Origin of the sequence: Streptomyces sp. NPDC058665 (assembly GCF_042714995.1) — a bacterium.
Classification (GTDB): Bacteria; Actinomycetota; Actinomycetes; order Streptomycetales; family Streptomycetaceae; genus Streptomyces.
Genome location: NZ_JBHXRX010000033.1, coordinates 1 through 55,963, shown reverse-complemented (window position 1 = coordinate 55,963; position 55,963 = coordinate 1). Strand labels below are relative to the sequence as shown.

The window sequence follows — 55,963 nt, the reverse complement described above, 5'->3', positions numbered from 1 at the left end:
CAGTCGTCCCACAGCCGCTGCGAAGCCGCCCCGAGCGCGGACGCCCGCATGTCACTGATGACCAGCGCCCCGACCAGGTCGGGCCGCTTCGCGGCGAGTTGCCACGCGGTCAGCGCGCCCATGGCGTGGCCGACGAGGGTGACGGGCGCGAGGCCGAGCTGTTCGACCACCGCCTCGGCGTCCGACACGTACGCCTCGCGGGTGTACGACGCGTCGGGAGGCTTCGCGCTGAGGCCGTGGCCCCGCTGGTCCAGCGCGACGGCCCGATGACGCCCCGACAGCCAGCGCGCGGTGGCCGCCCAGTGCGAGGCGCGGCCCATCAGGCCGTGGAGCAGCAGCACACCCGGGGTGGCCCCGGTCCCGGCCCGCTCCTCGGGCTGGTCGGTGAACTCCCAGGCTGCGAGCCGCAGCCCGTCGAATCCGCTCACATCGATGCGCTGCACCATGTGTCCTGGCACCCCCTTCGGTCCTGAGTGGTCGAGTCCGATGGCACCGGCCCGATCCCGTGCCGTTCGGTCATGCGGCTCCCAGACTATCGAACTCCCATTCGAAAACCTGGCCGCCGCGTCCAACACCGCTCGTTCGAGTGACCGTGGTCAACGGTTGTCCAGAGCGGTGGAGGGGAGATTTCCTGCGGGAGGCGGACCACTCGGGGATGAGGGTCCGTGGGGACCGACCCTGGGAGCTCGGGGCTCCGGGTCGGAAGCGGGGAGGACAGGCCCCGGCGCCTCAGGGCGCCGGGGCCCTTGCCGTACGGAGCCCCGGCGCCGGGCGCGACAGGCCCCGCGGCAGGCCCGGCGACAGACACAGCGGCGACGACGACAGGCACAGTGACAAGCGTCAGGCGCACAGCCCCGCTCCCTCCTCGGCCACGGGCCAAGCTCCGCGACCGCTGCCCTCAGGTCATATGCCCCCGGGCAAGCCTGGCACGCGAATCGCCCGCCCGCTGCCATTCCGCCGTGAATTCGTATTCTCCGTCGCCGAAGGAATACTCTCCGCAGCCGCGCCCGGGTGCCGAGAACCCGGCCCCGGGGACCCGGGACCGAGCTCCGGAGTCCCCGGGGGAGAGGTCAGCGCTTGGCGACGAAGACGTGCGAGGCGACCTCGGAGTCCAGCTCCGCCGCCTCTCCGCTGCTGCCCACGAGCACCCCGCCGACCGGCGACTCGGTCACGCTCACCACGGAGCCGGGCTGCACGCCCGCCCGTCGCAGCGTGTACATCAGCTGGGCGTCCGTCTGGATCGGCTCGCCGATCCGCCGCACCACGACCGTCTTGCCCTCCGCGCCCGGGTCCAGCTCGGCCAGGCTCACCATGCCCTCGTCGAGGAAGGGGTCGGCCCCCGCGTGCTCGCCCAGCTCCTCCAGGCCCGGGATCGGGTTCCCGTACGGCGACTCCGTCGGGTGCCGCAGCAGCTCCACGACCCGGCGCTCGACCGCCTCGCTCATCACGTGCTCCCAGCGGCAGGCCTCCGCGTGCACCTGCTCCCACTCCAGGCCGATCACGTCGACGAGCAGACACTCGGCGAGGCGGTGCTTGCGCATCACGCGCGTCGCCAGCCGGCGCCCCTCCTCCGTCAGCTCCAGATGCCGGTCGCCCGCGACCTGCACCAGCCCGTCCCGCTCCATACGCGCCACGGTCTGGCTGACCGTCGGCCCGCTCTGATCCAGCCGCTCCGCGATCCGGGCGCGCATGGGGACCACACCTTCCTCTTCCAGTTCGAGGATGGTGCGGAGATACATCTCCGTCGTGTCGATCAGTCCGGACATACGTGCCCCTCGATGCTGTGACATGAAAACAACCGTGCGCAGGCCCCGTGCTCAATTCTGACGCATCGCACCGACAACCGTGCCGTGCGGGAAGCCGCCGAAGGCGAAGCCGTATTGACACGGTAAAGGTCCAGACCGCAACGTGATCCGCGGCACGGGCATTCCCTCCCCTGTCCGTCTTCTTTTCCGCCCTTTTCTCCGCCCCCTACGGAAGGTCTCCCGAATGAGCGAGAGCACGCTGGCCGGTCAGTTCTTCGGCGCCGCGATCGGTCTGCTGGAGCGTGTACGCGACGAGGAGGCCGCGAACATCGAAGCGGCCGGAAAGGCGATCGCCGAGACCGTGACCTCCGGCGGCCGTGTCTTCGCCTTCGGCGCCGGGCACTCCTCGCTCGCCGCGCAGGACGTCGTCTACCGGGCCGGCGGTCTCGCCGTCATGAACCTCCTCAACGTGCCGGGCGTGATGGGCGTCGACGTGATGCCCGCGACGCTCGGCTCGGCGCTGGAGCTGGTCGACGGCCTGGCGAGCGCCGCACTGGACTCCAGCCCGGCGAAGGCAGGCGACGTCCTGGTGATCATCTCGCTGTCGGGGCGCAACGCGCTCCCGGTGGAGATGGCGCTGAACGCGCGGGCGCGGGGTCTGAAGGTGATCGGGGTGACATCGGTGGCGTACGCGACGGAGACGAAGTCCCGTCACGCGTCCGGGACTTACCTCAAGGACCACTGCGACATCGTGCTCGACAGCAAGATCGCCGTGGGTGACGCGGAGCTGTCGGCGGAGGGTATCGAGGCACCGTTCGCACCGGCGTCGACGGTGGTGACGAGCGCGCTGATGCAGGCGATGGTGGCGACGGCGGCGGGCGGCCTGGTCACCCGCGGCGTGGAACCCCCGCTGCTGCGCTCGGGAAACGTGGACGGCGGCCACGAGTGGAACGGCCGCGTGATGACGGAGTACGGGGACCGGATCTTCTACCGGCACTGAACGTGCCGGGCGGGACCGGGCCGACGGCGCCCGGCACGCCAGGTCGGCCTACTGGCGGCCGGGCGGAAGGCCCGGAGGCCCGCCGCCCGAGCGGCCGGAGCACCGGGCTCGCCAACCTCGGACGTCCGGCGTCCGGGGCTACCGCCCAGCCGGGGCCTCGGGCGGCAGCCCGCGCAGAGGCCGACTGCGACGCCGGGCGCCGACAGCCGCTTCAGCGGCGGGTGAACCCGGGCCGCACGCCCGGGGGTCCGCCTCCCGGAATGCCCCCGGCGGCAAGGCACATGCCTGGGGGAGGTCCCGCGTCCGGAGGCCCCTGCCGCGCGGCGGCGCCGGCGACTGCCGGGGCCTCGGGCGGCAGCCCGCGCAGAGGCCGACGCGGCGCCGGGCGCCAACGGCCGCTTCAGCGGCGGGTGGGGGCAGCCGATGGTGAAGGCGGGCTCCAGGCCGTCAAGCCTCCGGGTCGGGCTCGACGTCGAGCAGGGTCAGCAGGTCCAGGGAGGCCGCCATGCGGGCCGTGACGTCCTCCGCGTAGATCGCGTCCTGGCGTTCGAACGAGGGGCGGGTCGTGCCGCGGAGGAACGTGACCACGCCCAGCGTCCTGCCCCGGCTGCGCAGCACCGTGCAGAGCGCGTGCACCGAGTCGGGGGGCCATTGGCGCGAGACCGACCAGGTCGGGGTCGTCGACGCGCCCGTGGGGGCGCTCGCGCGTACCGAGCCGTTGCGGGACACCGCCTGGAGGGCCGGGTGTCCGTCCCGGTACCGCACGGGGATGCCGCCGGCCGCGACCGGCAGGCAGGGTCCGGCCGAGCCGGCCGGCGTCGCCGCCACCCGTACCAGCCGGGTCGGCGGCACGTCGCCGCCGTAGGGCGCGACCGGGGCCGGCCCGCCCAGGACCAGATCGATCAGCGCGTGGTCCGCGAAACCCACGAGCGCGAAGTCCAGGCAGACCCGCGCCGCCTCCATCGGGTCCTCGCACTCGCCCGCGGCCCGCCCCGCGCGGTGCAGCTGGCTCGTGCGGAAGCGCAGCTTGTCCGCCTCCTGCGCCGCCAGCCGCGCCTCCGTGACGTCCTGGAACAGCCAGCCCACACCCAGCGGCACCGGCTCCTCCGCGAGCGGGGACGCCAGCCGTACGAAGCCGCTGCGCCAGCACCGCCGCCGCTCGCTCCCGTCCTGCGTGCGCAGCGTCACCCACAGCTCCGCGAGCGCACGCGGCGCGCCCTCCGCCAGTACGTGATGGAGCGCGCCCTCCAGCTCCTCGACGCCCTGTACGACGGTCTCCCCCAGGGGCCGCCCGAGCAGCGCCGTACGACCCGAGCCGAGCGCACGCGCGGCGTGCCCGTTCACGACGGTCGGGCGCAGATCCACGTCGACCAGGACCACACCCCACAGCGCGTCGTCGAACAGCGCCTCGCTGAGCGCGATGGACCGCTCCAGATCGATCTGCGCGTGGACCTCGCTGAACGCGCAGTACACCCCGGCAGGTTTGCCGTCCGCCCCGCGTACGCCCGCGGACTGTGTCCGTACGAGCACCCTGCTGCCGTCCTTGCGCAGCAGCGCGAACTCGTGCACCAGCCGTCCCGGCACGCCCATCGCCGACATGAGACGCCCGTGCACCTCGTCCGCGTCGGCACTGCGCACGGCCCAGCCGGCGAATCCGCGCCTGCCGACGGCCTCGTCGGCGGACCAGCCGAGTATCCGCTCGGCCTCACGGTTCCAGTGGGTGATCACGCCGTCGGCGTCGAACGCGCAGAGCGCCGCGTCCATCCCGTCCAGCAGCGCGGCCAGCAGATCCGCACCGGGCCCGCCGTCCGGGCCCGTCACCTCGGCCGCGCCCGCCGCGTCGGCCTCGCCGGATTCCGGTCCGTCGGAGCCGGGCGGGCGAGTGGTCCCGCTCCGGGAAGCACTCATCCCTGGCACCCCCTGCCGCCTGCTCGGTCATACCTACGATCATTCAACTCCAGGGTGACCCAGCACACACCTTGTTCAGCGAAATCGTTGTGCGGTGGAAATCCAAATAATCACTTGTGGGGCGCGGGAGCGCTTCCTAGGGTGGTGAGCACACTAGAAGGGAGGTGGTTCGGAAGTGATTTCAATCCGGACAAGTGAGGTGGCTGCGGGCTGACGCCCGTCGTCGCACACGTGCGGTGCCGGTGAACCACCGGCCCAATCCAAGCAGTCACCCGACCCGCGTGCTCGCCGGTAAGTCCGGCCGGCTCCTCTCCGGAGGGACCTGAGCGCGCGGGTCGTCTGCGTTCCCGGCGCCGTCCTACGGGCAGAGCCTCTCCACCCGCCAGCCGCCCTCCGCCGCGACGTACCGCAGCCGGTCGTGCAGCCGGTTCTCGTGGCCCTGCCAGAACTCGACCGTCTCCGGGACGACGCGTATCCCGCCCCAGTACGGCGGCACCGGGACCGGCTCGCCGGCCGGGTAGCGGGCGGCCAGGTCCTCGTACCGCTCCAGCAGCTCCGCGCGCGAGCCCACCGGCGAGGACTGTTCGCTCGCCCAGGCACCGAGCTGGGAGCCGTGCGGGCGGGTGCGGAAGTACGCCGCCGTCTCCGCGCGGCCGACACGGGACGCCGTACCGGTCACGACGACCTGGCGGCCCAGCGCGTGCCAGGGGAAGAGCACGCCGACGTACCGGTTCGCGTCGATCTCCCGGCCCTTGCGGGACCCGTAGTTGGTGAAGAAGACGAAGCCGCGGCGGTCGTACGCCTTGAGCAGCACGGTCCGGGACGACGGGCGGCCGTCGGGGGTCGCGGTGGAGACGACCATCGCGTTGGGCTCGTGCAGACCGCCGGCCACCGCCTCCTTGAACCAGCTCGCGAACTGGTCCATCGGCTCGGCGGCGAGGTCGGTCTCCAGGAGGGCCGCCGCGCGGTACTGCTCGCGCATGAGGGCGGGGTCGGGGGACTCGGCGCGGTCGGGGCTTTCGGCGGTGTCCGGGCTCTCGGCGGACGGAGTGTGAGGCACGCGACCCATACTCCCGCAATGCGGGAGCCGTGGCATGGTTGATTCGATGTCCGTGCTGGGCAGGACGGTGGGTAACGGATGACCGTTCCGGACCGCGAGTCGTACGACAACGACCGTGGATCCGTATCGGCGCCGACAACTTCTGACATCGGATGCGCGGGCCGTAGGCCGTGAGCCGTCATCCGGTTCAGCCGATCGCTTCCGCGTCAGTCCGCGTCAGTCACACCAGAGGAGCCGCCTGATGTCCGATTTCGTACCCGGACTCGAAGGAGTCATCGCTTTCGAGACGGAGATCGCCGAACCGGACAAGGAGGGCGGTGCCCTCCGTTACCGGGGCGTCGACATCGAGGATCTGGTCGGCCGCGTTTCCTACGGGAACGTGTGGGGCCTGCTCGTCGACGGCGCCTTCAACCCCGGGCTGCCGCCCGCCGAGCCCTTCCCCATCCCCGTCCACTCCGGCGACATCCGCGTCGACGTGCAGTCGGCGCTCGCGATGCTCGCCCCCGTCTGGGGTCTCAAACCGCTCCTGGACACCGACGAGCGTACGGCCCGCGACGATCTGGCGCGGGCCGCGGTCATGGCCCTGTCGTACGTGGCGCAGTCCGCACGCGGGCAGGGCGTGCCGATGGTGCCGCAGAGCGAGATCGACAAGGCGGAGTCCGTCGTCGAGCGCTTCATGATCCGCTGGCGCGGGGAGCCCGACCCCCGGCATGTGAAGGCGGTCGACGCGTACTGGACGTCGGCGGCCGAGCACGGCATGAACGCGTCGACGTTCACGGCCCGCGTCATCGCCTCCACCGGCGCGGACGTCGCCGCGGCGCTCTCGGGGGCCGTCGGCGCCATGTCCGGGCCGCTGCACGGCGGCGCCCCTTCGCGCGTCCTCGGCATGATCGAGGAGATCGAGCGGACGGGCGACGCGACGGCCTGGGTGAAGAAGGCGCTCGACAAGGGCGAGCGGCTGATGGGCTTCGGCCACCGGGTGTACCGGGCGGAGGACCCGCGCGCCCGCGTGCTGCGGCGTACGGCGAAGGAGCTGGACGCGCCGCGCTTCGAGGTCGCCGAGGCGCTGGAGAAGGCGGCGCTGGAGGAGCTGCACGCGCGCCGTCCTGACCGGGTGCTGGCGACGAACGTGGAGTTCTGGGCGGCGATCATGCTGGACTTCGCGGAGGTGCCCGCGAACATGTTCACGTCGATGTTCACGTGCGCGCGTACGGCGGGCTGGTCGGCGCACATCCTGGAGCAGAAGCGGACGGGGCGGCTGGTGCGGCCTTCGGCGCGGTACGTGGGTCCGGGGCCGCGCGACCCGCGCGAGATCGGGGGCTGACGGCGGCGCTCCGGCACGGGCAGCGGTGCCCGGCCGTCGGACGGGTTCGAGCCCGTCCGGCGGCCGGGGGCAGCCGCCCCAGCGTGTCCCCGTCAGCTCAGCGCCGTATCCACGATGCTCGCCCACTGGGCCACCACTCGCTTCCGCCGCTGCGTGTCGTCCGTCAGCAGCGTCGCCAGACCCAGCCCCCGCGCCATGTCCAGCAGCCCCTGGATCGTCTCGCGCACACCGGGCACCGACTCGTCCGCGCCCAGCAGTTCGACGGTCATCCGGTGCGCCTCGCGCCCGACGCGGCCTTCGAGTTCGGTGACGCGGGCCCGCAGCTGCTCCTCGTTGGACGCGGCGACCCACAGTTGCAGCGCGGCCCTGAACAGCGTGCCGGTGTAGAGCGCCACGACCTCCTCGACCACCTCGCGGCGGCGGTCCGGCCCGGTCGGCGCGAGCGCGCGCAGAGCGCTGGTGCGTTCCTCGGCGACGTACTCGACCGCAGCCGTGAACAAGTCCTCGCGGGTGGGGAAGTGATGCTGCGCCGCGCCGCGCGAGACCCCGGCGCGTTCGGCGACGACCGAGACCGTGGAGCCGCCCCAGCCGTGTTCGGCGAGGCAGGACACGGCGGCCTCCAGCAGCCGTCGGCGGGTGGCGCGGCTGCGGTCCTGCTTCGGCGCGGCTACCGTACCCATGCCGCGTCCCGCCGCTCGACGAACGCCGCCATGCCCTCACGGGCCTCGGCCGTGGCGAAGAGCGACGCCGAGCGCTGTACGAGATCCTCCGCGTACTGCTCGAAGGCCTCCAGCACCCGCGCGTTCAGCAGCTTCTTCGATTCGGCCAGGCCCTGTGGGGAGCCTCTTCGCAGGGCGTCGAGAAGCGGGGCGAGCGCGGTGTCCACGTCGTCGGCGGCCTCGGTGATCAGCCCGTCGGCCAGGGCCTCTTCGGCGCCGAAGGTCTCGCCGGTGAGGTAGTGGCGGGCGGCGGCGCGCGGCGCCATGCGGGGCAGCAGGGGCATCGAGATGACGGCGGGCGCGACACCGATGCGTACCTCCGTGAAGGCGAAGTCCGAGCCGGTGGAGGCGATCACGATGTCGCAGGACCCGAGCAGCCCCAGGCCCCCGGCCCGCACATGGCCGGTGACGCGCGCGACGACGGGCTTCGGGTGCGCGACGATCTGCCGCATGAGCGCGACGAAGGTGTACGGGTTCGGCGGCTCCTTCAGATCGGCGCCGGCGCAGAAGGTGGTGCCGGTGTGGCTGAGGACCACGGCCCGTACGGCCGGGTCCTCGGCACAGTTGGTGAGCGCGCCGGCCAACTCACCGACGAGGCGCGCCGACAGGGCGTTGCGCTTCGCCGGCGCGTTCATGGTCAGGGTGGTGATACCGCGTTCGTGCGCGGTCGCGACCAGCGTCACGTGGTCTCCGTCTCTCGCTCGCGGTCCGTCGGTTGGCGTCCGAGGATCCGAGCGCTGGTGTGCGAGATTCAGAGCGTGGCAGCGCGCGAGGGATCGATCAAGCGCGCAGGCGTTACTCGGGCGGGGGCGCGTACCGGCACCGGCCCCCGTTGACAGCCCGTCATTCCCGTTCGTCAGTCGGCGAGCTGCCGTTGGACCGCCTGGGCGTCGATCAGATAGTTCATCTCGTAGAAGCGGCCGTCACGGACCTTGTGGAAGGCGTACTCCGCGTACTCGACCGTGGCGCCGGTGGGGGTCAGGCCGAACCATTCCTTCGCGGGCGTGCCCTTGTTGAACAGACGGGCCGCCACGCGATCGCCCTCGATGGCGAGGTCTTCGACGCGCCAGGTGAAGTCCGGCACCGCGCTTCCGTGTCCCTCCAGCTCCGCGATGACCTCGTCCCGCGTGACGGGTCGGCCGTTCATGACCAGCTCGTCGTGGATGAATTCGGTCATGCGCTGAAACTCGTGGGTGTTGAGTGCGTCGATGTAGCGCTGGAAGAAGGTGCGCAGGTCGGTGTTGGACATGATGGCCTCTCTGTCGCCCCGGATCGGGGTCGTGCGTGCGGATGGTTCGGGCAAAGTTCGGTACCGATCGATACCGAAAGCGACTGTAGCACTTTCCGCACCGCCCGGTACAGAAGAGGTAGCATCGGTCGCATGGAGACAGGACAGAAGGCGCCGATCGGCCGGCCGAGGGGCTTCGACGCCGACAAGGCGCTCGAAGCCGCCATGCGGGTCTTCTGGGAACAGGGCTACGAAGGCGCGAGCCTCACCGACCTGACCAACGCCATGGGCATCACCCGCACCAGCATGTACGCGGCCTTCGGCAACAAGGAGGAGCTGTTCCGCAAGGCGCTGGAGCGCTACTCCGAAGGTCCCGCCTCGTACGGGGACCGGGCCCGGCGGGAGCCGACCGCCCGGCGGGTGGCCACCGCGTTCCTCAACGGCGCCGTCCGCGCCACCACCCGCCCCGGCTGCCCCGCCGGGTGCCTCAGCGTCCAGGGATCACTCGCCGCCGGAGTCCCGGGAAGCAACGCCCGCGACGCGCTCGTCGTCTGGCGCAACGAGCACACCTCCGTCCTCCGCGACCGGTTCCGGCAAGCTGTGGACGAGGGCGACCTGCCCCCCGACGCCGATCCCGGCCTGCTTGCCCGGTACCTCATGACCGTGGCGAACGGCATCGCCGTCCAAGCCGTCAGCGGCGCCACTCGCGACGACCTCCAGCAGGTGGCCGACATGGCCTTGCTGAGCTGGCCACCGGCTGCGGGAGAGTAGCCTCCGCAAGCCCCGTGCGGGAGGCCGTCGAGGCGCGGGACGCACCGGCGGCCGTCGAGGCGCGGGACGCACGGCGGCGGCGCTGACGCGGGCCGGGGTCGGTCGGGACCCGGGCCGATCGGCCTCACGCCGTCTCGGACTCCCTCTCGCGCTCCTCCCGCGCCCTCAGTTCGCGGCGGAGGATCTTCCCGGACGCGGCCCGCGGCACGCCCCCGATGAACTCCACCCTGCGGACCTTCTTGTGCGGGGCGACGTGTTCCGCGACGTACGCCATGACGTCCGCCCCCGTCAGCCCTGCCGCCGACGGCTGGCGGACGATGTACGCCTTGGGGATCTCGTTCCCGTCCTCGTCGTGGACACCGATGACCGCGGCGTCCGCTATCGACTCGTGGGCCAGCAGCAGCGCTTCGAGATCCGCGGGGGCGACCTGGAACCCCTTGTACTTGATGAGTTCCTTCACCCGGTCCACCACGAACAGCCAGCCGTCGGCGTCGACCCGGCCGATGTCGCCGGTGTGGACCCAGCCGTCGGCGTCGATCATGTGGGCGGTCTCGTCGGGCCGGCCGAGGTAGCCCTTCATCACCTGCGGGCCGCGGATGAGGACTTCGCCGTCGGCGCCGACGGGGGCGTCCGTGCCGGGGTCGTCGAGGGAGACGATCCGCATCTCGGTGCTGGGCAGGAGCTTGCCCACGGCTCCGGCGGGCGGGTTCTCCGCGTCGAGCGGGACGACGTGCGTGCCCGGTGACAGCTCGGTCATCCCGTATGCCTGGCGGACAGGCGGCAGTCGCAGCCGGGCCGAACAGGCCGCGGCGAGGCGGGCGTCGAGGGGTGCGGCGGCGCTGACGATGTAGTCGAGCGAGGAGAGGTCGTAGCGGGCGACGGCCGGATGTTTGGCGAGCGCGAGGACGATCGGCGGGGCGACGTACAGGCCGTTGATGCGGTGTGTCTCGATCGCGCCGAGGAACTGGTCGAGTTCGAAGCGCGGCAGTACGACGACGGTCGCGCCCCTTCGCAGCGGCGCGTTCATCAGGGCGGTGAGGCCGTAGATGTGGAAGAACGGGAGCACGGCGAGGATGCGGTCGCCGGGGCGCATGGGCATGACCGGGTCGAGCTGCGCGAGGTTCGTGGCGATCGAGCGGTGCGTCAGCATGACGCCCTTGGGCGAGGCGGTGGTGCCGGAGGAGTACGGGAGGGCGGCGATGTCCTCGGCGGGGTCGATGCCTGTCTCGGAGACCTCGGCCGGCTCCGTGGCGATCATGTCGAGAATCGAACGGTGGCCCGGCGCCCGGTCGCAGACGAAGATCTCCTCGATGCCGCCGACCAACTCGGCCGATCGGCGGGCGACTTCGAGCAGCGGCGACACCGTGACGATCCACCGGGCCGAGGAGTCACGGAGCTGCTTCGCGAACTCCTCGGCGGACGACAGCGGATGGACGGTGGTGACGGACGCCCCCGCGCGGGTGGCTCCGTAGAACACGACCGGATACGCGACGGTGTTGGGGCTGTGGAGGGCCAGTACGTCGCCCTTGCGCAGACCCGCGTCGCGCAGCCCGGCGGCGGTACGGCGGTGGAAGAGGTCCAGTTGGGCATAGGTGACGGTGGTGCCGTCCGTACCGTCCAAGAGGGCGACGGCCTCGCCGAACTCCGCCGCGCGGCCGAGCACCGCGTCGTGGATCGGCAGATCGACCGGTGCGACATCCGCGTACTCACTGTGAAAGATCATGATGACCGCCCCTTCGACGCGTGGAGGGACAGAATGGCCTGTCTCAGTACGACTTGGGGAGACCCAGGGACTGGTGGGATACGTAGTTCAGGATCATTTCCCGGCTGACGGGCGCGACTCGGGCCACGCGGGAGGCCGTGATGAGGGACGCCAGACCGTACTCGCGGGTGAGGCCGTTGCCGCCGAGGGTGTGTACGGCTTGGTCCACGGCGTGTACGCAGGCCTCCCCCGCCGCGTACTTGGCCATGTTGGCGGCCTCGCCCGCGCCGGCGTCGTCGCCCGCGTCGTAGAGGTAGGCGGCCTTGCGCATCATCAGGCGGGCGAGTTCGATCTCGATGTGCGCCTGGGCGAGCGGGTGCGCGATGGCCTGGTGGGCGCCGATGGGCTGCTGCCAGACCTGACGGGTCCTGGCGTAGTCGACGGCCTTGTCGATCGCGTGGCGGGCCATGCCGAGTGCGAAGGCGGCGGTCATGACGCGTTCGGGGTTGAGGCCGGCGAAGAGCTGGAGGAGCCCGGCGTCCTCGTCGCCGACGAGGGCGTCGGCGGGCAGGCGTACGTCGTCCAGTACGAGCTCGAACTGCTTCTCCACCGCCTGGAGTTCCATGTCGATTTGAGTGCGGTGGAAGCCGGGGGCGTCGCGCGGGACGATGAAGAGGCAGGGCTTGAGCGAGCCGGTCTTCGCGTCCTCGGTGCGGCCGACGATGAGGGTGGCGTCGGTGATGTCGACGCCGGAGACGAAGACTTTGCGGCCGTTGAGTATCCAGCCGCCGCTGCCGTCCTCGGATTTGCTCGCGGTGGTGGTGATGCGGTGCGAGTTGGATCCGGCGTCTGGTTCGGTGATGCCGAAGGCCATGGTGCGGGAGCCGTCGGCGAGGCCGGGGAGCCACTCGCGCTTCTGCTCCTCGGTGCCGAAGCGGGCGATGACGGTTCCGCAGATGGCGGGGGACACGACCATGAGGAGCAGGGGGCAGCCGGCGGCGCCCAACTCTTCGAGGACGATGGAGAGTTCGGCGAGGCCGCCGCCCCCGCCGCCGTACTCATCGGGGAGGTTCACGCCGAGATAGCCGAGCTTGCCGGCCTCGCTCCACAGCGTCTCGCGGTCGAACCCGCGGCCGTGGCGGCGGCCGAGGGCGGCGACGGCGGCGCGGAGGTCCTGGTGTTCCTGCGTTTCGACGATGCTCATGTGTTCCCCTGCGTGGTGTCGGTGGCGGGAGCGGGAGCGACTACGGCGAGAAGCGCGCCGACCTCGACCTGGCTGCCGGGGGCGGCGTGCAGCGTGGTGAGCGTGCCGGAGGCCGGAGCGGTGATGCGGTGCTCCATCTTCATGGCCTCCAGCCAGATGAGCGGCTGCCCGGCGGTGACGGCGCTGCCCTCGCCGATCCCGTCGGCGATCCGCACGACGGTGCCGGGCATGGGCGCGAGCAGCGAGCCGGGCGCGGTGGCGGTGCGGGGGTCGGTGAAGCGGGGGTGGGCGAGGAGGCGGTACGAGCCGGTGGGACCGTCCACGTAGACGTGGCCGCCCTCGTCGCTGTGGTCGGCAACGTCGAAGTGCCGTAGGACGCCGTCGAGTTCGAGGGTGACGCGGTCGGCCGCCACGGCGACGGCGCGTACGGCGTCGTCCTCGACGCGGAACCCGTCGCGGGTCCGGTGGTAGCGGACCTCGTGCCCGCCGTACGTCTTGGTCTGCGGCTGGGACGGGAGATTCCGCCAGCCGCCGACGGGGTGCCCGCGCCGTACGGCGTCGGCGAGCGCGGCGGCGAGGGCGGCGTGCCGGGCGTTGTCGTGGTCGCCGTCGCCGGGTGCGGTGAGCGCGTCGAGGTGCCGCTCGTAGAACCCGGTGTCGACGCGCCCGGCGACGAAGTCCGGATGCCGCAGGGACCGTACGAGCAACTCCCGGTTGGTGACGGGCCCGTGGATGCGGGCCCGCCGCAGCGCATCGCCGAGCAACCGGACGGCCTCGCCCCGGGTGGGCGCCCAGGCGACGACCTTGGCGAGCATGGAGTCGTAGTACACCCCAACGCGATCACCGGCCCCATACCCGACATCAACGCGAATCCGGGGCCGGTGGCCAGGGCCCGCGAGGGCGGGGGCGGGGGCGGCCGGGTCGGCGCCCGGCGCCACGCCGGGGCGGGCCACCCCTTCTTCCCCCGGACCCGGCTGAAGGCCAACGCGCTTGCCGTGGGCGTCGGTTGCCCTCGGCTGGGCGTACGCGTCCGCGTGACCGTCACCACCACCAGCGGTGTCCAGCCCACCGACACCCGCCACGGCACCCGCGCCCTGCGGGCCGTCGCCGGCCGCCAGGCCGGCCAGGCCCGCCCTCCCCAGGTCACCCCCCACCCCCCGCACCGCCAGTTCGAAAATCCGGCCCGGCTGTGGCGTCCAGCCCTTCGTTGGGTCCTCCGCGTACAGGCGGGCCTCCACCGCGTGGCCCGTGGGGGGTGGAGGGGATGGGGGGAGCTTCGCTCCCTCCGAGACCGCGAGTTGGAGCGCCACCAGGTCCACGGCGAACACCTCCTCCGTCACCGGGTGTTCGACCTGGAGGCGGGTGTTCATCTCCAGGAAGTACGCCCGGCCCGTCGGCGAGAGCAGGAACTCGACCGTGCCCGCGCCCCGGTACTCCACCGCGCGCGCCGCCGCCACCGCCGCGGCCGTGAGGGTCGCGCGCAGTTCCGCAGGCAGACCGGGGGCCGGGGACTCCTCGATCACCTTCTGGTGGCGCCGTTGCAGCGAGCAGTCGCGTGTACCCAGCGCCCACACCGTGCCGTACGCGTCGGCGAGGATCTGGACCTCGACATGCCGGCCCCGTTCCACGTACGACTCCGCGAAGACCTCGCCGTCACCGAACGCCGACCGCGCCTCGGCCGAGGCCGCCGCCAACTCGGGGGGCAGATCCGGCAGTTGACGGACCACCCGCATCCCCCGGCCCCCGCCCCCCGCCGCCGCCTTGATCAGCAGCGGCAGGTCCGCCTCCGTCACCGACGCCGGGTCCACCGGCGCGAGCAGAGGGACGCCCGCCGCCGCCATCAGTTCCTTCGCCCGCGTCTTGGACGCCATCGCCTCGATCGCCTCGGGCGGCGGCCCCACCCACACCAGCCCCGCGTCCAGCACGGCCCGCGCGAACTCGGCGTTCTCCGAAAGGAATCCGTAGCCGGGATGCACCGCGTCCGCGCCCGCCGCGAGCGCCGCCTTCACGATCAGGTCGCCGCGCAAATACGTGTCCGCGGGCGCCGATCCCGGCAGCCGCACGGCCGTGTCCGCCTCCCGTACGTGCAGCGCGCCGCCGTCCGCGTCCGAGAAGACGGCGACCGTGCCGATACCGCGCTCGCGGCAGGTCCGGAAGACCCGGCACGCGACGTCGCCGCGGTTCGCGACCAGAAGAGTTGAGATCATCACAGCCCTCATCACTCACATTCGGAAGACGCCGAAGCCGCCCCGTACGCCCTCGACCGGTGCCGTGTGCACCGCCGACAGGCACAGGCCGAGCACCGTACGGGTGTCGCGCGGGTCGATGACCCCGTCGTCGTAGAGCCGCCCGGACAGGAACACCGGCAGCGACTCCGCCTCGATCTGCGCCTCCACCATCGCGCGCAGCGCCGCGTCGCCGTCCTCGTCGTACGGCTGTCCCTTGGCCGTCGCCGCCGCGCGGGACACGATCGACAGCACACCCGCCAGTTGCTGCGGCCCCATCACCGCCGACTTGGCGCTCGGCCAGGCGAAAAGGAACCGCGGGTCGTAGGCCCGGCCGCACATGCCGTAGTGCCCGGCGCCGTACGACGCGCCCATCAGCACCGACAGATGCGGGACCTTCGAGTTGGCGACCGCGTTGATCATCATCGCGCCGTGCTTGATGATGCCGCCCTGCTCGTACTCCTTGCCGACCATGTAGCCGGTGGTGTTGTGCAGGAACACCAGCGGGATGTCACGCTGGTTGGCGAGCTGGATGAACTGCGCGGCCTTCTGCGACTCGGCGCTGAACAACACGCCCCGCGCGTTGGCCAGCACCCCCACCGGATAGCCGTGCAGCCGCGCCCAGCCCGTCACCAGGCTCGGCCCGTACAGCGGCTTGAACTCGTCGAAGTCCGAGCCGTCGACGATCCGCGCCACCACCTCGCGCGGGTCGAAGGGGATCTTGAGATCGCCGGGGACGATGCCCAGCAGCTCTTCCGCGTCGTACTTGGGCGGCTCGGCGGGCCCGGGATCCGGCTGCGCCTTGCGGTGGTTGAGGCGCGCGACGATCCGCCGCGCCTGGCGGATCGCGTCGGGCTCGTCCACCGCGAAGTGGTCGGCGAGCCCCGACGTACGGGCGTGCATCTCCGCGCCGCCGAGCGATTCGTCGTCGCTCTCCTCGCCCGTCGCCATCTTCACGAGCGGCGGTCCGCCGAGGAAGACCTTCGACCGCTCCTCGATCATCACGGTGTGGTCGGACATGCCGGGCACATACGCCCCGCCCGCCGTCGAGTTGCCGAAGACGACCGCCACCGTGGGGATTCCGGCGGCGGACAGCCGCGTCAGGTCGCGGAAGAGCGCGCCGCCGGGGATGAAGATCTCTTTCTGGGAGGGGAGGTCGGCGCCGCCGGACTCGACGAGGCTGATGAGCGGCAGCCGGTTCTCGTACGCGATCTGGTTGGCGCGCAGGGCCTTCTTCAGCGTCCAGGGGTTGGACGCGCCGCCGCGTACGGTCGGGTCGTTGGCGGTGATGACGCATTCGACGCCCTCGATCACGCCGATCCCGGTGACCATGGACGCGCCGACGGGGTAGTCGCTGCCCCACGCCGCGAGCGGGGAGAGTTCCAGGAACGGGGTGTCGGGGTCGAGCAGCAGCTCGATCCGCTCACGGGCGAGGAGCTTTCCGCGTGTACGGTGCCGGGCCACGTACTTCTCACCGCCGCCGGCCAGCGCCTTGGCGTGCTCGGTGCCGAGTTCGGCGAGTCTGGTGAGCATCTCGGCGCGGTGTGCGGCGTGTTCGGGGGACGCGGGGTCCAACGCCGAGTGGAGCACGGTCACAGCAGAACCTCCGGGATGTCGACGTGCCGGGAGCGCAGCCACTCGCCGAGCGCCTTGGCCTGCGGGTCGAACCGGGCCTGGGCGGCGACGCCATCGCCGAGGAGACCGTGGACCGTGAAGTTGAGGGCGCGCAAGTGGGGCAGGACATGCCGTACGACGGTCAAGTCCCTTGCCTCGGGGGCGAGTTCACGGAACAGGTCGACGGTCAGCGTGTGCGCGAGCCAGCGCCAGGCCTCGTCGGTGCGCACCCACACGCCGACGTTGGCATCGCCACCCTTGTCGCCGCTGCGGGCGCCGGCGATCACGCCGAGAGGGGCTCGGCGGGTGGGGCCGGCGGGGAGGGGGGCGGGGAGCGTCGGTTCTTGGACCGGCTCAAGTGACCTGGTGTGTACGGGAGTCGGGACCCGGACGCGGGTGCCGTCCGGCAGCACCGCCGTGTGCGGGACCTCGGCCGCGGGCACGTACGCCGCCTCGAAGACTCCGTACGGCGCGCCTTTGCCGGGCGGCGCGGTCACATGGAAGCCGGGGTAACTGCCCAGCGCCAGCTCGATCGCGGCGCCGCTGACCGCCCGGCCGACGGCGTCCGGGTCGGGGTCGCGGACGACGAGCCGCACCAGCGCGCTCGCGGTCTCCTCGGTATCGGCGTCCGCCCGGTCGGTGCGGGCGAGTTCCCAGCGGACGTCGGCGGGCCGCCGGACGGAGAGCGCGTCGGTGATCTGGTCCTTCACCAGCCGTGCCTTCGCGTCGATGTCGAGGCCGGTCAGGACGAACACGATCTCGTTGCGCCAGCCGCCGATCCGGTTGAGCCCGACCTTGAGCGTGGGGGGCGGCGCCTCGCCGCGTACGCCGGAGATCCTGACCCGGTCGGGGCCGTCCTGGCTGAGCCGTACGGTGTCGAGCCGGGCCGTCACGTCCGGGCCCGCGTACCGGGCGCCCCCGGTCTCGTACAGCAACTGCGCGGTGACGGTGCCGATGTCGACGATCCCGCCGGTGCCGGGGTGCTTGGTGATGACGGCGGAGCCGTCGGCGTGGATTTCGGCGAGCGGGAAGCCGGGGCGGCGGACGCCGTTCCCGCCGTCGTGCGCGGCGAAGAACGCGTAGTTGCCGCCGGTGGCCTGGGTGCCGCACTCCAGGACGTGCCCGGCGACGACCGCGCCCGCGAGCGCGTCGAGGCGTGCGAGCGCACCGGGATCACCGGGCCCGTGGCCGTCCCAGCCGAAGTGCGCGGCGGCGGGGCCGGTGACGAGGGCCGCGTCCGTGACCCGTCCGGTGACCACGACGTCGGCGCCCGCGCGCAGGCACTGCGCGATGCCGGCGCCGCCGAGATAGGCGTTGGCGGTGAGCACGCCCTCGCCCCAGTCGCGGGCGGCCAGCAGGTCGTCGCCCTCGACGTGCGCGACGCGCACCGGGACGCCGACGCGCTCGGCCAGTTCGCGTACGGCGGCGGCCAGTCCGGCCGGGTTCAGCCCGCCCGCGTTGGCGACGATCTTCACGCCGCGCTCGTGCGCGAGCCCGAGCCCTTCCTCCAACTGCCGCAGGAAGGTCTTGGCGTAGCCGGACGCCGGGTTCTTCAGCCGGTCGCGGCCGAGGATGAGCATGGTCAGTTCGGCGAGGTAGTCGCCGGTGACGACGTCGAGGGGGCCGCCGGTGAGCATCTCACGCAGCGCGTCGAAACGGTCGCCGTAGAAGCCGGAGGCATTGCCTATCCGCAGGACGCCGGGGTCGGGACCGGGACCAGGGCCGGGGGTGGTGTCCGGCACCGTCACGCCCCCTTCGCCGGGCGGCCGGATTTCGCCGGGCGGCCGGGGCCTGCCGGGCCCGCGAAGGCCTGCGCGATGTCCAGCCAGCGGTCGGCGTCCGCGCCCTCGGCCCGTACGGCGAGGTCCGCGCGGTGGGCGCGCTGCGTGGCCAGCAGACAGAAGTCGAGGGCGGGCCCGGTGACGCGCTGGCCGGCGTCCTCTGGGCCGTACGCCCACAACTCCCCTCCAAGGCCGGTGAGTTCGACCCGGAAGGGGGCTGCGGGCGGCTGCTCACCGTGCACAAGATAGGCGTAGTCGCGGGCCCGTACGCCGATCCACGCCACATGCCGCAGCCGGGCGGTGGGCTCGCGCCGTACGCCGAGCGCGTCGGCGACGTCCTGGCCGTGCGCCCAGGTCTCCATCAGCCGCGCGGTCGCCATCGACGGCGCGCTCATCGGGGGCCCGTACCAGGGGAAACGCGCACCGGCGGGCAGGGAACGCAGCGCAGCCTGGAGCCGTTCGCGGCCCTCGCGCCAGCGGATGAGGAGCTGATCGGGCGGCAGTACGGCGCCGGCATCGGCGCCCTCGTCCACGAAGGTGGCGGGGGCGGCGAGCGCCCTCGCGGCCAGGTCGGCGAAGGCGGTCTCGTCGGTGACGGCGAGGAGGGACGCGGTGTCGGTCCAGGTGAGATGGGCGATCTGGTGGGCGACGGTCCAGCCCGCCGCGGGGGTCGCGAGCGACCAGCCCGTGCCGTCCAACTCTGCGACGAGCCGGTCGAGTTCCTCACTCTCGCTGCGCAGATCGTCGAGGACGGGCGCGGCAGGGTCGGACACGTGGTGCGCTCCGATCGGACTCGCGGGACACGGCGTCGTACGTGTCCCGGAGCATGGCAGCGCCCGGAGAAACAAGCAAGCGAGCTTGGTTTACTTCAGGCCGCTTTCCTGGCCGGTGGGCGCCGCGTCGTTACCGGCCTTCCGGGCGGCCGTCAGCTTCTCCCGCGCGGCGTCGCGTTCGGCCCTCACCTCCGCACGCCGGCCCGCCTGCGTCCGGACGGCGCCGATGCTGGCCGCGATGACCAGCGCGATCGCCAGCGCGTCGGTGAAGGTCAGGCTCTGGTGCAGGACGAGGAAGCCGGCCATCGCCGCGATGGCCGGTTCGATACTCATCAGGATCGCGAACGTCGGCGCGGGCAGCCGCCGCAGGGCGAGCAGTTCCAGGGTGTACGGCAGGACGGACGACATCAGCGCCACCAGGAGCCCGAGCCCGATCGTGGAGGGCACCAGCAGCTTCGAACCGGCCTCCAGGATGCCCAGCGGCAGGGACAGCAGTGCGCCGAAGGCCATGGCGAGCGCGAGCCCGTCGGCCTGCGGGAACCGCTGCCCGACGCGGGCGCTGAAGATGATGTACGTGGCCCACATCGCCCCCGCCGCGAGGGCGAACGCCGCGCCCACGGGGTCGAGCCGGTCGAACCCGCCCCCGCTCAGCAGCAGCACACCACCGAGCGCGAGCCCGGCCCACAGGAGGTTGCCGAGCCTGCGCGAGACGATCACGGACAGCGCGAGCGGCCCGAGCACCTCCAGGGTCACGGCGGCGCCCAGCGGGATGCGGTCGGCGGCCTGGTAGAAGAGGAGGTTCATGGCCGCCAGGACCGCCCCGAAGAAGAGCACGGTGCCCCAGTCGGCACGCGAGTGCCCGCGGACCCGGGGCCGGCAGATCACGAGCAGCACGAGGGCGGCGAGCACGAGCCGCAGGGTCACGACGCCGACGACCCCGGCGCGCGGCATCAACAACACGGCGACGGCGGCGCCCCACTGCACGGAGAGCACGCCACTGACGACAAGCACGAGGGGCCCGAGGGCCCGCCGCCCACGCTCCCCGCCCAAGGCCTCCGGCGCCGCGCCAACACCTGCGACTACGGCACGCGGCTCATCCACCGGGGACCTCCTCCAGATCACTTAGGGCAACACAATGGACTTCGAGATCTAACATACTGCACTCGGAATTGGGGTCATTCACCGAGTCGGCTTCTCACGGTAGACACACACCGACACCGACAGCAGACATCCGAGGTAGTGTGGATGTCATGACCGCAGCCTATGAGGACGTCCCCTTCAGCGAGTTGCTGCACCACCCGGCAAGGACGACGCGCCGCCTCGACAGCGTCCGTGCGCTGCGGCTGCGGCGGCGGGACGCCGACGACCTCGCCCTGATCAGCGTCGACCAGATGGAGAGCGACAGCGCGGTGGTCGACTTCACCGCCCGTCTGCTTGCCGGGCTGGTCCGGACGGAGAACATCCCGGCTCTGCGGTCCGCTCTGCCGGACGCTCTGCCGTGGACGACGTTCCTCCCACCGGAGGACGTCGACGTGCTGATGGACGAGCTCGTCAGCACGGCACAGGGCGCGACGGCGCTGGACAACCTCTCGCCCATCGCGCTCCTGCTCACCCAGTGGCGGCACACGGCAGAGGTGCACGCGGACCCGGCCCTCCACGCGGTACTGACACGCGACCCCGAGGGCGACCTCGGCCCCGCGCTACGCCCGGAGGAGTCGGCATGAGCCCCAAACGCGGAGACCGGGCGGCACCGCCGCCCGTTGCCGGCGAATACGACCTCCGCTTCGCGAGCAGCGAGGCGGCCACGGGATGGGAGCACCTGTCGCGGCACGCGGCGGGCAACTTACGCAAGGCGTTCGACCGCATCCGCGCCGATCCGCGCGGAGCGGACTCCCCTGAGCGCCAGCACCGACTCAAAGGTGCCCTCGGCACGGGCGAGTTCAAGGGTCAGCGTCTGGAACGTTGGCAGTTCGAGGTCACCGCGGGAGGCCGTGTCTGGTACCTGGTGGACGACACGAACCGCACGGCCTGGATCACCTTCGCCGGGGCCGGGCATCCGAAGCTGACCGACTGAGCTGCTCGCCAGAGGAGTCCAGCGCATCCGCCAGCACCTCCGCCAAGTGCTTCGCGCCTCCGTCCGCCAGTTGGTCCAGCTGTGTGCGGCACGAGTAGCCGTCCGCCAGGAGTCGCGTTCCCTCCTCCGCCGCGCGGACCGCGGGGAGCAGTTGGTCCTCCGCGCAGGCCGTCGAGACCTCGTAGTGGCCCTTCTCGAAGCCGAAGTTGCCCGCGAGGCCGCAGCAGCCACCGCTCAACTCGCCCGTCAGGCCCGCCCGTTCGCGCAGGCGGCGGTCAGCTCCGTCGCCGAGGACCGCGTGCTGGTGGCAGTGGGTCTGGCCCGCGACCGGGCGGTTCACCCGGGGTGGCTGCCAGTTGGGCGCGCACTCCTCCAGGGTCTGGGCGAAGGTCCGTACGGACGCGGCGAGGCGGGCCGCGCGTGGGTCGTCCGCGAGGAGTTCCGGCAGGTCGGTCTTGAGCGCCGCCGCGCAGCTCGGTTCCAGGACGAGGACCGGCAGGCCCGTGTCGAGCAGCGGTGCCAGCCGGTCCAGGGTGCGGCGCATGACCGTGCGGGCCTGGTCGAGCTGGCCCGTGGAGACGTACGTCAGGCCGCAGCAGACCGTGCCCGCGGGCAGGGTGAAGCCCACCCCCGCCGCGTCCAGGACCCGTACCGCCGCCCGCCCCACCGACGGCGACAGGTGCTCGGTGAAGGTGTCCGGCCACAGCACCACCGCCGGGTCGTCGACCCGATCCCGCCGCTGCCCCCGCAGCCACCGTGTGAACGTCCGCGGCGCCAGGCGCGGGATCGAGCGCTCCGGCGCGATGCCGCCCACCCGCTTGGCCAGCGCGGCGGCTCCCGGCACCCGTACCGCCGCGTTCAGCAGGCGTGCGAAGGGCGCCGCCGCCCGGAGCCAGCGTGGCAGCCGCCCCATCGTGTAGTGCGCGGCCGGCCGCCGCCGCCCCGCGTAGTGGTGGTGCAGGAACTCCGCCTTGTACGTGGCCATGTCCACCCCCACCGGGCAGTCGCTGCGGCAGCCCTTGCAGGACAGGCAGAGGTCGAGCGCGTCCTTGACCTCGGCCGAGCGCCAGCCGTCCGTCACGATCTCGCCGGCCAGCATCTCGTGCAGCAGCCGGGCGCGCCCGCGCGTGGAGTGCTGTTCGTCGCCGGTCGCGCGGAACGACGGACACATCACCCCCGGGCCCGAACTCGGCCCCTCCACCCGGCACTTGGCGACCCCCACACAGCGCCGTACGGCCGCCGAGAAGTCGCCGCCCACCACACCGTCCGCCTCGCCGTCGTGCGGGTAGGCGAAGGCGACGTCGACCCGCCTGCGCGGCAGGACCTCGAAGCGCAGGTTCTCGTCCAGCCTGGCCGGCCGGGCGATCGAACCGGGGTTCATGCCCCCCGCCGGGTCCCACACGTCCTTGAACCGCCCGAAGAGACCGGTCAGTTCGTCCCCGTACATCGCCGGCAGCAGCTCGGAGCGCGCCAGCCCGTCGCCGTGCTCGCCGGAGAGCGAGCCGCCGTGCGCGACGACGAGCCCCGCGACGTCCTCCGAGAAGCGGCGGAAGCGCCGTACGCCGCCGGTGCTCAACAGGTCGAAGTCGATGCGGACATGGATGCAGCCGTCGCCGAAGTGCCCGTACGGCGTTCCCCGCAGCCCATGTTCGGCGAGCAGGGCACGGAACTCCCGCAGATACGCGCCGAGTTGGGCGGGCGGTACGGCGCAGTCCTCCCAGCCCGGCCACGCCTCGCCGCCGTCGGCGCTGCGCGTCGCCGTGCCCGACGCGTCCTCCCGTACCCGCCACAGCGCACGGACCCCGGCCGGGTCGGTCACGACCGTGCCGTCCAGGGCGTCGGCGGCCCGCAGGATCCGCTCGGCGTGCGCGCGGGCCTCGGCGACGGTGGCGCCGCCGGTCTCCACGAAGAGCCAGGCGCCACCGCGCGGCAGGTCGTGCGCGCCGGGAACGAGATCGTCGGCCATGCCCTCGACGGTCAGCGGGTGGTACGGCAGCAGCCCGGCCGCCGCCTCGGCAGCCGCGCTCTCGTCGGGGTAGCCCAGCACCGCGAGCACCCGCACGGGCGGCGACTCGACCAGCCGTACGACGGCTTCCGTGACGACGCCCAGCGTGCCCTCGCTGCCGCAGAAGGCGCGGGCGAGGTCGGTGCCGTTCTCGGGGAGCAGCGCGTCGATCGCGTAACCGGAGATACGGCGCGGCAGGCCGGTGGGGTAACCGGTGCGCAGGAGCGCGAGGTTGGTCTCCACGAGGGGGCGCAGCCCCTCGGGCGCGCCGTCCCAGCTCCCCCGGCCGAGGCGTAGCGCGGCGCCGCCGTACGTCGTGACCGACAGCTCGTGGACGTTGTCGGCGGTCGTCCCCCACGCGACGGAGTGCGACCCGCACGAGTTGTTCCCGATCATGCCGCCAATGGTGCAGCGGCTGTGCGTGGACGGGTCGGGCCCGAAGGTCAGGCCGTGCGGTGCGACGGTGTCGCGCAGCCGGTCGAGGACGACCCCGGGCTGTACGACGGCGGTACGCGCCTCGGTGTCGACCGACACGATCGAGCGAAGATGCCGGGTGAGATCGAGGACGACTCCGATGCCGGTCGCGTTGCCCGCGATGGAGGTGCCGCCGCCGCGTGGCACGACCGGTACGCCGTGGGCGCGGCACACGTCGAGGGCCGCCGCGACGTCCGCCGCGTCACGGGGGGAGACGACGCCGACCGGGACGCGGCGGTAGTTGGACGCGTCCATCGTGACCAGGGCGCGGGCGGCGGAACCGAAGTCCACCTCGCCGCGCACGGCCCGCTCCAGGTCTCTCGCGAGTGCGGTGGCCGCCGCCGTGGTCGCGGTGGACTCCGCCGTCCTCTCACGTGCCGTACGCATCCCCGTTCCCCGCTTCCCGTGCCGCTCCCGGTGCTCAGCCATTCCCCCAGGATGCCCCGCCGGACGCATCTCACGACGTGAACCACTCCCCTGACGCCCGGCGGAAAACGTCTAGGCTGCCGCCGTGGCCGACATTCAGATTCCCGCTGACATCAAGCCCGCCGACGGTCGATTCGGCGCTGGCCCCTCCAAGGTGCGTACGGAGGCGGTCGACGCACTGGCCGCGACCGGTACCTCTCTCCTCGGCACGTCCCACCGCCAGGCCCCGGTGAAGAACCTGGTCGGCGCGGTGCGCGACGGCGTGCGCGAGCTCTTCAAGCTCCCCGAGGGCTACGAGGTGATCCTGGGCAACGGCGGCTCCACCGCCTTCTGGGACATCGCGACGCACGGTGTGATCGAGAACAAGTCCCAGCACCTGAGCTTCGGCGAGTTCTCGTCGAAGTTCGCGAAGGCGTCGAAGCTCGCGCCGTGGCTGGCCGAGCCGACCGTCATCTCCGCGGCCCCGGGCAGCCACCCGGAGCCGGCGGCCGAGGCGGGCGTGGACGTGTACGCGCTCACGCACAACGAGACCTCCACCGGTGTCGCCGCGCCCGTCAAGCGGGTCGCGGGCGCCGACGAGGGCGCGCTGGTGCTGGTCGACGCCACGTCGGGCGCGGGCGGTCTGCCGGTCGACATCGCCGAGACCGACGTCTACTACTTCGCGCCGCAGAAGTCCTTCGCCTCCGACGGCGGCCTGTGGATCGGCGTCTTCTCGCCGGCCGCGCTGGAGCGCGCGGCGCGCGTGCACGGCTCGGGCCGGCACGTGCCGGAGTTCTTCTCGCTGCCGACGGCGATCGACAACTCGCTGAAGAACCAGACGTACAACACCCCCGCGCTCGCCACGCTCTTCCTGCTGAACGAGCAGCTGACCTGGCTGAACACCCAGGGCGGCCTCGACTGGTCGACGGCCCGCACGGCCACGTCGGCGCGGACGCTGTACGGCTGGGCGGAGTCGTCCAAGTACGCGACGCCGTTCGTGGTCGACCCCGCGCAGCGCTCGCAGGTCATCGGCACGATCGACTTCGCGGACGAGATCGACGCGTCGGCGGTCGCCAAGGTCCTGCGCGCGAACGGCATCGTGGACACGGAGCCGTACCGCAAACTGGGCCGCAACCAGCTGCGCGTGGCGATGTTCCCGGCGATCGACCCGGCGGACATCGAGGCGCTGACGGCGTGCGTCGACTACGTGATCGACAAGCTCTGAGCCCTCAGCCCTGAGCCGTAGCCGTAGCCGTACGGCGGAACGCTACGGGCTCCAGTAGCCCGTGGCGTGCACGCGGTGCTTCGGCAGGCGCAGTTCTCTGCGTGCGTACGAGGCGAGAGCCCGTGTCGTCACCGTGTCGCAGGCGATCCACACGTACGCCCCGGCCCGGTCCTCACCGACCAGGCCGGGCAGCGCGTCCTTGACGGCGGCGACCAGCCCTGGTGCCCCGCCGCCCTGCCGGGGCACCCTGCGTACCTCGTGCCGGTCCGGCCGTATCCGCAGCGGCAGCCGGTCGTCGTCGGGATGGGCCGTCTCCAGCCAGATGGTCGCGGACGCGGCCCCGGCGGCGTCGAGCAGCGAGTTGAGCGCGGGCACCGAGGCCCGGTCCCCGACGAGGAACATCCGCGCGGGCGGCGGCTCGGGCAGTCGGTACTCCCTCCCGCGCAGGGTCGCCTCCACGGTGTCCCCCGGCCGCGCGGCCCGCGCCCAGTCGCTCGCGGGCCCGTCATGGAGCGCGAACTCGACGGCGAAGGTACCGGCCGCCGGATCGGGATCCACGAGCGTGTACGCGCGCTGGTGCGGCTTCCCGCCGTTGTCGAACCAGAGGCGCACCCACATGGTGGGATACGTCCCGGTGCCGGCGAGCATCCCCCCGTCACGGAACCGCACGCGGCGGTACGCACCGGTGACGTCCTCGCACCCGATGACGGTGAACGTGAAGTCGACGCCACCCATGACCTTGAGGACAACGCCCTCCCAGCCGTGACCCATATGGACCCTCCGCGTTGAAGTTAGGTCAGCCTAACCTCATTTGAGGTGAAGCACCCTTGTACCCACGAAGGAAGCCGATGTCCACAAGTTCAACCAGGCAGATGACCGGCCGACCGGGAAGCGGTTCCCCGGAGACCCTGCTCGGGGTGGCCGACCGTCTCATGGACCTGCACCCGGGCTACCGGGTCGAGATCGTCGGAGGCTCCATCAGGATCGCCCCACTCCCCGACCCGGGTCATGCGAGGACCCTGAGCGACCTCATGTTGGCGTTCACTGCGGTGGAGTTGCACGGCGACACGTCGGAGGTTCTCCAGGCCATCGGTCTCTGGCTGCCGACCGGTCCCGAAGACTTCGCGATCCCGGACCTGTCGGTGGTCGACAGCGGTCTCGAAGACCACCGGGTCCAGTTCAACTGCTATGCCCCGACCGCCTTCCGGCTGGTCACCGAAGTCACCTACCTCAACTTCCAGCAGGACCTGCGCGACAAAGTCACCGCCTACGCCGAGGCCAAGATCCCCGTCTACGTGATCGTCGACCGCAAGCACAACCGGTTGCACGTCCTGACCGACGCCGTTGGGGCCGACTACGTCAACCACCGCATCCACGCGCCGGGCGAGCAGATCGTCCTCCCCGAGTCCATCGGCGCTGAGGTGAAGCTCGATGTCTCGGCCGTGCTCCGGGCCGGGGAGCGCAAGAGAACCACCTCATAGCCCGGGTTGAGTACGGCGTACCCAACTGTTCTCCCGCCGATTACGCTGACGCCATGACGACCACGGACAGCAGCGGCAGCGGCGACGTGCCGCGCAGCCTGGAGCTCCTCTGGGGCACTGGGGAGCGGGCGACCCGAGGGCCGAAACCAGGGCTCACGCTCGACCGGATCGTCACCGCCGCCATCGAACTCGCCGACGCCGAAGGGCTCGCCGCCGTCTCGATGCGCAGGCTCTCCACCGAGCTGGGCGCCGGGACCATGTCGCTCTACCGTCATGTCCCCGGCCGGGCCGAGCTCGTGGACCTGATGCTGGACCGTGTGCAGGGCGAGACCGCCCGTCCGTCCGAAGCGGCACCCTCAACTTCCGGCTGGCGCGAGACCGTCGAGACCGCCGCCCGCGCGGAACTCGCCCTCTACCAGGCCCATCCCTGGCTCCTCTCCGTCAACCAGACCCGGCCCGTCCTCGGCCCCGGCGCGGTCGGCGGCATGGAGGCGATGCTCGCCGGGATCAAGGACATGGGGCTGACCGACCCGGAGTTGATCTCCGTGATCATCATGGTCAGCGGGTACGTCTCCGGGGTCGCCCGGACCCAGGTGCACGCGGTCGAGGCACGGACGGCCACGGGCATCAGCGACGACGAGTTCTGGCGGGCGCAGGAGCCGGTCCTGGCGGCGGTGATGACCAGCGGGCGCTATCCGCTGATGGCCGGGCTGTCGGCGGAGGCGTTCGGCCCCGGCTTCGACCACTTCGATTTCGGTCTCCAGCGCCTGCTCGACGGGCTGGCGGTGCTGGTGGAGCGGCGCACGAATCCCTAGGGCATGCGTCAGTCGCCGCCCCGTCGGCGCCGGAAGCCGAGGAACAGCACCGCCGCGCCGATGAGTACCACCGCGCCGATCGTGACGTTCCCGCCGTCCCCCGCGATGCCGTCCTCACCCGCGCTGCCGTTGCCCGCGCTCCCGCCGCCACCGGACGAGCCGCCGCTCTCCTTGATGTCGACGCGCTCGACCTCGCTGCGGGTGCCCTCCGTGCCGAACATGAGAGCCGACCCGTCCAGGGTGTACGACACCGACTCCGCCTGCCCCTGGATCGGCGCCCGGACGCGGTGGTCCGCGCCGAGGCGGCCGTCCTTCCAGGCGTAAGCGCGTGCGCTGAAGTACGAGCGCAGCACCAGTTCCTTGCCGTCCGGCGAGAACGCGCCGTCCGTCACCCAGGGCACCTCGCCGACGCGCGTGAAGGTGTTCGTGCCGTCGGGGGTCAGTTTCGCCGGGCCCTCGTAGAGGCCGCCGCCGTCCTCGTTCTTCGAGGCGATGTAGACGCGGCCGGTGACCGGATGGACCATCAGTGCCTCGGCGTCGCGCGGGCCGTCCGCGTACTTCACGGTGTACTGCGTCGCGTCGACCGTCTGGTCCGCGAGCCGCTTCGGCTCAGGGAAGCGGTAGATCCAGACGTGGTCCCAGCCGCCGCCCAGGTTGTCGCCGATGTCACCGACGTAGATGGCGCCGTCCGCGCCGACGGAGATCGCCTCCATGTCGCGGGGCTCCCCGACCCCGCGCATGGTGATCGTCGCGACGGTCTCGCCGGTCCGTGAGTCGACGCCGAAGATACGGGGCTTGTCCTGGTCGTTGTGGGTCCAGTAGACGCCGGGGTGCGCGCGGCTGGCGGCCAGCCCGCTGGACTCGGTGATCCGGGGGTCGGCCATCCGGAAGGTCCGGTCGGGGTCGGCGGCGGGCGCGGCAGGGGCGGCGGGCGCGGCGACGGCCGCAGGGGCGGACAGCACGAACACCGCCGCCGTGATCGCCGCGCCGACAAGACGTACGGACGGACGCAGGCCCTTGGCCTTGCGCGTGACCTTGCCGTTGACCGTGACCATGGTCCAAGACTGCCATCTTCCCGGGGCCCGCCAGGTCCTGTCCGGTGGATCTTCGCGGATCAGCCCGGGGCGTCTGGTGCGGTGCATCGCAAGGCGGAGGATCGTCCGCGTACTGGATGTACTCGGACGACTCCGACAACGCGGCGAGGCGCCGTGCCAGGGGCTCCGGGCCCGCGAAGATCCACCGGACAGGGCCTAGGGCCGCCCCCCGGCGATCGGGGATGATGTTCCGATGCGTTTCATGTTCGTCGGCGACTCGATGACCATCGGCCGCGCCGGCGACTTCACCTGGCGCTACCGGATGTGGCAGCACCTGAACGCCTCGTACGGCGCCCCGTTCACGATCGTCGGCCCGCGCACCGCCCTGTACGACACCCACACCGACGCCCCGGTCTCGCACGCGTACGGCGCCCCCGACTTCCCCGCGCGGGCGTGGGCACATCTCGCCGGCTGGGGCGAGGGGTGGCAGCACATGGCGCCGGTGATACGCGAGGCGGTCGCCGCGCACCGCGCGGACGTCCTTCTCGTCTCGCTGGGCCTGATAGACCTCGGCTTCTACACGGACAGCGGTCAAACGGCCCTGTACGCACGGGAGTTCATCGCCGAGGCGCGGGCGGCGAACCCGCGGGTCCGGTTCGTCCTGCTGCCCGTCATCCCCAACGTACGGGCCGGGACGGACCCGGCTTTCGCCGCCGATGTCGACCGCTTCAACGAGCTGCTGGCCGAGGCGGTCACCGATCTGGACGACCCGGCCTCGCCCCTGCTTCCGGCCACCCGCCCCGCGTCGTACGACGTCGGGCGCGACACCTACGACGGCACGCACCCCGGCCCTTCGGGTGAACACCTGATCGCCGGGGCGTTCGCCGACGCGATGCACGGGGCGTGGGGGCTGGGCACGCCATATGCCCTCACGTCAGGGCGAGTTGGGGACCGAGCGGCGCTCGGGTGAGGCGGCCGGTGAATGGACGGGTCCCCGAATGGGCGGGCAGAGCACGTACGGCGGGCGCCTCACTCCCGCCCCAGCGGCCTCCCGCACCCACCGCAGACCACCACCCCGGGCTCGTCGTTCAGCCGCCCGCACTCCTCGCAGACCAGCTCCAGCATGCAGGGCGGCTCGCCGCCCTCGTCGCGTCCACCGTCCGGCATCGCCGCACCGTCCTGTCCTGACCGCTCGTCGTCCTCCCCAGCTTCCCACCCGCGGCCGGATTTCGAGGTCTTGCCTGGAGCGCGCTCGAAGGCGTTGGCTGTTGAGCCATGAAGTACACGCAGCTCGGACGCACCGGACTCAAAGTCAGCCGACTCGTCCTCGGCACCATGAACTTCGGCCCTCTCACCAACGAGGCCGACAGCCACGCCATCATGGATGACGCGCTCGGCGCCGGCATCAACTTCTTCGACACCGCCAACGTCTACGGCTGGGGCGAGAACAAGGGCCGTACGGAGGAAATCCTCGGCACCTGGTTCGCGCAGGGCGGCGGCCGTCGCGACAAGGTCGTGCTCGCCACCAAGGTGTACGGCAACATGGCCGCCGACGGCGACGCGTGGCCCAACCACGACAAGCTGTCGGCCCTCAACATCCGCCGTGCGGTGGACGCCAGCCTCAAGCGGCTCCAGACCGACCACATCGATCTCTACCAGTTCCACCACATCGACCGTGCCACCCCGGTCGAGGAGATCTGGCAGGCGATCGACACCCTGATCCAGCAGGGCAAGATCCTCTACGCGGGTTCGTCGAACTTCCCCGGCTGGAAGATCGCCCAGACCAACGAGACGGCCCGCCGCCTCGGCTCGTACGGCCTGGTCAGCGAGCAGTGCCTCTACAACCTCGCCGAGCGCCGCGCCGAGATGGAGGTCATCCCGGCCGCGCAGGAGTACGGCCTCGGGGTCATCCCCTGGTCGCCGCTCCACAGCGGGCTCCTCGGTGGCGCGATCCGCAAGGAGCGCGAGGGCGGCGCCGGAAAGCGTTCGAGCGGCCGGCTCGCGGACACGAAGATCCGTGAGCAGGTGCAGGCGTACGAGGACCTGCTCGCCAAGCACGGCATCGAGCCGGGCGAGGCGGCGCTGGCCTGGCTGCTCACCCGCCCCGGCGTAACGGGCCCGATCGTCGGCCCGCGCACCGCCGAACAGCTGGAGTCCGCGCTGCGCGCGGTCGAACTGGAGCTCTCGGACGAGGTGCTGGCGTCCCTGGACGAGATCTTCCCGGGCACGGGCCCGTCGCCGGAGGCCTTCGCCTGGTAGCCGAGGTCCCGCTCGCCGGGCGGGCCGCGCGTTACGGTGCGGCCCGTCCGGCGAGGGACGTGCCTCAGCCGAACGCCGCCGTCACGGCGACGATCACGAACAACAGCACCAGCGCGGCGGCCATGATCCGGTTCCGGGTTTTGGGGTCCACGCGTCGAGGTTAACGGCCGTCGGCGACCGGCTCGGCGGCGGGCCTCGTGGTGGGCCTCGCCGTCGGAAAGCGCGCCAGCGTCTCGTACCGCGGCTGCTCGCCCGGCACCCCGTCCACGGGCAGCCGGCTCTGTACGAGCGCCAGCTCCCCGACCTCCCAGGGGGTGCCGTCGAAGCCGTCGAGGGCGGTCACGTACGGCCTCAGATCGGTCTCCGTCCGCGAGCGCGCCACGGTCAGATGCGGATGGTACGCACGGTGTTCCTCCATCGGCACCCCCGTGCGGTTCGCCGCGGCGTACGCGCGTTCGGACAGCCGCCGCAGCTCCGCGATGCCCCCGGCGGCGCCGGCCCACAGCGCGCGCCCGCCGAAGCGCCCGCCGCCGTGGAGCCGCAGCGAGAACGCGTCCGTACGGTGAGCGGCCCGCCCCAGGCGCTCGGTCAGCTCGGGCAGCAGCCGGTCGTCCACCTCGCCCATGAAGGCGAGCGTGAAGTGCCACCCTTCCCGCCCGGTCCACCGCAGCCCGTCGGCCCCGGGCAGCCCGCGCACGCGCTGGTCGAGGGCGTAGGCGAGTTCGTCGGCGGCGGGGGCGGGCGGGAGTACGGCGGCGAAGAGACGCATACGCAGAGTCTGGCATCCCGGCGTGACCCGGTCACCGTGAGTATCGTTGTACCGCGCGGCTGCCGAATTTCCTACGGCAGCGGGGAGGAGCGCCACCGGTGACCATCGCACTTGACGACGACAGGACCGACATGGCCAGTGACGAGCTCAGCTTGGACGATCTGTTCGAGCGACTGGAGCGAATGCCTGTCCCCGAGGGATACAAGGTCGAGATCGTCGAGGGAAGCATCTTCATGTCGCCGCAACGGGACACCCATTGGGAAATCACCGCGGTGCTCTTTGAGCAACTACGCACCACGTACCCACGCAATCGGATCAAGTCCGATGTCCGTATCGATTTCCCGGGGCACCTCAACGGCTTCGCCTCCGACATCACCGCCCTGTCGAAGGACGCCGAAATGGACGAGAGCGGGCGGTGGAACTTCGAGGACATCGAGTTCGTCGCAGAGGTTCTCTCGAAGGGCACCGCCGTCAACGACTACGGTCCGAAGAAGACCGCGTACGCCACCGCCAAGGTCCCCGCCTACCTGGTCGCGGACCCGTACGTCGGCCGATGCCACCTCTACACCGAGCCGAAGGACGGCGAGTACCACTCGCACCTGACCGTCGACTTCGGCAGCGAGATCGATCTGACAGCCACGGGCCTCGATCTCACCCTGAAGACCGACGAGTTCCCCCGCGACTGACCCCCCTGGCGGCAGCCGCGCCCCCACTCACGCCGCCGTCGCCAGCTTCTCCCGTGGTACGAACGTCACACGCGGGCGTCCCCGTTCCATGCCGATCTTGACGCGCAGGCCGCCCGCACGGGCGAGCATCACTCCCACGCCCACCGCCGCGAGCGCCGCGACCGCGCCGCCGGCAGCGAAGCCGACCCTGGGGCCGTAGGTGTCGGTGATCCAGCCGACGAGCGGGGCGCCCAGCGGCGTACCGCCCGTGAAGACCATCATGAACAGGGCCATCACCCTGCCGCGCATGGCCGGGTCGGTGGTCATCTGGATGCTGGAGTTGGCGGTGACGTTGACCGTCAGTCCGCACATGCCGACCGGCACGAGCAGCGCGGCGAAGATCCAGAACGTCGGTACGAAGGCGGCCACGATCTCCAGCACACCGAAGAGCACCGCCGCCGCGACGAGCAGCCGCATCCGGGAGGTGCCCCGGCGGGCGGCGAGCAGGGCGCCGATGAGGGAGCCGACCGCCATCAGGGTGTTGAGCAGTCCGTACGTACCGGCGCCCGCGTGGAACACGTCGTCCGCGAAGGCGGACAGCCAGATCGGGAAGTTGAAGCCGAACGTACCGATGAAGCCGACCAGCACGATCGGCCAGATCAGTTCGGGTCTCCCGGCGACGTAACGCAGCCCTTCCCGCAGCTGTCCCTTGCCGCGCGGGGTGCGCTCGACCTTGTGCAGCTCGGAGGTGCGCATCAGCAGCAGGCCGGTGAGCGGCGCGATGAAGGAGAGTCCGTTGAGAAGGAACGCGTAGCCGCTGCCGACGGCGGTGATCAGCACACCGGCGACTGCCGGGCCCACGAGCCGGGCCGACTGGAAGTTGGCGGAGTTCAGACTGACGGCGTTACGCAGCTGGTCGGGGCCGACCATCTCGTGCACGAACGACTGCCGCGCCGGGTTGTCGACCACCGTGACCAGACCGAGCACGAAGGCCGTGGCGTACACATGCCAGACCTGGACCTGACCGGTGAGGGTGAGGGCGGCGAGTGCGAGGCCGGTGATGCCCATCGCGGCCTGGGTGCCGAGCAGCAGGGTGCGCTTGTTGCACCGGTCGGCGATGACACCGCCGTACAGACCGAAGAGCAGCATCGGCAGGAATTGCAGGGCCGTGGTGATACCGACGGCCGTGGAGGAACCGGTGAGGGTGAGCACCAGCCAGTCCTGGGCGATGCGCTGCATCCAGGTGCCGGTGTTGGAGACGACCTGTCCGGTGGCGAAGAGCCGGTAGTTACGGATCCTCAGCGAGCTGAACATGCTCGTGCGGGTCTGTGTCTGTTCGGTCCCTGGGGTCGGTTCAAGGGGGTCGGGGGTGGTCGGTGCGGGGGCGGAGTCTGCTCCGGATCCCGTACTCAAAGTTGGTTCGCCTCCTCGGTGTTGACGGCGTACTTCGGACGATGACTACACCTGCGCGAGCTACAGGTGCGCGAGCTTCTCCAGCACCGGCGCCGCCGCGCGGAGCTTGGACCATTCGTCCTCGTCCAGCCCTTCCGCCATCGCGGTGAGCCAGGCGTTCCGCTTGCGGCGGCTCTCTTCGAGCATGGCCTCGGCCTGCTCGGTCGAGGTGACCACCTTCTGCCGGCGGTCGTCGGGGTGCGGTTCGAGCCGTACGAGTCCCTTGGCTTCGAGCAGAGCCACGATGCGCGTCATCGACGGCGGCTGTACGTGCTCCTTGCGGGCCAGCTCGCCGGGTGTGGCGGAGCCGCAGCGGGCAAGGGTGCCGAGCACCGACATCTCGGTCGGACTCAGGGACTCGTCGACGCGCTGGTGCTTGAGGCGCCGGCCCAGCCGCATGACCGCCGAGCGGAGTGCGTTCACGGCGGCCGCGTCGTCGCCGTGGGAGAGATCAGCCATGTTCCTTAGCCTAACTCATTACTTAAGCTAAGGAAAACCGAAAGCACCCCTCCCCCACCAGGACGCACAGATCCCACACATCAGGGAGAGGCAGCTCACTCGAACGAGTGAGGAAAGCACGGAAAGTCACCCAAGGCCCGACACCCGCCCCCGACGCTGGTCGGCATGGGATCAACAGTGCTCAGCCTGCGGATAGACGGTGAGCTGCTCGACCGGCTTCGGCAGCACGCCGCCAGACGCGGAATGAACGTCCAGGACTACGTGGTCGGGACGCTCATGCGCGACGATTTCGACGAACGCTTCCGGGTGTCCGTCGACGAGACGGAGAAGTTCTACGGCGCCGCGTGACGGACGCCGTGGGCCCACCGCGTACCGGTGTTACGTCAGACCCAGCGCCGGCATCGCGTAGTAGAAGACGAACACCGCCGACACGACGTACATCGCCACCGGCACCTCGCGACCCCGGCCCGCCACCAGCCGCAGCAGGCTGAAGGAGATGAAGCCGACGCCGATGCCGTTGGTGATGGAGTAGGTGAACGGCATCGTCACCATCGCCAGGAACGCGGGAACGGCGACGGTGTAGTCGTTCCAGTCGATGTCCCTGATCGACCCGGCGAGGATCAGAAAGCCGACCGCGAGCAGCGCGGGCGTCGCGGCCTGGGACGGGACCATCGTCGCGATCGGCGTGAAGAACAGCGCGAGCCCGAAGAGCGCGCCCGTCACGACGGACGCCAGTCCGGTCCTCGCCCCTTCGCCGACACCGGCCGTGGACTCCACGAAGCAGGTGGTGGCGGAGGACGAGGTCGCGCCGCCGGACGCGACGGCGATGCCGTCCACGAACAGCACCCGGTTGATCCCGGGCAGCCGCCCCTTCTCGTCCATCAGCTTCGCCTCGTCGCCGACGCCCAGGATCGTGCCCATCGCGTCGAAGAACGTCGACAGCAGCACGGTGAAGACGAAGAGGACGCCGGTGATGACGCCGACCTTCCCGAAGCCGCCGAAGAGGCTGAACTCACCGAGGAGTCCGAAGTCCGGAGTCGCCACGGGGTTGCCGGGCCACTTCGGGGTCGTCAGGCCCCAGCCCGGCACATCGGCGACCGCCTCGATGACGAGCGCGACGACCGTCATCGTCACGATCGAGATCAGGATCGCGCCGGGCACCTTGCGGATGATCAGCGCGAGCGTGAGCAGCGCGCCGAGCGCGAAGACCAGCACGGGCCAGCCGTTGAGATGACCGTCCGCGCCGAGCTGGAGCGGCACGGTGGTGTGGGCGGCGTCCGGGACCCGGGTCACGAAGCCGGAGTCGACCAGGCCGATCAGCAGGATGAAGAGGCCGATGCCGATGGCGATGCCCTTGCGCAGGCTGCGCGGTACGGCGTTCATCACCCGTTCCCGCAGTCCGGTCGCGACCAGCAGCATGACCAGGAAACCGGCCAGGACGACCATGCCCATCGCGTCGGCCCAGCTCATCCGCGGGGCGAGCTGGAGGGCGACGACGGTGTTGACGCCGAGCCCGGCGGCGAGCGCGATCGGTACGTTGCCGACGACGCCCATCAGGAGGGTGGCGAAGGCGGCGGTGAGAACCGTGGCGGTGACGAGCTGGCCGCTGTCGAGCTGATGGCCGTGGATGTCCTTCGCGCTGCCGAGGATGATCGGGTTCAGCACGATGATGTAAGCCATCGCGAAGAAGGTCGCGAAGCCCCCGCGCACCTCACGGGCGACGGTGGAACCGCGCTCCGAGATCTTGAAGAAGCGGTCGATGGCGACCGGAGCCGCAGCTGTGTCCGGGGAGGGCATGCGCAACCTCAGTCGTCGTGATCATGGGGTGTTCGAACGAACGGAACCGGCCGTTCGCAAAACCGTTTCAGTATGAACAGAGTGGCCGATGATCGCTATCTCCGCGCGTAGACCCTGCCGGGGCTGGGCCAGGCCGTGTCTGACCCCCCGAGGCAGCCGCCGCGCGGGCGCCCCGGAAGCCGCCGCATAGACTGGCGCCATGGCGAAGTGGACCCCGACGCATGAGGCACCCGAGCCCCTGGAGGGGCCGGTCGTCCCGACCATCGTCGGCGGCACCGTCATCTGGTTCGTCCTCTTCCTCGTCCAGCTCCCCTTCTACGGCTGGTTCGACGACCACGGACACACCTGGTGGGTGTGGACCTGTCTGGCCGGCGGCGGGCTCGGGCTGATCGGTGTCTGGTACGTCCGAAGGCGGGACGCCGCCATCAAGCGCGCGGCGGGCGCGAGCCACGGCGCGTAATGCTCTGGGTGGACTTCTCGCTCAACCCCTCGTACCTCGGTCGGATCTTCGGGCCCCCCGGCGGGTGAACGCCCCCTTCCGGCCGTAACGTCGATCTCATGACTGAGCGGGCGAAAATCGACACCGGCGGCGGCGAGCCACGCGACCCCACCGACCCGGGTGCGCGGCTCGGCCGGACGAAGGAGCCGCGCGGTACGTCCGGCGCACTCGGGCGCGACCCCGGACTGACCGCCGCCGAGGTCGCCGAGCGGGTAGCGCGGGGCGAGGTCAACGACGTCCCCGTACGCAGCAGCCGCTCCACCGTCGAGATCATCCGCGCCAACGTCTTCACCCGGTTCAACGCGCTCATCGGGGTGCTCTGGGCGATCATCCTCCTGGTCGCGCCGATCCAGGACAGCCTCTTCGGCTTTGTGATCATCGCGAACACCGGCATCGGCATCATCCAGGAACTGCGCGCCAAGAAAACGCTCGACAGTCTGGCCGTCATCGGCGAGGCCCGGCCGGTCGTACGGCGTGACGGCGTCGCGGCCGGGATCTCCACCTCCGAGATCGTCCTCACCGACATCGTCGAACTCGGCCCGGGCGACAAGGTCGTCGTGGACGGCGAGATCGTCGAGGCCGACAGTCTGGAGGTCGACGAGTCGCTGCTCACCGGCGAGGCCGACCCCGTCCTCAAGCAGCCCGGCGACACAGTGATGTCGGGCAGCTTCGTCGTCTCGGGCGGCGGCGCGTTCCGGGCGACGAAGGTGGGACGGGAGGCGTACGCGGCGCAACTCGCCGAGGAGGCATCGCGCTTCACGCTCGTCCAGTCCGAACTGCGCACCGGCATCAGCACGATTCTCAAGTACGTGACCTGGATGATGGTCCCGACCGCGATCGGGCTGATCATCAGCCAGCTCGTCGTCAAGGAGAACAACTTCAAGGACTCCGTCGCCCGGACCATCGGCGGCATCGTCCCGATGATCCCGGAGGGCCTGGTCCTGCTGACCTCGGTGGCCTTCGCGATCGGTGTCATCCGGCTCGGCCGCAAGCAGTGCCTGGTCCAGGAGCTGCCCGCGATCGAGGGCCTGGCCCGCGTGGACGTCGTCTGCCTCGACAAGACGGGCACGCTCACCGAGGGCGGCATGGACGTCACCGAGCTCCGGCCGCTGAACGGCAGTGACGAGTCGTACGTACGCACGGTGCTCGGCGCCATCGGCGCGTCCGACCCCCGGCCCAACGCCAGCCTCCAGGCGATCATCGACGCGTATCCGGACGAGTCCGGGTGGCGCAGTACGGCGGCGCTGCCGTTCTCCTCGGCCCGCAAGTACAGCGGCGCCACGTTCGAGGGCGACCCCGAGGGCGGCGGCGGGCCCGTCGGCTGGCTCCTGGGCGCGCCCGACATCCTGCTGCCCGACGGCGACCCCACGCTCGCCGAGATCGACTCCCTCAACGAGCAGGGCCTGCGGGTGCTGCTGCTGGCCCGTCTGGAGGGCGACACCGCGCTCGACGCGCCCGGCGTGACGGACGGCGCGGTGGCGGCGGCGCTCGTGGTGCTGGAGCAGCGGCTGCGCCCCGACGCGGCCGACACGCTCACCTACTTCGCCGACCAGGACGTCCAGGCGAAGGTGATCTCCGGCGACAACGCGGTCTCGGTCGGCGCGGTCGCGTCGAAGCTCGGGCTGCCGGGCGCGGACCGTACGGTGGACGCGCGCCGGCTGCCCACCGACCGCGACGAGATGGCGGGCGCGCTCGAATCGGCGTCGGTCTTCGGCCGGGTGAGCCCGCAGCAGAAGCGCGAGATGGTGGGCGCGCTCCAGTCGCACGGCCACACGGTCGCGATGACCGGTGACGGCGTGAACGACGTCCTCGCCCTGAAGGACGCCGACATCGGCGTGGCGATGGGCTCGGGGTCGGAGGCGACGCGGGCGGTCGCCCAGATCGTGCTCCTCAACAACAGCTTCGCCACACTGCCCTCGGTGGTGGCCGAGGGCCGCCGGGTGATCGGCAACATCACGCGCGTCGCGACGCTGTTCCTGACGAAGACGGTCTACTCCGTGCTGCTGGCCGTCCTCGTGGTGATCACGCAGGTGGAGTATCCGTTCCTCCCCCGGCATCTCACGCTGATCTCCACGCTCACGATCGGCGTCCCCGCGTTCTTCCTGGCCCTCGCGCCCAACAAGGAGCGTGCCCGGCCGAACTTCGTACGCAGGGTGATGCGGTACTCGGTCCCCAGCGGCATCATCACCTCCGCCACGACGTTCACGACGTATCTGCTGGCGCGCGACCACTACAGCGGGCCCGGCTCGCTGTCCGCCGAGACGAGCGCGGCGACGCTGACGCTCTTCCTGGTGACGATGTGGGTGCTGGTGATCATCGCCCGCCCCTACACCTGGTGGCGGGTGGTGCTGGTGGTGTCGATGGGGTTCCTCTTCCTGGTCGTGCTGGCCGTGCCGTGGCTCCAGCACTTCTTCGCGCTGAAGCTGGTGGGGACGACGCTGCCGTGGACGGCGGTGGCGATCGCGGGCGTGGGCGCGGTGCTGCTGGAAGTGGCGTGGCGGCTGGTGGACCGGAGATACCCGGCGTAGAAGTCCTGCGGTACGCGTACGTGAAGGGCCCCGCGCGAGGTGCGCGGGGCCCTTCGTGCCGTATGTGCGTCGCTATTACCGCACGTCGACGAAGTCACCGGCCGGGATGATCGCCGGGGTGGTGGACGTACCGGCGAAGTTCCAGCGCCAGTAGCCGTCCACGGTGGCCTTGGACGTGGTCTTCAGCGTGCCGGTGCTGGAGGTCTTGACCCCCTTGACCGAGGTGTAGGCGGTGCTGGTGCTCTTGCGGAACTCCAGCTTCACCGACTGGGTGGCGTAGCCCTTGTAGGTGCCGGTCTCCCAGTTGGCACGGGTCAGCTTGCCCGTGATCGTGATCGTGCCGCCCTTCGCCACCGGCTCGGGGGCCGCGTTGACGTCCAGCTTCGCCAGCCGCTGGAGGTTCGTCCTGCCGAACTTGTCGTTCTGCGCGCTGTAGGTGTCCTTCGAGGTCACCCAGACGCCTACGTTCCAGCCCTTGGAGTCGCTGTTGAGCAGCCACGTCGGATCGATCTCGATGGTCTGCGTACAGGTGGACGTGGTGGCGTTCGCCGCCACGCACGAGGTGGGCCCGGTGGAGCCGAAGCCGAAGGACTCCGGGTCGTCCACACTGGCGCCGGTCCAGATGATCGCGTCGGCGTCGGTGATGCCGGACGGGTGCGACGCGGTGATCGAGACGGTGACCTTCTTGACGGCCTTGGCGCCGACGATGATGGGCTTGCCACCGTTCACCACGGCCTTGCTGATCACCGGGGCCTCGCCGGCCTCGCCGCCCTCCCCGGCCCTGGCCTTCGGCGCGGCGGCCGGGCTCCGGTGCGTGGCGGAGCCGTAGGACGGTACGCCGGGACGGTCGTCCGCGGGCGCGGCCTGGGTGGCCGGCACGGCGAGAGCCGACAGAGCCAGGGCACCGGTCGCGACGGCAACAGTGGCGCGGATTCGCATGCTTTTCCCCATTTGTCAGTGAGCCTGTTGGCTCGCCTGGTCAGACGAGAAGCATGGGCCGATGGTTGTGTGCCGCGTGCCTTTTTCGTGAAGGTCGCACATCTGGGCGGCACATCCAGACCGGCGTGGGTCGCCGTGGACCGCCCCGGGCCGCCGTCAGTCGAACCAGCGGTCCCGCGCCAACTCCTCGGTACGCGACGCGTCCTCCAGCAGCGCGGCCACCTCGAAGCGGCGCGGCCACTGCCCGGCCGCCCACGCCAGCCCGGCCGCGACGCCCTCCACGGTGGACGCGTGGACCGTGCCGTCCGGTGTGCGCCGCCAGTCCAGTTCCGTGCCACCCGCGAGCAGTTGCCCGTGCTCGACGTACGTGTCGGGGGTGCCCGGACCGAGCAGTACGTGGACGGACTCCGGGACCTCGTACTCCTCGCCCTCCGTCATCACCTCCGCCGTGACGCTCTCGCCGAGCCGCGCGACCTGGAGCAGCTCAGCGAGTTCGGCGGCGCGCGCGGGAGCCACCGGCAGCAGCGGCAGTCCTTCCGTCAGCGGCAGCAGATCGGGTACGTCCGCGATCACGGCGTCAGCCGCGTCCACGATCCGCACCTCGCCGTCCACCACGGCCCGCAACTCGTCAGGGAGGGTGACCTGTTCGGGATCGAGGTCGGCGATCGCCGTGTAGAGGGCGTGCAACTGACGAGCCGTCACCTCACGGTCGGGGTCGGCCAGCCGGTTCAACAGCTCGGCCGCGCCGCCCGGTTCGTCGAGAAGAGCGGCGACCGAGGTCCGTACGCCCAGCGCGCGCAGCACCTGTGCGTCCTCGAACCCGGAGGCGTCCACGGCGTCGTACAGCCCGGCCAGCAGCGGATCTCCGCCCGCCGAGCGCAGACCGGCCGGCCGCCGGCCGTCGAGCACGGGGTGGTCGCGCAGCCACCATGCGGTGTACGAGCGCACGCTCTCGGTCGTGCCGTCGGGCAGCAGCACGCGTACGGGCGCGGTCAGCGCGTCCCGCAGCGGCGGCTGCGCCAGCAGGGCGAGCGCCCGGGGCCAGGCGTCGTCGTCCACGAGGTCCAGGTCGCGTACGGCCACGATCTCGGTGGCGACCGGCGGCACCGGCGTCTCGGGCAGCCGGTCCAGCACGTCCTCGCACCAGACATCGACGGCGTCGAGCAGCCCGGCGTCGTCCGGCTCGGCGAAGTCGCCGTCGCGCGGCTCCAGTTCGTCGGGGTCCAGGACTACGTCCGTGGCGCGTACGAGGGTGAAGTTGGCCAGCACCCCGCAGGCGGCCAGGGGCTGTTCGCCCCAGCGCTCGGCCAGTTCGGCGTCGCACAGGGTGAGTTCGTCCTCGCGCATGACGGCGGCGAACGGGCTGCCGGGCAGGACGAGTTCACCGGCGGGGGCGAGTTCACCCTCCTCGTCGGGCAGGGCGAGCGCGGCCAGCCACGGCTCGTCGCCGACGTCCAGATCCGCGTCCCGCACCAGCGCGAGGACCGTCTCGGCCAACTCGTCGGCGTCCAGCGACTGTTCCTGGTCCCAGAGCTCACCGGCGTCCAGCGAGGCGGCGACCGCGGCCCGTACCTCCGGGGTCGTCAGCACGGCGCGCGGGGTCGCGGGCAGCGCGCCGAGCTTCTCCAGCAGCGGGTGGGCGGCATCCGGGTGCGCCACCTTCAGACCGAGCCTGGCCAGGTCGGCGGGTGTCTCGGCGAGCGGCAGCAGGACCCGGCGGGGGCCCACCGCCGTACGGCCGCCGACGAGCGGCACCGGCAGTCCGGACAGCCGGTCCGGGTCGACACCGGCCAGGGACTCGTAGAGCCGCCGCCACCACTCGGGGGCGCGCTCGGTGCCGCCGATGCGCTCGATGGCCTCGCCGAGCGGCAGCCGGCCCACCGTCAGGGACCGCAGCTCCGTGCGCCGTTCGAGCCCGGCGGGCAGCAATGTGGGCAGTACTTCTGCCAGTACGCGTACGGTGTCGGCGCCCGCGCCCTCCACGACCTCCGCCTCGAAGGGCCGCAGCGCGGTCAACTCCTCGCTGGGGGCGGCCGGTTCGAGGAAGGCGACACGCGGCAGCCGCTTGAGGATCGCGGCCCGCAGCACACCGTCCAGCTCGCCCTTGCCGAGCGGCCCCGGCACCAGGTCGATGGTGCCGGTGGACACCGGCAGCCAGTCGCCGAGGAGTTCGGCGTACGCGTCGGCGGCCCGCTCCACGAGGAAGTCGGTGAGCGGTCCGGGCGCGGGGTGCCGCCGGGTGGTGTCCAGCGGCAGCGAGGCGATCAACAGGGCGGGCACGCCCAGGGGTTCGTCGGTGGGTGTCGGTGCGTGCACGACGGGTGCGGTACGGGGCGGTACGGGAGCGCCCTCGCCGTCCACGGGGACGGCCCAGGTGACGGCCCAGTGGGGGCGCAGGCGCTCCTCCACTGGGCGGCCTTCGAGCAGCGCGGGCGCGGTGGCGCCGTGGTGGCTGACGACCCGCCAGCGGCTCACAGCCTCGGCCGCGCTGTCCTCGACGTGTACGTACGGGCCGTGCTCGGAGCGCCTCAACACCCGCTCGCCGTCGGGGGTTTCGACCACGATCTCGGCGAGGCCCGGCAGGGTCAGCAGCAGGGCGTCGTCGACCGCGGCGAGCAGCCGCTCCACCAGATCGAGCGCGGTCCCGTCCCGCAACGGCAGGATGACGACCGTGTCGTACCCCTCGGGGGCGCTGCCCTCGGCGGGCAGCGGCAGCCGCAGCAGCGGCACGTGCCCGTCCCTGCGGCGCAGTTCGTCGCCGAGCCCGGGGCTCGACAGGGCGGTCTCCTGGGCCAGTTCCCGCGCCTCGGCGAGCGACCACCGGACACCACCGTGCCGGCCGACGACGGCGGGTTCGTCGCTGACGGCGATGACGGCGGCGAACCCGACCCCGAAGCGCCCGACGGCGGACTCGTGCCCCTCGCGCTTGGCGGAGGCGCGCAGGGTGCTGAGGGATTCGACCCCGGTCGCGTCGAGGGCCGCACCGGTGTTGGCGGCGACGAGCACGGCGGGGCTGCCGGGCCGCAGGGTGAGCCGCAGCCGCCCCGGGACCCCCGCACGGGCGGCGGCGTCGGCGGCGTTCTGCGCCAGCTCGACGATCAGCCGGTCACGGTACCCACCGAGCGCGAGGTCCTCCTCGGCGTTGGCGTCCTCCCGGAACCGCGCGGGCCCGGCCCCCCACGAGTCCAGTACCGCACGCCGCAGCCGAGCCGTTCCGAACGGGTCGGCCCCCTCGGTCGTCGTGACGCTCACCGTCTGACTCCACTCTGTCCGTCCGCCTACCGGTCCACTACGCGGTAAGTGTGCGGGCCCGAACGTACCGCGTGTCGCGCCTCCACTGGGGTGGGGGCCTGGCCTACGCGCGACCCCGGCTGGTCAGGTGTCACCCGGATCCTCCGAATCACCGTGTTCATCCCCTCAACGGACGGATCGGCGTCTCACGTGGACTGGCGGCTCCGGACCGGTCAAGGGCCGGCCATCCTCTTGTGAGATCGACGGCGGTCAGACAGCGTCGGGCAGGTCCTTGAGCAGGTTTCTGACGCCCGGATGGGTGCCGTGCTGCTGGCACAGGGTGGTTGTCACGTGTCGCAGATGGTGGTGAACACGGTGGGAGCCGACCTGCTCGGCCAAGGCCACTGCCTGCCGTGCGGCATCGACCGCTCCGGTGATGTCGCCGGTCTGAGCGCGAGCATCGGCAAGTTCGCTGGCGAAGAGCATCCTGTCGCGAGGATAGCCGTCGGTGTCCTCGACCGTGCGGCCGCCGAGGTAAGGCTCGGCAAGGTCGGGGTGGTGAGCGGCGAGCAGGGCCCGGCCGGTCTGGGCGTCCACCGCTGAGGAGCCGAGCCACAGGCTCCACCAGGGTTCTTCACTGTCGCGGGAGGAAGCCAGGTGGGTACGGGCCCGGCCATCGGCGCGGTGTACTGCTTCGGTGTCTCCCATCTGTCCGGCCAGGGCAATTCGACGCATTTCCAGCACCGCCCGCAGGCGCGGGGTCAGGGCCTTCGGCCTGCGGTTCTCCGCGACTTCCAGGAGGGTTGAGGCCTCGTGGTACTGGCCGAGCCAGGATTCCTGGTAGGCGGCAGAGGCAAGGAGGTTGACTGTGGCGTGGTGGACACCGGGGGCGTCGGCAGCCTCGCGGGCGAGGCGCAAGCCGGTCTGGTAGACGCGTTGGGCTTGCGGATGGTGGCCGGCGTCGAACAGCATCCATCCGTAGGTCTCGGACATCTCGACGTAAGCGGTGTGCAGGCGCATGCCTTCGGCGGCACCGTAGCGGCATTGCGTGATCAGCTTGCCAAGGTTCTGCCAGATCCCGCCGGCCCACAGCAGAGTGGAGGCACTGCCCTCGCTGTCGTCCAACTCCCGGGCCTGCTGCACTGCGCGCTCGACCGTCGCTGTCAGCTGTAAGGAGACCCGGTCGCCCTCCTGGGCCGCGCGCAGTGCGGGTGCTCCGTCCATCAGCAGATCCAGTGCAGGCGCCGTGGCGACGGCTCCGGACAGCAAGATGAACGAGCGTCGCTGCATGGGGACATCTCCTTGAGTATCAAGAAGCAGTTCGGTGGCGGTCGCCTCGTAGGGACGGTCCAGGGCGCGATGACGGCGGCGTGTCCGAGGGCGGTCCCAGCCCAGACCGGCAGCCGTCAGCGGCGACCGGTGTAGTGCGACGGCACCGTCAGTACGTCGCTCCTCGTTTCCGCCGACGGCCGGTCCCCGCGCATCCACGGGTACCCCGTCTTGAGATGCAGGGGCGGAGATCCGCGCTGGGCGCGACGCTGGTTCACCCGCGCGATCAGCTGCTCTGGACTCCACCCGAGGTCGGCCAACTGTGCGCGAAGCGGATTCGACTCTGGCTTGCGGTCCACCGGCTTCCCCCTGCTGCGGGACGGTTCCTTATTGGACGTTAGCAGTCGCTCCTCACATGGCGGCAGGAGTAATCATCCGCCCCGGGTGTAGTTACACCCGGTGGTGTGGGCGAGCTGAGCGCGTGTGCCGCACCCGGTCCACCGTGCCCACCTCCCGCCCCTCTTTCTCTCCACCGGTCGAAGCGCTGTCCTTGAGGAGCCCGGCCGTTCCTTCGCCCGCACAGCCTTGCAGCGTCGATTCCGGAGCGGTCCGACGTGCCTTTCCCTGCCATGCCGTTTTTCTGGCCGCGTTCGCGCGGTCTCGACGAGAAGGGTCAACTGCTGTGAACATCATGAATCGCCTTGCCGAACTGTCCGGCGCCACCGTGACGGTGACCGGAGGGTTCGGGCTGGTGGGAAGCCGTATCGTGCACAGGCTCCGGGCTGTTGGAGCCAAACCGCTGGCCGTGGGGCGACTGGACGCCTACGGCTCAAGGATCTACTCGACCTTATTCGGCGTCTCTCCCGCCGACTCAGACGTGATTGCGGGCGACATCACCGACTTTACGCTCATGGACGACCTCATCTCGCGCAGCGACTACGTCGTCCACGCCGCAGCGCTGGCTGATGTCGCCGAGTGCACCCGTAGTCCGATGGCCGCGGTACAGGCGAACATCGCTGGAACCCAGACCGTGCTCGGGGCAGCGGCCCGGCACACGCGCACGCTCAAGCGCCTGGTCTTCGTTTCTTCGGCGAGCGTCTACGGTTTGGGGCCCACATCATCCCTCCGGACGGCGCGGTTCAGTGAGGAAGACCCGCTCGCCCCTGCGTCTGTCTATGCCAACACCAAGGTCTGGGGAGAGCATCAGACCGCTCTTATCCTGGCCGGTCAGGGCGACTCGCACGCGATCGTGCGGTACTTCTCCGTCTACGGAGAACCGCAACTGATCAAGGAGAACAGCCACTCGTGGGTGGTTGCGTGGTACGGCATGCGAGCGGTGCTCGGCCTGCCCCTGCAACTCAACGGAGGGGGCTTGCAGATCCGCGACTTCGTGCATGTGGACGACATCGCTGACGCGACGCTACTGGCTGCCTTGGCCCCTCGCGCACACCGGTCCACGATCAACATCGGCTCCGGGCGTGCCACCTCCATCCGGGAGGTCGCCGACCTCGTACGTCGTCACTGCCCCGGCAGTGCGCTCGTCCGGACGCCGATGCCGCAAGGAGACCCACTCGGCGCGTGCGCCACAACCACCCGCATGAAGGACATCTTGGGCTGGGAACCCTCCGTCAGAATCGAGGACGGCGTCCGCCAGTACGTGGAGTGGGTGCGGCGCACCCCCGAAGCGATCCCGAGATGGCTCCGGGACGAGTGCGCCTGACAACCTCACAGCACCGGGGGCCGCCCGAGACGGGTCATGGTCCACACGGTGGACCAGCGCATGGGCCGACGTGTGCCGCAGGGCGTACGCCAGCCTTCGGCGAAGCCGCCGAACCATGCCCGTACCCCAGCCGCGTCCCGAGTGCGGAGCACAGTCAGCACCGTCCACACCCCCAGGTAAAGCGGCACGAGCACGGTCGGCAGATGACGCCGGGCCAGGTAGACCCGGTTGCGGGCGTTGGTTCGGTAGAAGAAGGCGTGCCGAGCCGGCGAGGTCCTGGGGTGCTGGAGCAGCAGATGCGGCTCGTAGACGATCTTCCATCCGGCGTCCAGCGCACGCCAGGCCATGTCCGTCTCCTCGTGGGAGAAAAAGAACGAAGCCGGCCAGTCTCCGACCTGCGCCAGCATCTTCCCCGACAGTACGTGCGCCCCGCCCAGGAACGTCGTCACTGATCCACCACGCATCGGGTCACCGGCCCGCAGCCGCGGGACGTGTCGTCGCTGGGTGAGCCCCGTCTCGTCCGCGATCCGGAAACTGACGATCCCCAGACCTGGGTCCGCCTCATACATCTGTGTGATCCGCTCGAAGTCGGTTTCCGAGACCAACAGACCGTCGTCGTCCAAATCCAGCACCAGATCCATGTCCCGCAGGTGTTCCAGGGCAGCGTTCCGGCCGCCGGTCACGCCCAGATTCTCCGCGAGCTGAACGGCTTCCACCCACGACGGCAGGTCCAGATCCGACAGGGCGCACCCGTTGCCGACCACCACGGTGCGAGTCGCCGGCTTCGTCTGCGACTTGACCGAGGCCAGCAGCGCGGCCAGGTCTTTCGGCCGCGTCCCCATGGTGAGGATCGCCACACCCAGCGTCGTACCCAATTGAACCGTCCTCCCGAGGAACCAGAGATGAACTCCAGATCGCCGAAGCCTAACGGCACCGCGCTGCACGAACTCGCCACGAGCGGGAATCTGCCAGCCCACCAGTCCATGGATACAGCCACGCTCGACTGGATCGCGCACAACCGGCCGCCGTTCACCAGCGCCATGCCCCGCCTGTCACCGCAGACCACGATGCTGGTACCGGAGGCCGCGTGGTTCACGGACACGCGGCTGGCCGACTCTCTCCACGGCATCCGCCACGGGGCGCGAGTCAGTTTGTTCGCGTCAGTGATTGCCGCCGAGCACGGCCTTGACAAAGACCACGCCCTTGCCCTTCACGCAGCCGCGGCTATCCACGACTGCCGCAGGCGCAACGACTGGGCGGACCCAGGCCACGGGCAGCGCGCCGCGACCTGGTTCACCGCCAACGAGGACCTCGTCACCACCGCCCTGGGGCGCCAGCTCCCGACGGCCCCGCTCGCGCGCGCGGCGCTCGCCATCAGTCTGCACGACGTGCCGTACGAAGCGTTCACCAAGCCGCAAGAGAACGCCTACCGCCAAGGCCCGCATCTCGTCGACCTGTTGAAGGCCGCAGACGCCATGGACCGTTACCGCCTGCCGCTCACCCGCTGGTGGCCCGACCCCTCCCGGTTGCGCGTCATCGTGCCCTCCTGGCTCCATCCGCTCGCCTTCGACCTCGTCGTGCGAAGCGAGATGGCCCGGCTGGAGGGAGCCACCCAGAATCGCGCACTTGCTCACGCCCTCCAGACCCTCACTCATGGACAGTAAGGAAGCCCACCCGTGGACACAGACTGGGACGACGCCCACACCGACTACACCAGCCCCTCCACTCGCCCGGTTCCCGCCGGACTCGCCGAATCCGAAGCCGACTGGCGTCGGCGCCTGCGACAGGAGACGCCCCGCGGCTGGCTCTTGACGGGAAACGCCATGATCCAGAATCTGACCAGCGGTCGGCCGATCCAACTGATGCACACCACGAGCGCGCTGGACGCCATCCGCGCCAGCGGTCATCTGTACGCGAGCTCTGGCTGCCTGGTCGCCGCGCTCTACTGCGCTCCGCTCACCGCTGAGAGTGCCGGCCTGCGTCCGCACAACCTGGGCGCATACCTGATGGAGACCAAGCCACATACCCGAACTCTGGTCTTCGAGATCACCCCGAGCGCCCCCGTGCCGGCCAAAGGCGTGGACTACCTTCGATTAGGCGGGATCCACCTGCGCACCTACCTGCGGCACCGGAGCTTCCTCACCGGACATGAGGATTCTCGGCTCCGCCAGGCCTCCCTGGGCAGGATCCGGACCGCAGCCCCGTTCATGGACGTGCTCCTGGCCAACGCCACGGGGAAGCGGACGCCGTGTGCCGGGTTCACCGACCAGCTCTCTGTCACCATCCGGGACTTCCCCTTCTTGGGCTACCTCTACTTCGAGGTGCTCTCCGAGTACCTGATGCTCCACTCAGCCACGGCGGAGACAGAGACATACGCACAGGCCGGCGAGCTGAACAACCGTCTGTACAAGCGTCTGGCGCATATCGCCGTCAAGGGCATGAACCAGTTGTTCGACCTGTCCCGCTTCCGCCCCGGATACGACCACCTGGTCGAGCTGATCACAAGGATCGAGCCGGGTCTGGCATCCGGCGCGGCCGAGTACACGAGAGACCGTCTGTCGCACCTGTTCGCTGCTGTGTCGCTCGACCCGTCGCAGGACGCGGAAGCCTTCACCTTCCGAGGCACAGATTTCGACACGCTCGCCGTCGCCGCGCCGTCCCTGCTGGGCCAGGCTGTCTTCCGCGAGATGCGGATTCTCGATCGGTACCCCCAGCTCTACCTCGCCTTCGAGCAGGCGAAGGCCCTTGAAGCGTGGGACTACTGGAACAGCGAGGGCATCCCAACGCCCTTCAACGGCTTTCTGCCGAAGGGGGAGATAGGCGTCAATCCGGCGTACCCCGAATCCAGATGCAGGGTGTGGGTGGCGGAGGCCTGCGAGCGGGGCCTGCTTCACCCAGTCGAAGAACTGGACATCACACCCGTCCCCCGCTTGGCCGAGCTGAATATGACCGCCATGCGCAGAGACACGACGGGAAGAGCTGCCGGGCACATCCGCTCGGCGAGGGCCGACTCACCTTCGCCGTGAGCAGACTGGCCAGCGTTGGCGTCCTCCCGGAAGGGGGCGGCACCCGCACCCCAGGGGGTCCGGTCGTGCGTCCGGGGTTCAGTCGTCCAGGTCGATGACGAAGTCAACGACCGTGGTGTCCCCTCTGCGCACGATCGGATGTGCGACCTCCACAATGCGTCCGGTGTCCGCGATGTGCCGTCGCGTGTACCGCAGCACCGGGACCCCGGCACCGACGCGCAGTGTCGTGGCCTCGACCTCGGTGGGCATCGCCGCCGTGAAACTCTCAGTGACGCGGTTGACGTGGATGCCCAGGCTGCCAAGCTGCGCGCGCGTGCCACCGGGCCACGGCTCGTTGATCGGATCCGCCACGGGTGTGCCGGCGACATCGGACCAGCGCACGTAGCTGGTGGACATCTGCGTCGGCTCGTCGTTGTCGTGGAAGACGAAGTGCCGGGCGAGAAGCCGCTCGCCGGGCTCGCACTCGAACAGAGCGGCCAACTCCGCGTTGGCCTGCACCCGTTCGAAGCGCTTGTCGAGCCGGTACTCGGACCACCCGATGCCCTGGTCGCGGGTGTACGGCGTGGCCCTGGCGCCGGGCGCGGTGCGATACCGGTCGGCGGCCATGCGGTGAACGGGCGGCTGCGGCCTCACCCGCGTCCCGGCCCTCGCCTTGGACTCGATCAGCCCCTCGTTGCGGAGCAGGCTGAGCGCGTTGCGGATGGTCGTCTCCGATACGCGGTACGCCTCGCACAGCGAGGGGAGCGTAGGTAGCCGGTCGCCGGGCCCGTACTCACCGGAGGAGATGCGGCGCCGCAGGTCAGCGGCGATCCGCAGGTACTCGGGCTGTGCCACCGCCACACCACCGTCCTCAATGATCGCGTCAATCTGTACACACATACTCTCCCCTCCCGCTTGACCAGCGCCAACTCTCGCGACAATCTGAGTACAGAAAGAAGTTATCCGTACTCAGATAGCTACCGAAGCCGAGGGGTAGCCATGTCCGAATCGGGACACACCTGGAGCCTGGTCTTCAAGGGCCACCCTGCCGAGGCCGCCCGCGTCCGCGAGTGGACCAGGGGTCGTCTCACGCACGATGACGCCCCCGCCGTCGCGAACGAACTGTTCATCGCCGTCCTCGGCAGCTCGCCCGCCGGCCGCCCCGACGTCATCGAGATCACCATCTCGACCGCAGGCCGACGCGCGCGCATCACCGCCGACGGCACCTACCGCCTGCCCGTGGTCCAGACCTACGGACCGGGCGATCTCATCATCGACCGGCTGTCACAGTCGTCCGGCGTCACCGACGACGGGCACGGGCTGTGGGCCCAGTTCCACCAGGAGTTGACCTGATGCCCGACGAGACACGGACCCGGCCGGCAGGACTGGCACCGTGCCGGACAGAGGAGCAGGCCATGATCGGTGAGACACCGCCGGAAGTGGGGGCCTCGGTTCTGGACACCGCCGTTGGCAGGTTGGCCGAGTACCGAGGGATGGTCGGCGGGCTGTGGCGGTTGCGGGCGTTTCTCGGGGCGGAGGAATGGGACGCGCGTCCCGAGGATGTACGGCGGACCGAAGCCGGCCCCCACGCTAACGGCGCCGACGCCAAGCCCGAAGAGTGCGAAGAGTGCGACGCCTGGTGGTGGGCCGAGCAACTTGCCTTGGATGACGGTGCGTTGAGCGAGGCCGTCGACTGCCGCATCTACCTCGGGCGGCATCGATACGTGGCGCACGTGCCGTAACGGGCAGACAGTGGCGCCATGAACGCCTCCGCGATCGATCACCAAGCCCCGAGCCGGACGCGGGCCTAACTCCCCTCGCCCGGAGGCCCCAGCGGAAACGCGTCCGCCCCCAGTTCGTCCAGCACGTGCGGGGCCGGGCGCGGTGGGGTCGGCATGACCGCCGCCTCGGAGTGGCCGCCGCAGCCGTACGCCAGTGAGACCACCCGGCCGTCCGCCGGTGAGAACTCGTTCGCGCAGACGCCGAACGCCTGCCGCAGCGAGCCCGCCAGCGGCAGCAGGAAGCCGCAGGAGACGCAGGGCGCGGGCGCCGCCTGGGCCATGGGGGTCTTCGCGCCGAAAGCCTCGTCCCAGCGGTCGGCCGCGATGTGGAGCCCGTACCGGGACAGCACTCTGGCCCGGCGCATGCCCAGTTCCTCGGCGACCGACGCGATCGTGCCGCGGACCGTGAGCGGCGTGCCCTCCTCGGCGAGCGCCCCGCGGTCCGTCTCCTCCGCGTCCTCGGCCTCGACCAGTTCCGCCAGGGCCTGCGGAGTGACCGCGTCCGGCACCGCGGAGTTCGGCGGGGGCGTGTCCTCGCCGCTGTAGCCGGGCTCCAGGCGCAGATCCTCCGCCTGAGTCGGCAGCAGATCGCCGGGACCCATGTCCCCGGGGCGCAGCCGGTCGCTCCACGGCACCCACTCGGGGGCCTGGAGGGAGTCGGGGCCGGGCAGCAGCACCGTTTCGTCAAGCGTGACGATCTTGGCCCGGGACGCCCGGGCGACCGTCACCGCCCAGCGCCAGCCGCGGTAGCCCATCTCCTTGCATTCGAAGAGATGGGTGACCACCCGGTCACCCTCGGACACCACCGCCACATGTTCACCGACGACACCGGGCGCGGCAGCGTCCTCGGCCGCCGACCTCGCGAGGTCCACCGCCTCGGCACACAGGCGGTCGGGGGTTCGGCTTCGAGTCGTCGCAGCACTCACAGGTCTCGCTTCTCTCCTACGCCGTTTCACGGGTGCGCCGGCCGATTCACGATGTACGGGCCGAGGGCGGAGCGGACCAGAGGGCCGCATCGACGTCCACGCCCGACTTCTCCCGGGCACACCTACCGTCAACCATTCTGCGGGATGACAAAGAGGCGCGCGGCCGAGAACAACCGCCGGTGGCGCGCTACGCACGCTACCCCCTCCACCGCCCGCCGCCCACCTGCACGCCCCCTTTCCCGGAGTTCGGGCAGCCCGCGGGCGGTCCGACGCCCCGGGAAAGGGTGCGCAGCCGTCCGTGGACAGGGCACCGGAAGCGCCGTGAAATCTCGGCAAAGTAATGAGAAGAACAGCTGAAGTCCGCGCGTCAGGGACGTCACGGGCGTTCCGCCACGCGAACTGGGGGCACTATGACGGGGTGGCAGCCGTCAGGTCGTCCGAGCGCTCCGGTCCGCTCCGCAGAGTGGGGCGGACGGTCGGGCGTGCCCTGCATCTGCCGTTCACCGGCACCGCGAAGGGCATCCGCAAGGCCACGCACGCGCACGGCGCGGGCGAGTCCGGCCTCGGCAGGCTGATCGAACTGCACGCCGTGAACGGCGCGGGTGACGTCATGATCACCGTCGCCCTCGCGTCGACGGTCTTCTTCTCCGTACCGACCGACGAGGCCCGTGGCCGCGTCGCCCTCTACCTCGCCGTCACCATGGCCCCCTTCACGCTCCTGGCCCCGGTGATCGGCCCGCTCCTCGACCGCATCCCGCACGGCCGCCGGGCCGCGATGGCCGGTGCCATGCTGACCAGGGCGCTGCTCGCGCTGACCATGTCGGGCGCGGTCGCGACCGGCGGCCTGGAGCTGTATCCGGCCGCGCTGGGCGTGCTCGTCGCCTCGAAGGCGTACGGCGTCGTCCGCAGCGCCGTCGTGCCACGGCTGCTGCCACCGAACTTCCCCCTGGTCCGGGCCAATTCCCGGGTGACGCTCGCCGGCCTGCTCGCGACGGGCGCGGCGGCCCCGATCGGGGCCGGCCTCCATCAGATCGGGCCCCAGTGGCCGCTGTACGGCGCGTTCCTCATCTTCGCCGCGGGCACCTTCCTGGCGTTCACGATGCCGCCGAAGGTGGACTCCGCGAAGGGCGAGCGCAAGATGCAGCTCGTGGCACGCGGGAGCAAGAAGCGGCCGAGTCTGCGTACGGTCGGCCCGTCCGTCTTCAACGGCCTCCAGGCGAACGCGTCGCACCGCGCGCTCTCCGGCTTCCTGATCTTCTTCCTGGCGTTCCTGCTGCGCCAGCACCCGTTGGCGGGGCAGAGCGCCGCCGTCTCGCTGGCCATCGTGGGTGTCTGCGCGGGCACGGGCAACGCGATCGGTACGGCGGTGGGCGCCTGGCTCAAGGCCCGCGCGCCCGAGGTGATCATCGCGACGGTGCTGGGTCTCGCGCTCACGGCGGCGATCTTCGCGGCGGTGTTCTTCGGCGGCCTGACGATCGCGGTGCTCGCCACCACGGCCGGCTTCACCCAGGCCCTGTCGAAGCTGTCGCTGGACGCGTGCATCCAGCGGGACGTCCCGGAGGAGGTCCGTACGTCCGCTTTCGCGCGCGCCGAGACGGTGCTCCAGATGTCCTGGGTGGTGGGCGGCGCGATCGGTATCGCCCTGCCGCTCAACGGGGTGCTCGGCATGTCGGTGGCCGCCGGTCTGGTGGCGACCGGAGCGGCCTTCTCCGTACGGGGGCTGCTCGGCGCGGCCCGGCACGGCGCGCCGCACCCGCGCGCCGCCTGAGCCCGGCCGGGCGATAGCCTTCGGCCCATGACCGCTGCGTTTATCTCTGCCAGGACCCGCCGGACCGGTGTCGCGCTCGGCGCCGTCTCCGCGGGCCTGCTCGCCCTCTCTGCCTGCGACAAGCCCACGCCGCTCGCGACGGTGACGGTCGGTACGGACACCGTGCACTCCGAGGCCGTCTGCTACAACGACGGCAAGTCGCTGGGCGACGAGGCCGTGCTCAGGAGGTGCCTCAACGACACCTCGGAACGCAAGACGGTCACGGTCTCCCCCGACGAGCGCATCCACTTCGGTGTCGACCCGGAGATCGCGGACAACGGCTGGACCTTCTACGTCGAGGGCCAGCGGGCCGAGCCCCAGCCGGACAAGAACACCTTCCGCACCATCCAGGCGGGCTCGTTCTTCGCCTCGCAGACCGGCGAGCTCATCGATGCCGTGAATCTGAGCATCGTCGAGACGAGCGAGAAGGAGCGGGCCGTGACCGGGGTCTGGAACTTCGAGCTGAAGCGGGAATCCTGACCCGTCCCGGCCGGACCGGGCCCGTTCCGACGCGTCCCGGCCCGTTCTGATCGTGTCGAGGGAGGGGCGTTCGTGCGCGTACTGGTGGTGACGGCCGTTCGGGCCGAGGCCGACGCGGTCTCGGACGGGCTCGGGGCGGCCACGGAGCGCCGGCTGCCCGGCGGTTACGTGCTGGCCTCCCACTCCGGCGCGGATGTGCTGGCGGCCGGGGTCGGACCCGCAGCGGCGGCGGCCGGTACGGCGACGGCCCTCGCGGTTGCCTCTCCGTACGACCTGGTGGTCTCCGCCGGTATCGGCGGCGGCTTCCAGCCGCTCGCCCCCGTCGGCTCGCTGGTGGTGGCGGACTCGATCGTCGCCGCCGACCTGGGCGCCGAGACGCCCGAGGGGTTCCTCCCGGTGGACGAGCTGGGCTTCGGCCGCACCGTCCACCACCCGCCGCCCGAGTTCGCCGCCCGCGTCGCGGGTCTTCTGGACGCCGTCCACGCGCCCGTACTCACCGTCTCCACCGTGACCGGATCGGCGGCCCGTGCCGCCGAACTGACGGCACGTCACCCGCGCGCCGCCGCCGAGGCCATGGAGGGTTTCGGTGTCGCTGAGGCCGCGGCGGCGTACGCGGTGCCGGTGGTCGAGATCCGCGCGGTCTCCAACGCCGTTGGTCCGCGCGACCGTTCGGCCTGGCGCATCGGCCAGGCGCTGGAGTCGCTGCGGTACGCCTGCCGCCAACTCAGCCCCGTCTTCGAGAAATCGCCATGGGAGTCGCCATGAGGCACGCCGCCGTACCGCCCCTGCGGATCGCGTACTCGCCCTGTCCCAACGACACGTTCGTCTTCGACGCCTGGGCGCACGGCCGGGTGCCGGGCGCGCCCGAGCTGGACGTGACGTTCGCCGACATCGACATCACCAACGGCATGGCCGAGCGCGGCGAGCTGGACGTGCTGAAGGTGTCGTACGCCGTGCTGCCGTGGGTCCTCGACGAGTACACGCTGCTGCCGTGCGGCGGGGCGCTCGGCCGCGGCAACGGCCCGCTGGTCCTGACCCGGGGGCCGGACGCCGACCTGACCGGCGCGACCGTCGCCGTACCGTCCGAACGCTCCACCGCCTACCTGCTGTTCAGGCTGTGGGCGGCCGATGTGCTGCCGGGCGGCGTGGGCCGGATCGTGGTCATGCCCTTCAACGAGATCATGCCGGCGGTGCGCGACGGCAAGGTCGACGCGGGGCTCGTCATCCACGAGGCGCGCTTCACCTACCAGGACTACGGGCTGCACAGCCTCGCCGACATGGGCGAGCACTGGGAGTCCACGAGGGGCCTGCCGATCCCGCTGGGCGCGATCATCGCGAAGCGGAATCTGGGTGCGGACACGCTCCAGTCGCTGGCGGATTCTGCGCGTACGTCGGTCCGGATGGCGTGGGACGACCCGGAGGCGTCGCGCCCGTACGTCCGCGCGCACGCGCAGGAGATGGACCCGGCGGTGGCGGACCAGCACATCGCGCTGTACGTCAACGAGTTCACCGCGGACCTTGGCGAGGACGGCTACGCGGCGGTACGGGGCCTCCTCACGCGCGCGGCGGACGAGGGCCTGGTCCCGCCGCTCTCCCCGGACGCGCTGACCTTCGGCTGATCACCTTCGGCCGACCGGCCGAACGACCGGGTCGGTGAGGGGGAGCGGTTCGCGCGGCCGTCCGGGCGAACCGCTCCCGGCACTAGGTCCTGTCCGGTGGATCTTCGCGGATAGCCCGGGGCGTCTGGCGCGGTGCATCGCAAGGCGCCGAAGTGCCCGCAGGGTGGTTTCCTGTGGGCACTTCGGCAACG

51 protein-coding genes (1 of these 51 cut by a window edge) are annotated in these 55,963 nt (G+C 71.1%); 23 read left to right on the top strand and 28 right to left on the bottom strand.

The window, feature by feature from the left end; genetic code table 11:
• Together ACFWV8_RS22250 and ACFWV8_RS22245 are read right to left on the bottom strand one after the other, a co-directional pair.
• Positions 1–446 carry the 5' portion of an alpha/beta fold hydrolase gene (locus ACFWV8_RS22250; protein WP_384204889.1) on the bottom strand. 418 nt of this gene lie to the left of the window's left edge, so the window shows 446 of its 864 coding nt (coding positions 1–446); the start codon lies at positions 444–446; its stop codon lies off the left edge, out of view.
• 624 nt (positions 447–1,070) lie between these two features.
• Positions 1,071–1,766 (bottom strand): metal-dependent transcriptional regulator, encoded by a 696-nt coding sequence (locus tag ACFWV8_RS22245; RefSeq protein ID WP_329386274.1) that lies wholly within the window; start codon positions 1,764–1,766, stop codon positions 1,071–1,073.
• Positions 1,767–1,989: 223 nt separating this feature from the next.
• On the opposite strand from ACFWV8_RS22245, the gene ACFWV8_RS22240 reads away from it, so the two are divergent.
• Positions 1,990–2,745, top strand: coding sequence for an SIS domain-containing protein (locus ACFWV8_RS22240; RefSeq protein ID WP_384204886.1), 756 nt, complete (start codon positions 1,990–1,992; stop codon positions 2,743–2,745).
• 447 nt (positions 2,746–3,192) lie between these two features.
• Here ACFWV8_RS22240 and ACFWV8_RS22235 read toward each other — a convergent pair whose 3' ends face one another.
• Together ACFWV8_RS22235 and pdxH are read right to left on the bottom strand one after the other, a co-directional pair.
• Positions 3,193–4,653, bottom strand: a complete 1,461-nt coding sequence (locus ACFWV8_RS22235) for a PAS domain-containing protein (protein ID WP_384204883.1) — start codon at positions 4,651–4,653, stop codon at positions 3,193–3,195.
• A 358-nt stretch (positions 4,654–5,011) separates the two neighbouring features.
• Positions 5,012–5,635 carry a pyridoxamine 5'-phosphate oxidase gene (pdxH, locus tag ACFWV8_RS22230; protein WP_384205030.1) on the bottom strand — a complete coding sequence of 208 codons (624 nt, stop codon included), beginning with the start codon at positions 5,633–5,635 and terminating at the stop codon, positions 5,012–5,014.
• Between the two features lie 319 nt (positions 5,636–5,954).
• Between pdxH and ACFWV8_RS22225 the strand changes: the two genes are divergently transcribed.
• Positions 5,955–7,037 (top strand): citrate synthase 2, encoded by a 1,083-nt coding sequence (locus ACFWV8_RS22225; RefSeq protein ID WP_384204880.1) that lies wholly within the window; start codon positions 5,955–5,957, stop codon positions 7,035–7,037.
• A gap of 92 nt (positions 7,038–7,129) precedes the next feature.
• On the opposite strand, the gene ACFWV8_RS22220 is transcribed toward ACFWV8_RS22225, so the two are convergent.
• From ACFWV8_RS22220 to ACFWV8_RS22210, 3 genes are all read right to left on the bottom strand, one after another.
• A complete protein-coding gene (locus ACFWV8_RS22220) occupies positions 7,130–7,717 on the bottom strand; it encodes a TetR/AcrR family transcriptional regulator (protein ID WP_384204877.1) in 588 nt (195 codons plus the stop codon).
• Positions 7,705–8,439 (bottom strand): enoyl-CoA hydratase family protein, encoded by a 735-nt coding sequence (locus ACFWV8_RS22215; RefSeq protein WP_384204874.1) that lies wholly within the window; start codon positions 8,437–8,439, stop codon positions 7,705–7,707. Before ACFWV8_RS22215 ends, ACFWV8_RS22220 begins: the two co-directional genes overlap by 13 nt.
• A gap of 173 nt (positions 8,440–8,612) precedes the next feature.
• On the bottom strand, positions 8,613–9,005 hold the full coding sequence (locus ACFWV8_RS22210; RefSeq protein ID WP_384204871.1) for an ester cyclase: 393 nt from the start codon (positions 9,003–9,005) through the stop codon (positions 8,613–8,615).
• Positions 9,006–9,137: 132 nt separating this feature from the next.
• On the opposite strand from ACFWV8_RS22210, the gene ACFWV8_RS22205 reads away from it, so the two are divergent.
• On the top strand, positions 9,138–9,755 hold the full coding sequence (locus ACFWV8_RS22205; protein WP_384204868.1) for a TetR/AcrR family transcriptional regulator: 618 nt from the start codon (positions 9,138–9,140) through the stop codon (positions 9,753–9,755).
• 124 nt (positions 9,756–9,879) lie between these two features.
• On the opposite strand, the gene ACFWV8_RS22200 is transcribed toward ACFWV8_RS22205, so the two are convergent.
• From ACFWV8_RS22200 to ACFWV8_RS22170, 7 genes are all read right to left on the bottom strand, one after another.
• Positions 9,880–11,478 carry a 4-coumarate--CoA ligase family protein gene (locus ACFWV8_RS22200; RefSeq protein ID WP_384204864.1) on the bottom strand — a complete coding sequence of 533 codons (1,599 nt, stop codon included), beginning with the start codon at positions 11,476–11,478 and terminating at the stop codon, positions 9,880–9,882.
• 43 nt (positions 11,479–11,521) lie between these two features.
• The gene (locus tag ACFWV8_RS22195; protein WP_384204861.1) at positions 11,522–12,661 is read right to left on the bottom strand and encodes an acyl-CoA dehydrogenase family protein; all 1,140 of its coding nucleotides are present in this window, start codon (positions 12,659–12,661) and stop codon (positions 11,522–11,524) included.
• Positions 12,658–14,868, bottom strand: coding sequence for a biotin carboxylase N-terminal domain-containing protein (locus ACFWV8_RS22190; RefSeq protein ID WP_384204856.1), 2,211 nt, complete (start codon positions 14,866–14,868; stop codon positions 12,658–12,660). Before ACFWV8_RS22190 ends, ACFWV8_RS22195 begins: the two co-directional genes overlap by 4 nt.
• A 15-nt stretch (positions 14,869–14,883) precedes the next feature.
• Positions 14,884–16,482 carry an acyl-CoA carboxylase subunit beta gene (locus ACFWV8_RS22185; RefSeq protein ID WP_384204852.1) on the bottom strand — a complete coding sequence of 533 codons (1,599 nt, stop codon included), beginning with the start codon at positions 16,480–16,482 and terminating at the stop codon, positions 14,884–14,886.
• Positions 16,479–18,242 (bottom strand): acyclic terpene utilization AtuA family protein, encoded by a 1,764-nt coding sequence (locus tag ACFWV8_RS22180; protein ID WP_384204847.1) that lies wholly within the window; start codon positions 18,240–18,242, stop codon positions 16,479–16,481. Before ACFWV8_RS22180 ends, ACFWV8_RS22185 begins: the two co-directional genes overlap by 4 nt.
• Positions 18,243–18,244: 2 nt before the next feature.
• The gene (locus tag ACFWV8_RS22175) at positions 18,245–19,054 is read right to left on the bottom strand and encodes a TIGR03084 family metal-binding protein (protein WP_384204841.1); all 810 of its coding nucleotides are present in this window, start codon (positions 19,052–19,054) and stop codon (positions 18,245–18,247) included.
• A gap of 90 nt (positions 19,055–19,144) precedes the next feature.
• Positions 19,145–20,155, bottom strand: coding sequence for a DMT family transporter (locus ACFWV8_RS22170; RefSeq protein ID WP_384204836.1), 1,011 nt, complete (start codon positions 20,153–20,155; stop codon positions 19,145–19,147).
• A 149-nt stretch (positions 20,156–20,304) separates the two neighbouring features.
• On the opposite strand from ACFWV8_RS22170, the gene ACFWV8_RS22165 reads away from it, so the two are divergent.
• Both ACFWV8_RS22165 and ACFWV8_RS22160 read left to right on the top strand, forming a co-directional pair.
• Complete coding sequence (locus tag ACFWV8_RS22165) at positions 20,305–20,778, top strand: hypothetical protein (protein WP_384204830.1); 474 nt, start codon at positions 20,305–20,307, stop codon at positions 20,776–20,778.
• Entirely contained in the window at positions 20,775–21,128 is a 354-nt protein-coding gene (locus ACFWV8_RS22160) for a hypothetical protein (protein WP_384204824.1), read from the top strand. Before ACFWV8_RS22165 ends, ACFWV8_RS22160 begins: the two co-directional genes overlap by 4 nt.
• Here the strand turns inward: ACFWV8_RS22160 and ACFWV8_RS22155 are convergent.
• Complete coding sequence (locus tag ACFWV8_RS22155; RefSeq protein ID WP_384205025.1) at positions 21,088–23,994, bottom strand: FAD-binding and (Fe-S)-binding domain-containing protein; 2,907 nt, start codon at positions 23,992–23,994, stop codon at positions 21,088–21,090. The genes ACFWV8_RS22160 and ACFWV8_RS22155 overlap by 41 nt on opposite strands.
• Before the next feature lie 124 nt (positions 23,995–24,118).
• Between ACFWV8_RS22155 and serC the strand changes: the two genes are divergently transcribed.
• Positions 24,119–25,237, top strand: a complete 1,119-nt coding sequence (serC, locus tag ACFWV8_RS22150) for a phosphoserine transaminase (RefSeq protein WP_384204819.1) — start codon at positions 24,119–24,121, stop codon at positions 25,235–25,237.
• Positions 25,238–25,279: 42 nt separating this feature from the next.
• On the opposite strand, the gene ACFWV8_RS22145 is transcribed toward serC, so the two are convergent.
• Complete coding sequence (locus ACFWV8_RS22145; protein WP_384204814.1) at positions 25,280–26,008, bottom strand: siderophore-interacting protein; 729 nt, start codon at positions 26,006–26,008, stop codon at positions 25,280–25,282.
• 77 nt (positions 26,009–26,085) lie between these two features.
• Between ACFWV8_RS22145 and ACFWV8_RS22140 the strand changes: the two genes are divergently transcribed.
• Positions 26,086–26,718, top strand: a complete 633-nt coding sequence (locus ACFWV8_RS22140) for a Uma2 family endonuclease (protein ID WP_384204807.1) — start codon at positions 26,086–26,088, stop codon at positions 26,716–26,718.
• 53 nt (positions 26,719–26,771) lie between these two features.
• On the top strand, positions 26,772–27,533 hold the full coding sequence (locus ACFWV8_RS22135; RefSeq protein WP_384204803.1) for a TetR/AcrR family transcriptional regulator: 762 nt from the start codon (positions 26,772–26,774) through the stop codon (positions 27,531–27,533).
• Positions 27,534–27,541: 8 nt separating this feature from the next.
• Here ACFWV8_RS22135 and ACFWV8_RS22130 read toward each other — a convergent pair whose 3' ends face one another.
• Positions 27,542–28,588 (bottom strand): WD40 repeat domain-containing protein, encoded by a 1,047-nt coding sequence (locus ACFWV8_RS22130; RefSeq protein WP_384204799.1) that lies wholly within the window; start codon positions 28,586–28,588, stop codon positions 27,542–27,544.
• 232 nt (positions 28,589–28,820) lie between these two features.
• On the opposite strand from ACFWV8_RS22130, the gene ACFWV8_RS22125 reads away from it, so the two are divergent.
• Positions 28,821–29,537 (top strand): GDSL-type esterase/lipase family protein, encoded by a 717-nt coding sequence (locus ACFWV8_RS22125; protein WP_384204795.1) that lies wholly within the window; start codon positions 28,821–28,823, stop codon positions 29,535–29,537.
• Between the two features lie 59 nt (positions 29,538–29,596).
• On the opposite strand, the gene ACFWV8_RS22120 is transcribed toward ACFWV8_RS22125, so the two are convergent.
• On the bottom strand, positions 29,597–29,734 hold the full coding sequence (locus ACFWV8_RS22120) for a hypothetical protein (protein WP_329386243.1): 138 nt from the start codon (positions 29,732–29,734) through the stop codon (positions 29,597–29,599).
• Between the two features lie 108 nt (positions 29,735–29,842).
• Here ACFWV8_RS22120 and ACFWV8_RS22115 point away from each other — a divergent pair, with 108 nt between their 5' ends.
• A complete protein-coding gene (locus tag ACFWV8_RS22115; RefSeq protein ID WP_384204792.1) occupies positions 29,843–30,826 on the top strand; it encodes an aldo/keto reductase in 984 nt (327 codons plus the stop codon).
• Between the two features lie 160 nt (positions 30,827–30,986).
• On the opposite strand, the gene thpR is transcribed toward ACFWV8_RS22115, so the two are convergent.
• Positions 30,987–31,595, bottom strand: a complete 609-nt coding sequence (gene thpR, locus ACFWV8_RS22110) for an RNA 2',3'-cyclic phosphodiesterase (protein ID WP_384204789.1) — start codon at positions 31,593–31,595, stop codon at positions 30,987–30,989.
• Between the two features lie 104 nt (positions 31,596–31,699).
• Here thpR and ACFWV8_RS22105 point away from each other — a divergent pair, with 104 nt between their 5' ends.
• Positions 31,700–32,281: a Uma2 family endonuclease gene (locus ACFWV8_RS22105; RefSeq protein ID WP_384205021.1), complete on the top strand. Its 582-nt coding sequence runs from the start codon at positions 31,700–31,702 to the stop codon at positions 32,279–32,281.
• A gap of 27 nt (positions 32,282–32,308) precedes the next feature.
• Here ACFWV8_RS22105 and ACFWV8_RS22100 read toward each other — a convergent pair whose 3' ends face one another.
• Together ACFWV8_RS22100 and ACFWV8_RS22095 are read right to left on the bottom strand one after the other, a co-directional pair.
• Positions 32,309–33,673: an MFS transporter gene (locus ACFWV8_RS22100; protein ID WP_384204785.1), complete on the bottom strand. Its 1,365-nt coding sequence runs from the start codon at positions 33,671–33,673 to the stop codon at positions 32,309–32,311.
• A 60-nt stretch (positions 33,674–33,733) separates the two neighbouring features.
• Positions 33,734–34,171: a MarR family winged helix-turn-helix transcriptional regulator gene (locus tag ACFWV8_RS22095; RefSeq protein ID WP_384204782.1), complete on the bottom strand. Its 438-nt coding sequence runs from the start codon at positions 34,169–34,171 to the stop codon at positions 33,734–33,736.
• A gap of 165 nt (positions 34,172–34,336) precedes the next feature.
• Between ACFWV8_RS22095 and ACFWV8_RS22090 the strand changes: the two genes are divergently transcribed.
• Positions 34,337–34,519, top strand: a complete 183-nt coding sequence (locus ACFWV8_RS22090) for a ribbon-helix-helix protein, CopG family (RefSeq protein WP_384204778.1) — start codon at positions 34,337–34,339, stop codon at positions 34,517–34,519.
• Between the two features lie 30 nt (positions 34,520–34,549).
• On the opposite strand, the gene ACFWV8_RS22085 is transcribed toward ACFWV8_RS22090, so the two are convergent.
• A complete protein-coding gene (locus ACFWV8_RS22085) occupies positions 34,550–35,968 on the bottom strand; it encodes an NCS2 family permease (protein ID WP_384204775.1) in 1,419 nt (472 codons plus the stop codon).
• A 199-nt stretch (positions 35,969–36,167) separates the two neighbouring features.
• Between ACFWV8_RS22085 and ACFWV8_RS22080 the strand changes: the two genes are divergently transcribed.
• A complete protein-coding gene (locus ACFWV8_RS22080; RefSeq protein WP_329386230.1) occupies positions 36,168–36,428 on the top strand; it encodes a DUF2530 domain-containing protein in 261 nt (86 codons plus the stop codon).
• Positions 36,429–36,526: 98 nt separating this feature from the next.
• Positions 36,527–38,995 (top strand): HAD-IC family P-type ATPase, encoded by a 2,469-nt coding sequence (locus ACFWV8_RS22075; RefSeq protein ID WP_384204771.1) that lies wholly within the window; start codon positions 36,527–36,529, stop codon positions 38,993–38,995.
• A 75-nt stretch (positions 38,996–39,070) separates the two neighbouring features.
• Here ACFWV8_RS22075 and ACFWV8_RS22070 read toward each other — a convergent pair whose 3' ends face one another.
• The 3 genes from ACFWV8_RS22070 to ACFWV8_RS22060 all read right to left on the bottom strand — a co-directional run bounded on the left by ACFWV8_RS22070 (position 39,071) and on the right by ACFWV8_RS22060 (position 44,455).
• The gene (locus ACFWV8_RS22070) at positions 39,071–39,934 is read right to left on the bottom strand and encodes a DUF5707 domain-containing protein (protein ID WP_384204768.1); all 864 of its coding nucleotides are present in this window, start codon (positions 39,932–39,934) and stop codon (positions 39,071–39,073) included.
• A 156-nt stretch (positions 39,935–40,090) separates the two neighbouring features.
• Positions 40,091–43,186, bottom strand: coding sequence for a sacsin N-terminal ATP-binding-like domain-containing protein (locus tag ACFWV8_RS22065; protein WP_384204765.1), 3,096 nt, complete (start codon positions 43,184–43,186; stop codon positions 40,091–40,093).
• A 249-nt stretch (positions 43,187–43,435) separates the two neighbouring features.
• Positions 43,436–44,455, bottom strand: a complete 1,020-nt coding sequence (locus ACFWV8_RS22060) for an XRE family transcriptional regulator (protein WP_384204762.1) — start codon at positions 44,453–44,455, stop codon at positions 43,436–43,438.
• A 670-nt stretch (positions 44,456–45,125) separates the two neighbouring features.
• Here ACFWV8_RS22060 and ACFWV8_RS22055 point away from each other — a divergent pair.
• Positions 45,126–46,154, top strand: coding sequence for an NAD-dependent epimerase/dehydratase family protein (locus ACFWV8_RS22055; RefSeq protein ID WP_384205016.1), 1,029 nt, complete (start codon positions 45,126–45,128; stop codon positions 46,152–46,154).
• Between the two features lie 5 nt (positions 46,155–46,159).
• Here the strand turns inward: ACFWV8_RS22055 and ACFWV8_RS22050 are convergent, their stop codons facing one another.
• Positions 46,160–46,996 (bottom strand): glycosyltransferase family 2 protein, encoded by an 837-nt coding sequence (locus ACFWV8_RS22050; RefSeq protein WP_384205010.1) that lies wholly within the window; start codon positions 46,994–46,996, stop codon positions 46,160–46,162.
• Between the two features lie 60 nt (positions 46,997–47,056).
• On the opposite strand from ACFWV8_RS22050, the gene ACFWV8_RS22045 reads away from it, so the two are divergent.
• Positions 47,057–47,818, top strand: coding sequence for a hypothetical protein (locus ACFWV8_RS22045; RefSeq protein WP_384204759.1), 762 nt, complete (start codon positions 47,057–47,059; stop codon positions 47,816–47,818).
• A 12-nt stretch (positions 47,819–47,830) separates the two neighbouring features.
• Entirely contained in the window at positions 47,831–49,180 is a 1,350-nt protein-coding gene (locus tag ACFWV8_RS22040) for a hypothetical protein (protein ID WP_384204756.1), read from the top strand.
• 78 nt (positions 49,181–49,258) lie between these two features.
• Here ACFWV8_RS22040 and ACFWV8_RS22035 read toward each other — a convergent pair whose 3' ends face one another.
• Positions 49,259–50,059, bottom strand: a complete 801-nt coding sequence (locus ACFWV8_RS22035; RefSeq protein ID WP_384204751.1) for a GntR family transcriptional regulator — start codon at positions 50,057–50,059, stop codon at positions 49,259–49,261.
• Positions 50,060–50,158: 99 nt separating this feature from the next.
• Between ACFWV8_RS22035 and ACFWV8_RS22030 the strand changes: the two genes are divergently transcribed.
• Positions 50,159–50,512: a hypothetical protein gene (locus ACFWV8_RS22030; protein ID WP_384204745.1), complete on the top strand. Its 354-nt coding sequence runs from the start codon at positions 50,159–50,161 to the stop codon at positions 50,510–50,512.
• A 62-nt stretch (positions 50,513–50,574) separates the two neighbouring features.
• Positions 50,575–50,901 (top strand): hypothetical protein, encoded by a 327-nt coding sequence (locus ACFWV8_RS22025; protein WP_384204742.1) that lies wholly within the window; start codon positions 50,575–50,577, stop codon positions 50,899–50,901.
• Positions 50,902–50,966: 65 nt separating this feature from the next.
• Here the strand turns inward: ACFWV8_RS22025 and ACFWV8_RS22020 are convergent, their stop codons facing one another.
• Positions 50,967–51,866, bottom strand: coding sequence for a DUF3027 domain-containing protein (locus tag ACFWV8_RS22020; RefSeq protein ID WP_384204736.1), 900 nt, complete (start codon positions 51,864–51,866; stop codon positions 50,967–50,969).
• A gap of 418 nt (positions 51,867–52,284) precedes the next feature.
• Here ACFWV8_RS22020 and ACFWV8_RS22015 point away from each other — a divergent pair, with 418 nt between their 5' ends.
• The 4 genes from ACFWV8_RS22015 (at position 52,285) to ACFWV8_RS22000 (ending at position 55,772) form a co-directional block, all read left to right on the top strand.
• Positions 52,285–53,634 carry an MFS transporter gene (locus ACFWV8_RS22015; protein ID WP_384204732.1) on the top strand — a complete coding sequence of 450 codons (1,350 nt, stop codon included), beginning with the start codon at positions 52,285–52,287 and terminating at the stop codon, positions 53,632–53,634.
• Between the two features lie 27 nt (positions 53,635–53,661).
• Positions 53,662–54,153 (top strand): DUF2771 domain-containing protein, encoded by a 492-nt coding sequence (locus ACFWV8_RS22010; RefSeq protein ID WP_384204727.1) that lies wholly within the window; start codon positions 53,662–53,664, stop codon positions 54,151–54,153.
• Between the two features lie 72 nt (positions 54,154–54,225).
• Positions 54,226–54,918 (top strand): futalosine hydrolase, encoded by a 693-nt coding sequence (locus tag ACFWV8_RS22005; protein ID WP_384204724.1) that lies wholly within the window; start codon positions 54,226–54,228, stop codon positions 54,916–54,918.
• Complete coding sequence (locus ACFWV8_RS22000; protein ID WP_384204721.1) at positions 54,903–55,772, top strand: 1,4-dihydroxy-6-naphthoate synthase; 870 nt, start codon at positions 54,903–54,905, stop codon at positions 55,770–55,772. The genes ACFWV8_RS22005 and ACFWV8_RS22000 overlap by 16 nt, the downstream gene beginning before the upstream one ends.
• The last annotated feature ends 191 nt before the right edge of the window (positions 55,773–55,963 follow it).

What these genes read in the sequence shown, in the direction of transcription:
- ACFWV8_RS22245 (WP_329386274.1), bottom strand. Translation starts at nt 1,766, where the DNA reads ATGTCCGGACTGATCGACACGACGGAGATGTATCTCCGCACCATCCTC.
- ACFWV8_RS22240 (WP_384204886.1), top strand. Translation starts at nt 1,990, where the DNA reads ATGAGCGAGAGCACGCTGGCCGGTCAGTTCTTCGGCGCCGCGATCGGT.
- ACFWV8_RS22235 (WP_384204883.1), bottom strand. Translation starts at nt 4,653, where the DNA reads ATGAGTGCTTCCCGGAGCGGGACCACTCGCCCGCCCGGCTCCGACGGA.
- pdxH (WP_384205030.1), bottom strand. Translation starts at nt 5,635, where the DNA reads ATGCGCGAGCAGTACCGCGCGGCGGCCCTCCTGGAGACCGACCTCGCC.
- ACFWV8_RS22225 (WP_384204880.1), top strand. Translation starts at nt 5,955, where the DNA reads ATGTCCGATTTCGTACCCGGACTCGAAGGAGTCATCGCTTTCGAGACG.
- ACFWV8_RS22220 (WP_384204877.1), bottom strand. Translation starts at nt 7,717, where the DNA reads ATGGGTACGGTAGCCGCGCCGAAGCAGGACCGCAGCCGCGCCACCCGC.
- ACFWV8_RS22210 (WP_384204871.1), bottom strand. Translation starts at nt 9,005, where the DNA reads ATGTCCAACACCGACCTGCGCACCTTCTTCCAGCGCTACATCGACGCA.
- ACFWV8_RS22205 (WP_384204868.1), top strand. Translation starts at nt 9,138, where the DNA reads ATGGAGACAGGACAGAAGGCGCCGATCGGCCGGCCGAGGGGCTTCGAC.
- ACFWV8_RS22200 (WP_384204864.1), bottom strand. Translation starts at nt 11,478, where the DNA reads ATGATCTTTCACAGTGAGTACGCGGATGTCGCACCGGTCGATCTGCCG.
- ACFWV8_RS22195 (WP_384204861.1), bottom strand. Translation starts at nt 12,661, where the DNA reads ATGAGCATCGTCGAAACGCAGGAACACCAGGACCTCCGCGCCGCCGTC.
- ACFWV8_RS22190 (WP_384204856.1), bottom strand. Translation starts at nt 14,868, where the DNA reads ATGATCTCAACTCTTCTGGTCGCGAACCGCGGCGACGTCGCGTGCCGG.
- ACFWV8_RS22165 (WP_384204830.1), top strand. Translation starts at nt 20,305, where the DNA reads ATGACCGCAGCCTATGAGGACGTCCCCTTCAGCGAGTTGCTGCACCAC.
- ACFWV8_RS22160 (WP_384204824.1), top strand. Translation starts at nt 20,775, where the DNA reads ATGAGCCCCAAACGCGGAGACCGGGCGGCACCGCCGCCCGTTGCCGGC.
- ACFWV8_RS22155 (WP_384205025.1), bottom strand. Translation starts at nt 23,994, where the DNA reads ATGCGTACGGCACGTGAGAGGACGGCGGAGTCCACCGCGACCACGGCG.
- ACFWV8_RS22145 (WP_384204814.1), bottom strand. Translation starts at nt 26,008, where the DNA reads ATGGGTCACGGCTGGGAGGGCGTTGTCCTCAAGGTCATGGGTGGCGTC.
- ACFWV8_RS22140 (WP_384204807.1), top strand. Translation starts at nt 26,086, where the DNA reads ATGTCCACAAGTTCAACCAGGCAGATGACCGGCCGACCGGGAAGCGGT.
- ACFWV8_RS22135 (WP_384204803.1), top strand. Translation starts at nt 26,772, where the DNA reads ATGACGACCACGGACAGCAGCGGCAGCGGCGACGTGCCGCGCAGCCTG.
- ACFWV8_RS22130 (WP_384204799.1), bottom strand. Translation starts at nt 28,588, where the DNA reads ATGGTCACGGTCAACGGCAAGGTCACGCGCAAGGCCAAGGGCCTGCGT.
- ACFWV8_RS22125 (WP_384204795.1), top strand. Translation starts at nt 28,821, where the DNA reads ATGCGTTTCATGTTCGTCGGCGACTCGATGACCATCGGCCGCGCCGGC.
- ACFWV8_RS22120 (WP_329386243.1), bottom strand. Translation starts at nt 29,734, where the DNA reads ATGCCGGACGGTGGACGCGACGAGGGCGGCGAGCCGCCCTGCATGCTG.
- ACFWV8_RS22115 (WP_384204792.1), top strand. Translation starts at nt 29,843, where the DNA reads ATGAAGTACACGCAGCTCGGACGCACCGGACTCAAAGTCAGCCGACTC.
- thpR (WP_384204789.1), bottom strand. Translation starts at nt 31,595, where the DNA reads ATGCGTCTCTTCGCCGCCGTACTCCCGCCCGCCCCCGCCGCCGACGAA.
- ACFWV8_RS22095 (WP_384204782.1), bottom strand. Translation starts at nt 34,171, where the DNA reads ATGGCTGATCTCTCCCACGGCGACGACGCGGCCGCCGTGAACGCACTC.
- ACFWV8_RS22090 (WP_384204778.1), top strand. Translation starts at nt 34,337, where the DNA reads ATGGGATCAACAGTGCTCAGCCTGCGGATAGACGGTGAGCTGCTCGAC.
- ACFWV8_RS22085 (WP_384204775.1), bottom strand. Translation starts at nt 35,968, where the DNA reads ATGCCCTCCCCGGACACAGCTGCGGCTCCGGTCGCCATCGACCGCTTC.
- ACFWV8_RS22080 (WP_329386230.1), top strand. Translation starts at nt 36,168, where the DNA reads ATGGCGAAGTGGACCCCGACGCATGAGGCACCCGAGCCCCTGGAGGGG.
- ACFWV8_RS22075 (WP_384204771.1), top strand. Translation starts at nt 36,527, where the DNA reads ATGACTGAGCGGGCGAAAATCGACACCGGCGGCGGCGAGCCACGCGAC.
- ACFWV8_RS22070 (WP_384204768.1), bottom strand. Translation starts at nt 39,934, where the DNA reads ATGCGAATCCGCGCCACTGTTGCCGTCGCGACCGGTGCCCTGGCTCTG.
- ACFWV8_RS22060 (WP_384204762.1), bottom strand. Translation starts at nt 44,455, where the DNA reads ATGCAGCGACGCTCGTTCATCTTGCTGTCCGGAGCCGTCGCCACGGCG.
- ACFWV8_RS22055 (WP_384205016.1), top strand. Translation starts at nt 45,126, where the DNA reads ATGAATCGCCTTGCCGAACTGTCCGGCGCCACCGTGACGGTGACCGGA.
- ACFWV8_RS22050 (WP_384205010.1), bottom strand. Translation starts at nt 46,996, where the DNA reads ATGGGGACGCGGCCGAAAGACCTGGCCGCGCTGCTGGCCTCGGTCAAG.
- ACFWV8_RS22045 (WP_384204759.1), top strand. Translation starts at nt 47,057, where the DNA reads ATGAACTCCAGATCGCCGAAGCCTAACGGCACCGCGCTGCACGAACTC.
- ACFWV8_RS22035 (WP_384204751.1), bottom strand. Translation starts at nt 50,059, where the DNA reads ATGTGTGTACAGATTGACGCGATCATTGAGGACGGTGGTGTGGCGGTG.
- ACFWV8_RS22030 (WP_384204745.1), top strand. Translation starts at nt 50,159, where the DNA reads ATGTCCGAATCGGGACACACCTGGAGCCTGGTCTTCAAGGGCCACCCT.
- ACFWV8_RS22025 (WP_384204742.1), top strand. Translation starts at nt 50,575, where the DNA reads ATGATCGGTGAGACACCGCCGGAAGTGGGGGCCTCGGTTCTGGACACC.
- ACFWV8_RS22010 (WP_384204727.1), top strand. Translation starts at nt 53,662, where the DNA reads ATGACCGCTGCGTTTATCTCTGCCAGGACCCGCCGGACCGGTGTCGCG.
- ACFWV8_RS22000 (WP_384204721.1), top strand. Translation starts at nt 54,903, where the DNA reads ATGGGAGTCGCCATGAGGCACGCCGCCGTACCGCCCCTGCGGATCGCG.